Source organism: Pedobacter frigiditerrae (assembly GCF_004331645.1).
Lineage (GTDB): Bacteria > Bacteroidota > Bacteroidia > Sphingobacteriales > Sphingobacteriaceae > Pedobacter > Pedobacter frigiditerrae.
In genome coordinates this window covers 57,672-115,342 of sequence record NZ_SJSK01000007.1, presented here as the reverse complement: position 1 = coordinate 115,342, position 57,671 = coordinate 57,672, and the positions used below count along the sequence as shown (strand labels likewise).

At 37.8% G+C, this 57,671-nt stretch carries 33 protein-coding genes (2 of these 33 cut by a window edge); 9 read left to right on the top strand and 24 right to left on the bottom strand.

The window, feature by feature from the left end; genetic code table 11:
* The 7 genes from EZ428_RS21600 to EZ428_RS21570 all read right to left on the bottom strand — a co-directional run.
* A protein-coding gene (locus EZ428_RS21600; protein WP_131555421.1) for a hypothetical protein crosses the window boundary here: on the bottom strand, nucleotides 1-752 show its 5' portion. Its footprint begins 205 nt before the window's first position; 752 of the gene's 957 nt are visible here — the first part of the coding sequence; its start codon is at nucleotides 750-752; its stop codon lies off the left edge, out of view.
* A gap of 6 nt (nucleotides 753-758) precedes the next feature.
* The gene (locus EZ428_RS21595; RefSeq protein WP_131555420.1) at nucleotides 759-1,535 is read right to left on the bottom strand and encodes a hypothetical protein; all 777 of its coding nucleotides are present in this window, start codon (nucleotides 1,533-1,535) and stop codon (nucleotides 759-761) included.
* A 116-nt stretch (nucleotides 1,536-1,651) separates the two neighbouring features.
* A complete protein-coding gene (locus EZ428_RS21590; RefSeq protein ID WP_131555419.1) occupies nucleotides 1,652-2,890 on the bottom strand; it encodes a hypothetical protein in 1,239 nt (412 codons plus the stop codon).
* A 3-nt stretch (nucleotides 2,891-2,893) separates the two neighbouring features.
* Entirely contained in the window at nucleotides 2,894-4,360 is a 1,467-nt protein-coding gene (locus EZ428_RS21585) for a tail fiber protein (protein WP_131555418.1), read from the bottom strand.
* Entirely contained in the window at nucleotides 4,353-5,528 is a 1,176-nt protein-coding gene (locus tag EZ428_RS24155; protein ID WP_205945798.1) for a hypothetical protein, read from the bottom strand. Before EZ428_RS24155 ends, EZ428_RS21585 begins: the two co-directional genes overlap by 8 nt.
* 4 nt (nucleotides 5,529-5,532) lie before the next feature.
* Nucleotides 5,533-6,861 carry a hypothetical protein gene (locus EZ428_RS24150; protein WP_205945796.1) on the bottom strand — a complete coding sequence of 443 codons (1,329 nt, stop codon included), beginning with the start codon at nucleotides 6,859-6,861 and terminating at the stop codon, nucleotides 5,533-5,535.
* A 55-nt stretch (nucleotides 6,862-6,916) separates the two neighbouring features.
* The gene (locus tag EZ428_RS21570; protein WP_131555417.1) at nucleotides 6,917-8,227 is read right to left on the bottom strand and encodes a tail fiber protein; all 1,311 of its coding nucleotides are present in this window, start codon (nucleotides 8,225-8,227) and stop codon (nucleotides 6,917-6,919) included.
* A 332-nt stretch (nucleotides 8,228-8,559) separates the two neighbouring features.
* Here EZ428_RS21570 and EZ428_RS21565 point away from each other — a divergent pair, with 332 nt between their 5' ends.
* A complete protein-coding gene (locus EZ428_RS21565) occupies nucleotides 8,560-10,578 on the top strand; it encodes a T9SS type B sorting domain-containing protein (RefSeq protein WP_131555416.1) in 2,019 nt (672 codons plus the stop codon).
* Nucleotides 10,579-11,696: 1,118 nt separating this feature from the next.
* On the opposite strand, the gene EZ428_RS21560 is transcribed toward EZ428_RS21565, so the two are convergent.
* Both EZ428_RS21560 and EZ428_RS21555 read right to left on the bottom strand, forming a co-directional pair.
* On the bottom strand, nucleotides 11,697-12,704 hold the full coding sequence (locus EZ428_RS21560) for a PorP/SprF family type IX secretion system membrane protein (RefSeq protein WP_131555415.1): 1,008 nt from the start codon (nucleotides 12,702-12,704) through the stop codon (nucleotides 11,697-11,699).
* A gap of 297 nt (nucleotides 12,705-13,001) precedes the next feature.
* Entirely contained in the window at nucleotides 13,002-13,853 is an 852-nt protein-coding gene (locus tag EZ428_RS21555) for a hypothetical protein (RefSeq protein WP_131555414.1), read from the bottom strand.
* 667 nt (nucleotides 13,854-14,520) lie between these two features.
* Here EZ428_RS21555 and EZ428_RS21550 point away from each other — a divergent pair.
* Together EZ428_RS21550 and EZ428_RS21545 are read left to right on the top strand one after the other, a co-directional pair.
* Complete coding sequence (locus EZ428_RS21550) at nucleotides 14,521-14,730, top strand: hypothetical protein (RefSeq protein ID WP_131555413.1); 210 nt, start codon at nucleotides 14,521-14,523, stop codon at nucleotides 14,728-14,730.
* A complete protein-coding gene (locus EZ428_RS21545) occupies nucleotides 14,720-15,052 on the top strand; it encodes a type II toxin-antitoxin system RelE family toxin (RefSeq protein ID WP_131555412.1) in 333 nt (110 codons plus the stop codon). Before EZ428_RS21550 ends, EZ428_RS21545 begins: the two co-directional genes overlap by 11 nt.
* Nucleotides 15,053-15,062: 10 nt before the next feature.
* On the opposite strand, the gene EZ428_RS21540 is transcribed toward EZ428_RS21545, so the two are convergent.
* The 8 genes from EZ428_RS21540 to EZ428_RS21505 all read right to left on the bottom strand — a co-directional run bounded on the left by EZ428_RS21540 (nucleotide 15,063) and on the right by EZ428_RS21505 (nucleotide 37,054).
* Nucleotides 15,063-15,761: an IS1 family transposase gene (locus EZ428_RS21540; protein WP_205945794.1), complete on the bottom strand. Its 699-nt coding sequence runs from the start codon at nucleotides 15,759-15,761 to the stop codon at nucleotides 15,063-15,065.
* Between the two features lie 236 nt (nucleotides 15,762-15,997).
* The gene (locus tag EZ428_RS21535; RefSeq protein WP_131555411.1) at nucleotides 15,998-16,636 is read right to left on the bottom strand and encodes a hypothetical protein; all 639 of its coding nucleotides are present in this window, start codon (nucleotides 16,634-16,636) and stop codon (nucleotides 15,998-16,000) included.
* On the bottom strand, nucleotides 16,602-25,826 hold the full coding sequence (locus EZ428_RS21530) for an RHS repeat domain-containing protein (RefSeq protein ID WP_131555410.1): 9,225 nt from the start codon (nucleotides 25,824-25,826) through the stop codon (nucleotides 16,602-16,604). The genes EZ428_RS21535 and EZ428_RS21530 overlap by 35 nt, the downstream gene beginning before the upstream one ends.
* Before the next feature lie 9 nt (nucleotides 25,827-25,835).
* Entirely contained in the window at nucleotides 25,836-26,648 is an 813-nt protein-coding gene (locus EZ428_RS21525) for a hypothetical protein (protein WP_131555409.1), read from the bottom strand.
* 3 nt (nucleotides 26,649-26,651) lie between these two features.
* Nucleotides 26,652-33,221 (bottom strand): hypothetical protein, encoded by a 6,570-nt coding sequence (locus tag EZ428_RS21520; protein WP_131555408.1) that lies wholly within the window; start codon nucleotides 33,219-33,221, stop codon nucleotides 26,652-26,654.
* A complete protein-coding gene (locus tag EZ428_RS21515; protein WP_131555407.1) occupies nucleotides 33,214-33,624 on the bottom strand; it encodes a hypothetical protein in 411 nt (136 codons plus the stop codon). Before EZ428_RS21515 ends, EZ428_RS21520 begins: the two co-directional genes overlap by 8 nt.
* Nucleotides 33,621-34,718 carry a DUF928 domain-containing protein gene (locus EZ428_RS21510; protein WP_131555406.1) on the bottom strand — a complete coding sequence of 366 codons (1,098 nt, stop codon included), beginning with the start codon at nucleotides 34,716-34,718 and terminating at the stop codon, nucleotides 33,621-33,623. Before EZ428_RS21510 ends, EZ428_RS21515 begins: the two co-directional genes overlap by 4 nt.
* A complete protein-coding gene (locus EZ428_RS21505) occupies nucleotides 34,715-37,054 on the bottom strand; it encodes a hypothetical protein (RefSeq protein WP_131555405.1) in 2,340 nt (779 codons plus the stop codon). Before EZ428_RS21505 ends, EZ428_RS21510 begins: the two co-directional genes overlap by 4 nt.
* Nucleotides 37,055-37,323: 269 nt before the next feature.
* On the opposite strand from EZ428_RS21505, the gene EZ428_RS21500 reads away from it, so the two are divergent.
* Entirely contained in the window at nucleotides 37,324-38,067 is a 744-nt protein-coding gene (locus EZ428_RS21500) for a LytR/AlgR family response regulator transcription factor (RefSeq protein ID WP_131555404.1), read from the top strand.
* Between the two features lie 542 nt (nucleotides 38,068-38,609).
* On the opposite strand, the gene EZ428_RS21495 is transcribed toward EZ428_RS21500, so the two are convergent.
* The 4 genes from EZ428_RS21495 to EZ428_RS21480 all read right to left on the bottom strand — a co-directional run bounded on the left by EZ428_RS21495 (nucleotide 38,610) and on the right by EZ428_RS21480 (nucleotide 48,305).
* Nucleotides 38,610-41,375, bottom strand: a complete 2,766-nt coding sequence (locus EZ428_RS21495; RefSeq protein ID WP_131555403.1) for a glycoside hydrolase family 2 protein — start codon at nucleotides 41,373-41,375, stop codon at nucleotides 38,610-38,612.
* Nucleotides 41,376-41,825: 450 nt separating this feature from the next.
* The gene (locus EZ428_RS21490) at nucleotides 41,826-45,656 is read right to left on the bottom strand and encodes a TIM-barrel domain-containing protein (protein ID WP_131555402.1); all 3,831 of its coding nucleotides are present in this window, start codon (nucleotides 45,654-45,656) and stop codon (nucleotides 41,826-41,828) included.
* Nucleotides 45,657-45,673: 17 nt separating this feature from the next.
* On the bottom strand, nucleotides 45,674-46,930 hold the full coding sequence (locus EZ428_RS21485) for a DUF2264 domain-containing protein (RefSeq protein ID WP_205945791.1): 1,257 nt from the start codon (nucleotides 46,928-46,930) through the stop codon (nucleotides 45,674-45,676).
* A gap of 10 nt (nucleotides 46,931-46,940) precedes the next feature.
* Nucleotides 46,941-48,305: a glycoside hydrolase family 88/105 protein gene (locus EZ428_RS21480; protein WP_131555401.1), complete on the bottom strand. Its 1,365-nt coding sequence runs from the start codon at nucleotides 48,303-48,305 to the stop codon at nucleotides 46,941-46,943.
* Between the two features lie 410 nt (nucleotides 48,306-48,715).
* Here EZ428_RS21480 and EZ428_RS21475 point away from each other — a divergent pair, with 410 nt between their 5' ends.
* From EZ428_RS21475 to mobA, 5 genes are all read left to right on the top strand, one after another.
* Nucleotides 48,716-49,897, top strand: coding sequence for a sensor histidine kinase (locus EZ428_RS21475; RefSeq protein WP_131555400.1), 1,182 nt, complete (start codon nucleotides 48,716-48,718; stop codon nucleotides 49,895-49,897).
* A gap of 6 nt (nucleotides 49,898-49,903) precedes the next feature.
* Nucleotides 49,904-50,347, top strand: coding sequence for a response regulator (locus tag EZ428_RS21470; protein ID WP_131555399.1), 444 nt, complete (start codon nucleotides 49,904-49,906; stop codon nucleotides 50,345-50,347).
* A gap of 8 nt (nucleotides 50,348-50,355) precedes the next feature.
* The gene (locus EZ428_RS21465; RefSeq protein ID WP_131555398.1) at nucleotides 50,356-51,894 is read left to right on the top strand and encodes a hybrid sensor histidine kinase/response regulator; all 1,539 of its coding nucleotides are present in this window, start codon (nucleotides 50,356-50,358) and stop codon (nucleotides 51,892-51,894) included.
* 84 nt (nucleotides 51,895-51,978) lie between these two features.
* Nucleotides 51,979-52,668, top strand: coding sequence for a Crp/Fnr family transcriptional regulator (locus tag EZ428_RS21460; RefSeq protein WP_131555397.1), 690 nt, complete (start codon nucleotides 51,979-51,981; stop codon nucleotides 52,666-52,668).
* On the top strand, nucleotides 52,668-53,249 hold the full coding sequence (mobA, locus tag EZ428_RS21455; protein WP_131555396.1) for a molybdenum cofactor guanylyltransferase: 582 nt from the start codon (nucleotides 52,668-52,670) through the stop codon (nucleotides 53,247-53,249). The genes EZ428_RS21460 and mobA overlap by 1 nt, the downstream gene beginning before the upstream one ends.
* 133 nt (nucleotides 53,250-53,382) lie before the next feature.
* On the opposite strand, the gene EZ428_RS21450 is transcribed toward mobA, so the two are convergent.
* The 3 genes in view from EZ428_RS21450 to EZ428_RS21440 are tightly spaced (at most 5 nt apart) and all read right to left on the bottom strand, a layout consistent with a single transcriptional unit that may run on beyond the window.
* Nucleotides 53,383-54,861 (bottom strand): rubredoxin, encoded by a 1,479-nt coding sequence (locus tag EZ428_RS21450; protein ID WP_131555395.1) that lies wholly within the window; start codon nucleotides 54,859-54,861, stop codon nucleotides 53,383-53,385.
* A gap of 5 nt (nucleotides 54,862-54,866) precedes the next feature.
* Nucleotides 54,867-55,364 carry a nitrate reductase associated protein gene (locus tag EZ428_RS21445; protein WP_131555394.1) on the bottom strand — a complete coding sequence of 166 codons (498 nt, stop codon included), beginning with the start codon at nucleotides 55,362-55,364 and terminating at the stop codon, nucleotides 54,867-54,869.
* Nucleotides 55,365-55,366: 2 nt separating this feature from the next.
* Nucleotides 55,367-57,671, bottom strand: partial view of a nitrate reductase gene (locus EZ428_RS21440; protein ID WP_205945789.1) — the 3' portion only. The gene runs 1,250 nt beyond the window's last position; only the last 2,305 of its 3,555 coding nucleotides appear in the window; the start codon falls outside the window, past its right edge; the stop codon is at nucleotides 55,367-55,369.

The following is a 57,671-nucleotide window of genomic DNA, read 5'->3' as shown; positions in this document are numbered from 1 at the left end:
TCTTTAGCCGAAGGTATTTCCGGTAAATGTTTGTGGGTCGTGATATAACGTTCCAATTCTTCCAAGGTTCCAACCTTATAATCGGCCTCAAAAACATAGTCTGGCCAAGTGGCTGGGTTGGGTTCTATCTTGATTTCCTTGGCTCTGATTTTACCGTTAACTGAAAGCTTCTCTGTGGGGTTGGTTGTACCAATACCTACATTACCTAGTGTATTCCAGATTCCACTTTCTGGCATATACACGTCTCCCTTAAACCTGTTCTTATAAGCGAGTTCAGTAGTTTGAGTGCCTGTCAATGGTTCATCAACAACTGTCCAACCCTGAAACCAAGCAGGAACCTCTTGCATACCTTGTGCAAAAGCACTCACCGTAAACCGCTGGTGATAAACTTTATCATCTAAATAAATAACCACCTTGCCATTTTCGTTAGAGATAAGCACCTTAGGCGTATAACTTCCCAAAGAGGAAACCTTAGAATCGTATAAATAATAATTTGAAGGGTTATTATAATCTGTACCGCCAGAATAAATGTAATAGACAATGTTCAAGGAAATGACATCACCAGTACCAAAATTATAGCCTTCAATCTTTATGGTTGGCATTTGGCTACCAGGGGTAAAGGGTAGGTTTGTCTTGATCTTTATTCCGTGCGTATGTGTACTATTTAAATTATAATTTAAAAGATTTGGATAGTTTTGTGCATATAGAGCATTTGCAAAAAACAAAGTGATTGCAATGAAAAAGTATTTCATATTAGACTAGTTGTTTAACTTTTTATAAATGTTATTAACTCTTACATCAAGTGCATTAATCATTTGAGTTTGATTCTTGTTCGTTTCTTTTTCTACACTAAGCTCCTTGTCTTTTTGAATGAGCAATAAAGTTAACTCCTCTACCTTTTTCAATAGCAATCTGTTCATCTCTCCCAACTCTACACCATTAGTTCCTACTTCTTTGGCCGTTGGCATTTCTGGCAAGTGTTTATTGATCTTTACATAACGTTCCAATTCTTCCAAGGTTCCAACCCTGTAATCGGCCTCAAAAACATAGTCTGGCCAAGTGGCTGGGTTGGGTTCTACCCTGATTTCCTTTGCTCTTATATTTCCATTTACCGCAAGCTTATATCCTTTAGGATCAATTGAACCTATCGCAACTTCGCCAGTTGAGGTAATTCTCATTCTTTCTAGTGGAATGGAGGTATATGGATTTTGGTCACTAGATGTATAGAAGGTCAAGTGTGCTTGAGCATACTGGGATGTACCTCCGGCGTGCACCAATTTGATAGCTGCTGCATAAGCCAATCCATAGTGTTTATAAAAATCGATCTTTCCGATAACCTCATTATCTACCATTGCCTCCGAGTGCTTTCTTCCACTTATAACTAACGACGGAATCCAATCATTTACCTCAAGTCGACCTCTTGGAGTAGCTGTCCCTATACCAACTTTACCCGTATCCGGAAAAACATTTATTTGTGCCACACAGAAGTGATGTGACAGTAATACGCAAAACAGCATTAAGAGATTTTTTTTCATTTTTTGAGGTGGTTAATTTCTTTTTTATAAAATATTCGGATAGCACATTTTTTTTTCCTCTAATTAGAAAGGCGTTTGTTAATAAGCAAGAGGAAATATCATTTCATTCTAGCCACCTAAGTTTTGTCTTTTAATAGCTTAACCTCATGTTTAAGTTGTTTTACTTCTTTTGCTTGTTCAATTAGCAATAATGTCAATTCCTCTACCTTTTTCAACAACAACCTGTTCATCTCACCTAACTCTAAACCATTAACCCCCACTTCTTTGGCAGTTGGCATTTCTGGCAAGTGTTTATTGGTCTTTACATAATGTTCCAATTCTTCCAAGGTTACAATCTTATAATCGGCCTCAAAAACATAGTCTGGCCAAGTGGCTGGGTTTGGTTCAACCCTGATTTCCTTGGCTCTTATTTTGCCATTAACGGCAAGTTTCTCATTAGGTGTCATGGTACCAATGCCCACATTACCGTCTGGTTGTACGGTTAACTTTGCATCAGCTAAAGAAACACTATTGCTACCATCTGTATTTTCTAATGCAATGTGAAATTTTCCCCTGGCAGCACCAGAAACACTTTCAAAAATAACAGCACCTTTTTGATAGTTCGTAGTCTGTGTATAATCTCCAAACCTGATCATTCCATAGTTTCCAACAACATGAAAATTTGATCTGATAGAAAGTAAGGGATTTACAGCAGTATTATCAGCACTGAAAATATCCAATTTGGCTTGCGGATTGTTTGTCCCAATGCCCACATTACCATTAATATATAGTTTATCAGAAGTTCCATAAGTAGGTGGATCATATCCTATCCCCATACCATTACCATTTAACTGTAGTATCTTTCCACCTTCGGTACTTTCAATATCCAAAAACCTAAAACCATTTGCATAAGAAGCAGTTCCCCATGACCCTTGGTAAAACATTTTAACAGCTTTTGTTTGGCTTGCATCATAAGCTCTAAAAATATCTAAGTTTGCCTGGGGCGTAAGTGTCCCAATACCTACATTACCTGAGCTTACCCTCAAACCAGCCCCTTGAATATCAACATAACTTTTTCCATGGCTAGCGCCAGGATCTAGTATGATTCCAGTGTCCCATTTCAGCTTGAGTTGCTGAAATGAAGGCCCCGACCACATTCCAGGAGTACGATAAATTCCATAATCTAATGGCCCAAGGTTATACCATGTAATTCCATCAGCACCATCTGTTCCATCATTTACATTATTAAAGCTAAGTTTTGCAGCTGGTGTTACTGTTCCAACCCCTACATTTCCATTAGCAGGGAAGGTATTGGTTTGTGCCAAACTAATATTAACTAAAAACAGCATTGGTACCAATAGTTTTAAATTCTTCATCTTTTATTTTTTGATATCCTTTAAAATTTTCTCAATTGATATAATTCTTTCTTCCTGGCTAATATTCTTTTTAATCTCAGCATCTAGCTGTTTATCCTTCTCAATCAAGTGTAAAGTCAACTCCTCTACTTTTTTCAATAACAACCTGTTCATTTCTCCCAACTCTACGCCATTAACGGCTACTTCTTTGGCCGTTGGCATTTCTGGCAAGTGTTTATTAACCCTGATATATTTTTCTAGGGCTGTTAAGGATGTGATGTTGTAGTCTTCCTCAAAAACATAGTCTGGCCAACTGGCCGGATTAGGTTCTACCTTAATTTCCTTGGCTCTTATCTTTCCGTTTACACTGAGCTTCTCATTTGGTGTGGCAGTGCCAATGCCTACGTTTCCATTTGCACTTATCCTGAACTTTTCCTTTGGCCCTGTTAAAAAAGTCTCCTGTGTTAGAAATTGCAAGGCGTAAGAATTGTTTCCTTCGTTTTCCGTGAAAGTATTTATTGAAGTTCCAAAGGCTGTATAGGGTCCAAAAGAAAGAGATTGGGCAATCATTGGCATCGATTCATTAGTAACATTTGCTAAGTTTTTCACTAAGATATTTCCATTTCTTACTTCAAGTTTTGCTAACGGGTTGTTTGTACCAATGCCAACGTTTCCATTAATATATAATTTATCAGTAGAGTTATAAATAGGCGGATCATATCCTATTCCCATACCATAACCATTTAACTGTAGTATCTTTCCGCCTTCTGTACTTTCAATATCCAAAAACCTAAAACCTGTTGCATAAGGAGCGGTACCCCAAGACCCTTGATAAAACATTTTAAAAGCCTTGGTTTGAGTTTCTTGATAACCTCTAAAAATATCTAGGTTTGCCTGAGGTGTAGGCGTTCCAATACCCACATTTGCTAAAAAAGTACCATTTCCTGCAACGAGCGAGCTACTACTGCTCATCGAACCTGTAATTACATAACTATCTATTGTTGTTTTATAACTTCTTGCCGGTCCATTTTCTTCTAAAAACGGTAAAGCATTCTGAACACCATCATGAACAGCAATGCTTACGGTTGATACACTCTTAACGAGATAGGACATACCACCACCTTTTAACCAAATAACAATTTTGGTTGAGGAATTATTAGTAGTAGCATCTGCCCAACCTGCAAAAAAACCAGCAAACTGGCTTCTTTCAATCGTTGCGGATATAAAATTAGATTGATTACCCCATTGCGTAGTATGATATTTAAAATTGGCAAGTGTTGAACCTTTCAGTGATCCATCTGTATGTACATTTGGCCTACCTATATAAATCTCTGTTGGTTTGCCACTACTCCACTCTGGGTCAGTAAAGGTAACAGGGTAATATTTATCATCTGTACCACCAACAGTAATGGTTGTTGCCGTCTGTGCCCAAGAAACAGTGCTCAGCAGGAGCATTAAGCAAATGGTGATTTTAATCGTGGTTCTAATCATTTTTCTTTAATATCAGTTTTTTTAATTCTGCAAAATCCTTAGCGAGATGCTCGAAATTGACATTCAGTTTTTGTACTTCTTTATCCTTCTCAATCAAGTGTAATGTCAATTCCTCTATTTTTTTCAGTAACAACCTGTTCATTTCTCCCAACTCTACGCCATTAACGGCTACTTCTTTAGCCATTGGCATTTCTGGCAAGTGTTTATTAGCTCTGATATATTTTTCTAGGTCTGTTAAGGATGTGATGTTGTAGTCTTCCTCAAAAACATAGTCTGGCCAGGTTGCGGGGTTTGGTTCTACCTTAATTTCCTTGGCTCTTATCTTTCCATTTACGGCAAATTTCTCATTGGGTACCATAGTACCAACACCTACATTACCATTTTCAGCAATTCGCATGGCTTCGAACAAAGGGCTATCATTACTTGCTTTTACAAAAAAATTCATTACTCCGCTAAAAGTTTCTCCGCCTCTCAACATCCCAATCCTTGTCACTTCAACAGTGCCATTTTTGCCTTTCAAGGCACCTACTTCCGCGTATGTTACATCATTTCTATGACTCTCTAGTGATAAAATTCCTGGGCTTGTATTCACAATTCCGTAAATACTTAACTTTTCACTTGGAGCAGTTGTACCTATACCCACATTGCCAATTGTTGCATTTAACCAACTATCATTATTACCAGTAAGCCTCACATTTTCTGCTCCATTATGATAAAACAACTTCATTTGAGCACCTATACCAGAACCTCCTCCCAATAGTGCCACATCGCTACCTCCCTGGGCACCTACCCTCAAAAATTTGGTAACATCTAAATCATAAGCAGGTGTTAGTGTCCCAATCCCTACCTTACCATTAACTTCCAAAAGTACCCTCGACCAAGTCTGTGAAGCACTATTATTCGTTTTGCGGAAATACAAATCTTGATCAAAGAAACTTCCAGAGAATTGCATGGCGTAATTATTAGTCCCATTTGTATGTCTCACATCTAATAAGTGCCACCAACTGCTTGCCACCGTAGGGAAGTTGACTGGCGATACCGCTTGAAAAAAACCTGAAGTAGCACCTGCATCACCTCTTAAACCAGCGTCGTTGCGATCTAAGGTAGTTTGCCCAAGGGAAGTTAAATAAGTACAAAAGAACAGTATTAAAGTAATTGAATGCTTCATCTATTTATGGCTTTGATAGTTTTAATTGAATAATCTTTAAAAGTTCTTTCATTGTTTTACTTTCTTCTTCAAGAGAGGTTAATCGTTTATCTGAATCCTGCAACTGTTTATCTTTTTCAATCAAATGCAAGGTTAACTCCTCTACCTTTTTCAACAACAACTTGTTCATCTCACCTAATTCTAAACCATTAGCCGCTACTTCCTTTGCTGTTGGCATTTCTGGTAAGTGTTTATTGATCTTTACATAACTTTCCAATTCTTCCAAGGTTCCAACCTTATAATCGCTCTCAAAAACGTAATCTGGCCAAGTAGCTGGGTTCGGTTCTACCTTAATTTCCTTGGCACGGATTTTACCGTTAACTGCAAGTTTCTCATTGGGTGTTGTGGTACCAATACCAACATTGCCATTCGGATCAATTCTCATGGTTTCATAGTTACTATTGGTAGAGAACGTTAAATAACCCCCGGTTCTAGAATTACCCCTATAAAAGCTGATAGAACTATTTGTCTCGCCATAAAAGCTGTGCTCTATGGCAAAACTTTTACCGTTAAGGGCCGATTGTGTTCCGAATCCCCTTAAACCAACAAATGTTCCACTGCCAGTATCATCACCCTCTACCAACCTTCCTAAAACACTTCCCAGCACACCATCATTTATGTAGGTAGCTACATCTATTTTTGCCCTTGGGTTTAAGGTCCCAACACCAACATTCCCACCTCCATCTATTACCAGATCGTCACCAAAATACCATTGAGATCCCGCACCAAGCTTATTATAATATCTTCTGGTTCCCAATACCATTTTTCCGGTCGCATCACCAGGGGATGAATTACCTGCCACCGTCATGAGCCTTGCCAAAGACCATGGGTTTGTCCCATCGCTATTTACTGGCATTGCAAATTCTATCTTTGGACCGATTGTAGTGGAACGACTGCCTATTGTAGCCTGAAGAACAAGCGCATTTGCATCGATATCAACATTACCACCATTAAGATCTGAACCCGAACTATTGATATTAAGTTTTGATCTGGAATAAGTGGTCCCAATACCTATATGACCATTGGCTTCTACCGTGAATCTTGGAAACTGATGGTCTCCCTTAGATACAATCCACTGCCCATCATGCAGGTTTCCAAAAAACCAATTGTTATCTCCATTCTGTAATTTGGTCTGTATCCCTTGCGTATAACCCCCACTGGCTGTATTTCGCTGTAAGGTAAGGCCAGGAGAATAATCATATATAATTGGGGTTCCCGTTGTAGGATAAACATTCGATTGAGCAAAAACTCCAGCACTCAATAAGCTTAATAAAGCCGTATAAATTATTTTCATATTTCTATTTACAAAAAGTAAGGTGTTCTATCATTTATAACATTTTTGATGCTCGCTATTTTTTGACCATTTGCTGTACTATCGCCTCTAATTTTGACAGTCTTTTATCTGAATCCTGCAACTGTTTATCTTTTTCAATCAAATGCAAGGTTAATTCCTCTACTTTTTTCAGTAACAACCTGTTCATTTCTCCCAACTCTACGCCATTAACGGCTACTTCTTTGGCCGTTGGCATTTCTGGCAGGTGTTTATTAACCCTGATATATTTTTCTAGGGCTGTTAAGGATGTGATGTTGTAGTCTGCCTCAAAAACATAGTCTGGCCAACTGGCCGGATTAGGTTCTACCTTAATTTCCTTGGCACGGATTTTACCGTTAACCGCAAGTTTCTCGTTTGGTGTTGCAGTACCCACACCAACATTGCCATTTGTATTTATATTGAATTGATTTAAATTTTCTGTTCCATTAACTTGAAAGGTATGCATGTCAATACTTGCATTCCAACCCTTACTTACAATTTTAGATAACCCATTAGTGCTAAGATCAAATGCCAGGTTAGAATTTAACTTTTGAAGCTCCAAAATGCCTGTTGGCGATGTTGTACCCACACCAACATTACCATTCGCATCGATCCTCATTCTTTCAACCAAAGTATTTGCAGGTGCATTTGACGTGGTAAAGAAGGCCAAACGACTGCCCCATTGCGAGTAAAGGTTGCTGTAACTTCTAATCTGCGAATAGTTACCTGTGCCATTTCCATAATCACCATCAAGTGTAAGTGCCACATAGTGTTGTGCAGCATCTGCATTGATGGTGGTACCCTGAATGACCAGACCAGGTTGATCCATGGCACTTTGAGTCACATGTAGTTTTGCTTGCGGAGCTGTTGTGCCTATACCTACATTGCCCGCATTAGCAATAACCAATCTATCTTGACCAGCTGTGGCGAATTTCATCAAGCCATTGCCGTCATGAATAGCAATGTTATTTCCTGCATCTAAATCAGACAGCAGTCTAGCTGTATAGGGTATGGCAATATCACCATTCACATGTAGTTTATAACTAGGCGTATTAACACCAACTCCTACGTTACCGTTAGACATTACCGTAAATCTTGGATACTGATAATCCCCCTTAGCTACCATCCACTGTCCGTTGTCTAAGTTCCCAAAAAACCAGTTGTTATCTCCATTCTGTAATTTGGTCTGGATACCTTGGGTGAAGCCCCCGTTAGCCGTATTTCGTTGCAGGGTAAGACCAGGAGAATAATCGTATATAATCGGGGTTCCTGTAGTTGGATAAACATTCGATTGGGCAAAAGTCCCAAAGCTCAATAATCCTAACATGACTGTAACAGTTATTTTCATTCCTTTTTTTTAATGATGATTTGGAAAAAAGAAACCTAATTTACTTGACAAAAAGTAGCTAAGACACCTCTCATTTTATAGTCGCGATCTAATTCCCTTGCCACCAAATTAGCCTTAAAACACGGAATGGGAAAAGCGCTCCATGGAAAGTGAATTACAACACATGAAGACCAAATTTGAAAGGACAAAATACCCCATGACAAGAGGGTATTTTTCTCAGCCTACCCATCTGCTACGCAATAAAACCGTCTTTTCACAAAACAGGTTTTTGCCTATTTTCCTTATTCTGATTTATCTGTTATCTTAGTTGCCATTGTATACAAGCCCGCCCCATGCGTTATCTATTTCTCCTTTTCCTTTGCGTATTTAGCCATCAGCTTACATTGGCGGCAGTACCAGATAACGACGATATTAAAACCGCAAGAACGCTGAGCAGCATTACTGGTTACTGCTCTGCAGACGAAATTTTCACCAATACAGATGCCACAGCCAGCGGTTATAAAAAAGCAAGCAATTGGTTAACCGAAGGGAAAGACATCTGGTTTAAGTTTACCGCCACCCATACGGATATTAATGTAACCGTTACCGGTAAAGCCACAGGAAACACCAATAAACTGGTTAACCCCCTTGCCGCATTTTATACCTACGAGAACAATGTGCTTAGCGAGCAAATAGGCTCAATGACTAGCAATAACAACCTAACCACGGCCTATAAAGGCGGACTAACCATAGGCAATACCTATTACATTAGAGTTAGTGCCGAAAACGATGCCACAGGTACCTTTAAAATGTGCATCAACAATTACAACCCACCCAAAAAACCTGGGCAAGACTGTAGTACCGCAGCTACCCTATGCAGCAAGGAAACCTTTACCGAACTCAACATCAGCGGTGCAGGCAATAATAACCACGAAGCCATTGGCACTTGTTTAAGCACAGAGTCGAATACGGCGTGGTATACCTTTACCGCAGCCAATAACGGCACCCTTACGTTTACCATTACCCCAACCAATACGGCCGATGACATTGATTGGGTACTGTTTGATTTGGGTATCAATGGCGATTGCAGTAAGGTAACAGCCGCCACTGCCATCAGGTGCGCCTCAGGCAGTGGGGTTAATTGCAGTCCAAGGTATTTCATAACTGGCCTTAGCGTGGATGCTACCGACCTAAGCGAACAAAGTGGTTGTGTTGCAGGGCAAGATGGCATGTTAAAGTTTGTAGACATGGAAGTAGGCCATATTTATGCGCTCTTGATCGATAATTTTTCGAATGGTAACAATGGCTTTACCCTCGCCTTCGGTGGTACCGTAACATTTGAAGGACCAAAAGCAGCAATCAGCGTGATCAAAAACCAAGCTTGCACACCTAATCAAGACTTTACCTTTAATGCCAATGCCAGCAGTTACACTAACTTAAAATGGAGTTTTGGCGAAGGAGCAAGCCTGGCTAGCTCAACCGCTCTTGGTCCACATACCATTAAATACAGTAGTACCGGAACAAAAACCATTGTACTAGAAACAACAGGTGCAAAAGGCTGTGTTAACCTGAGCACCTACACCTTAAACATTGCAGAAGCACCGCAAAAACCAATCATTAGAGCCAATAAACCTAGTTTCTGCCTCAAAGACACCATCAACTTATCAGTACCCGAGATTGCTGAGGCGAGTTACTTATGGACTGGGCCACTAAACTTTACTGCCAGCACAGCATCAGTGGCCATTCCACTTATCAACCTCAACCAGGCAGGCAATTATACCCTTAAAATCACGGTTGGCGATTGCACCAGTGAAGAAGCCATCATCAATATACCTACTATAGTTAAAAACCCTATAGCTAAGTTCATGACCGACCCACAATTGCCAGGAAAATTTGCTGCCCCAGCACCCATCAAATTCATTAACCTGAGTACCGATGCCAATACCTATCTCTGGGATTTTGGCGACAATGAAAACTCTACCGAAAAAGAACCCACGCATACCTATCAAAAGGGGACTTTTAAAGTTACCTTAACAGCCTATACCACAAATGGCTGTTTCAATTCCATTAGCATTAACGATCTAGTTGTTTTACCTGCAGGAAGTTTGTTGGTACCCAATTCATTCTCTCCAAACGGAGATGGGGTAAATGACGAGTTTAATATCAATATCACCAACCTCAAAAAATTCAACATTAATATCTTTAACCGCTTTGGCGATAAGATCTTTACAAGCAATAATATCTTTAATTCTTGGAATGGTACTTGGCATAACCAAGCGGTGCCCGTAGGTGCCTATTTTTATCAAATCACTGGCTTAGATTTATTTAACAAGGAAGTGAAACACAATGGTTCCATTACGTTGATTAGGTAGGTTCGTTTGACGTTGTTCGTTATGCGTTGAACGAAAGACGACAGAGAATTCCGTTACTCAATCTAACCGCTAAACCCTAACCTAGCTCCTTTTTACCGCAAAGAACGCAGAGAGCGCAAAGTTTTTCACAGAGAGCACAGAGCAGCTTTAAGCCTAAACACTAACCAAGCTTTCATTCTCTATCTTCCCAACTTCCGTACCTTTTCACCATCCAAGAAACCCCTGCCTCCGGTAGACAGGTAAGTAAGTACAACTAAGCTTAGTCTTTTTAACCATCTAAGAAATCCCTGCCTGCGGTAGGCAGGTAAGGGCATCTAAGGATTAGTGGCATGATCAATGAGTAAAATTAGATTATCTTATTTTTATTAAATAAGTTATCAGTTGGTCGCTTCCAATTTTAGCCTTTCTGCTTATACCTTTCAGCTCTTTTAAACACCTGAGAAACCTGAGCACACCTAAGCTTTAGTCTTTTAGCTTTTTTAAACCACCTAAGAAACCCCTGTCTGCGGTAGGCGGGCAAGTACACCTAATCTTAGTTTTTCAGGGGCTTCAACCCTAACCCCTAAACACTAACTAAACAATCTTATCGTTGTTCGTTGTTCGTTAATCGTTGGGCGTTTAAGCACTAAGCTTTTTAACCGCAAAGGACACAAAGAGCGCAAAGTTTTTAAACCTAACCTCTAAACAATCTTATGGTTGTGCGTTGGGCGTTGTTCGTTGGGCGTTTAAGCCTTCAGTTTTTAACCGCAAAGGACACAAAGAGCGCAAAGTTTTCAAACCTAACCTCTAAACAATCTTATGGTTGTGCGTTGTTCGTTAATCGTTGGGCGTTTAAGCCTTCAGTTTTTAACCGCAAAGGACACAAAGAGCGCAAAGTTTTCAAACCTAACCTCTAAACAATCTTATGGTTGTGCGTTGTTCGTTAATCGTTGGGCGTTTAAGCCTTCAGTTTTTAACCGCAAAGGACACAAAGAGCGCAAAGTTTTCAAACCTAACCCTAACCGCTAAACAATCTTTTAGCTCTTTTATCCCTATCCCAGCTCTGCTCTTTATCTTCGGACTTGCGGACTTTCCGACTTTACTGACTCTCTTCTCACATCTCAACAACTCAACTCCCCTCACCACATCTTCTGCGGACAAACAACCTTGTAAACATTGTTAAGGAGAATGCCCAGTACAATTTCATGGCTTCCACTGCTTACTTGGTTCAATTGCGAGGTCGTAAAATCATAGGCATAGGTTAAGTTAAACTGGTGGTTGATGTTGATGCCTGCCATCAGGTTCATCGAATCGTTGGCACGGTAACCAGCACCCAACCATAACTTATCCCTAAAGTTCAATTTGGCATTCACATCTACCGATAGGGGTACATGGTTTACCAGTTTAACCATGAACGATGGAATGAGACTCAAATCCTCCGCCACTCCTATCTTGTAACCACTGGTTAAAAACAAGTGTGGCACCTGTTTGCCCGAATTGTAATTCGCATCATTCGTAAAAGCTAGCTTTTGTGGCAGCAACTGCTGAATGGATAATCCCGAAAAGAACCTCGCACCATATAACCATAAACCAACGCTTAAATCTGGCTTGTAAATAGATTCACTAGCATTCTTTAAAGCAGGGTCATTTGGGTTTTCCAACAAAAGGGCATTTACATCAACCCCTATTTTAGTTAGGCCAGCGGCAAGGCCAGCTGATAAATTCAAGGTTCCACTTAAGGGCAAGTGGTAAGCATAACTCACATTAAAGGCAGCAGTTCTCAGTTGGGCCGCCTTGTCTATTACGGCCGAAAAACCTACCCCATGGTGCGCTGGCGATGCGGTATAGTTTTGTTGGTAATTCTGGTTTCGGGGGTCATTACCCCCTTCTTCAAAAGAAAGCGGGTTTTGCCACAAATAGGCATCGCCCAAGGCAAAATTAGCTGTAACAAAGCTGGTTTGAGGTGCATCAGCCAAACCTTTCCATTGTTGCCTATAACCCAGTTTTACATCGGTGTAATTTTCTATTCCACTCAGGGCAGGGTTAAGCAAAAAATTATTGAGCACATATTGCGTATACTGCGGTCGCTGTTGCGCAAAAGCAACAAATGAAAAACAACATAAAACCAGCAAAAAATACTTCTTCATTTAATTTATAAATCGTTGTTCGTTGTTCGTTAATCGTTGGGCGTTTAAGCACTAAATTTTTTAACCGCAAAGGACACAAAGAGCGCAAAGTTTTTAAACCTAACCCTAAATGCTAATCTCTAAGCAATCTTGTCTTTTACATTACAAATGAACCAATGACATCAATGTTAAGTGCAATGAAATCCCGACATTTCCAGCTTTCGGACTTTCCGACTTTCCGACTTTACTGACTCTCTTCTCACGACTCAACAACTCAACGTCTCAACATCTTTCTAAACCCTAAACAATCCTCGTCCCCTATCTTTCTGACTTTCGGACTCTCGGACTTCCTTCTCTAATTTTCTTTATCTCCTCACCCTGTGCCATTAGCTTCTTATTTTGCTCAATCAGCAACAGCGTTAATTCCTCAACCTTTTTCAACAGCAGTCTATTCATCTCTCCCAACTCCACTCCGTTCGCTTCCACTTCCTTAGCCGTTGGCATTTCCGGCAGGTGTTTATTGGTCTTAATGTAACCTTCCAATTCTTGCAGCGTCCTGATCTTGTAGCCATCTTCAAAAACATAATCTGGCCAAGTGGCAGGATTTGTTTCCACCTTTACTTCCTTGGCCCTAATTCTCCCATTTACCGAAAGCTTTTCTAGCGGACTCTCGGTGCCAATGCCAATGTTACCATTTACATCCGTTACCAAATTAGATTTAATGGGCAATGGCGTAATTTCTGTGCCACTTGGCGTAGCCGTAGTAATGGTATTGGTAATTAGATTTGGTCCACCACCCAGCATGAAAGACTTAACGGCCACTGCCACGTAGTTATTGGTATAGAGGTAACAATCTACTGTACCATCGGTTCGGTTGTAAGCCTTTAGGATATAGTTATCAGTGTAATTGCTGCCTAAAGAAACTTTATTGACTTGTAGCCCACCACCACGATTAGCGATATAGAAAACCGTCTCTCCCAATGAGGTACCAAAATAACCTCCACCTAAAACCTCGGCCTTAATTTTATGATAGTTATAACCATTATCTACAGGCAAAGTACCCAAGTAAATGTAAACCTGATAAGGTGGCACCCCTGCATAAGAGGTAGGGTATTGTGCCTTCACTAATAAAGGCAGCAAGAAAAGTAAAACTAAAATTATTTTTTTCATTGTAACTCGATTAAAATGCCGTTTCCGGCTTTAAGTTACAAACTGCCCATCTTTATAAAAAATGATTACACAGAAACCCAATCTTGCTAGTTCAACAGGCTTAAAATGCAGATGAAAGTTTTATTGGTATGGCGATATGCGTACTGCGTTTGATTAACCTCTTAAGCTTTTGTTTTATCCCTGCTCCATCTCTACTCCTTATCTTCGGACTTTCGGACTTCTCACAACTCAACAACCCACAACTCAACGTCTCAACATCTTCCTCAGAAGCGCAAAGGCAGTGCAACTATCAATGTAAGTCCCGCCATACGCTTTATCTTTTGGGAAATTTAACTTAAATAGAATCCTCCTTGCCCAAAAGGATAACGCTGCTGTCGGTGGCTAGGTAATTCAGGCAGTGCAATGGCGTTGAAACCTATCCGGCCCAGACCCACAACCCAACAAAGCATTAAATAAAAAAACAGAGGCTGTTACACTTCGGTTTTATCCTATAAATCTATATTTTAAAATTATAATCAGTTGATAATATACATATTATAAAATCACCAACACATTTGACACACTACCGTCGTCACGTGTCGTTTTTCAATAGTTCATATAAAAACTTAAATTTACGCTCGCATTCCTCGCTTATTTTGTAACTTTACAATATCAAAATATTAACACAATGAAAGTACTGGTAGATATTCCCGACAGCGAGATAACCTTCGCAATGAAAGTTCTAAACAGCCTTTCTTTTGTAAAAAAGGCAAAGCCTATGACTACTGTTGCTGTTGAACTTTGGGACGATCTCAAAGAGGCTGCTGAAGAGGTACGTCTACATAAACAGGGTAAACTAAAATTGAAAACGGCACAAGAGCTTTTAGATGAGCTATAGCATCATTCCTACCCACCGATTTGAGAAAGAACTTAAGCGACTGGCCAAAAAATTCCCATCCATCAAAAATGAGTTTGCCCAACTCATTTCAAACATTACTGCTAACCCTGAAGTTGGTACTTTTATCGGAAACAACTGCTATAAAATTCGGTTGGCTATTGGTAGTAAGGGAAAGGGCAAAAGTGGAGGAGCAAGAGTGATCACTTACCTATATATTGAAACGGAAACGGTCTATCTGCTCACTATTTATGACAAGGGCGAAAAAGCCGACCTTAAGACGAATGAGCTTAAAGAAATGGTAGATAGTTTAGAATTGAATTGATTACTGTAATCTAGGCAAACAAATATATCTTCAATACCGCATTTAATAACAGCAAGCTCCTACTAAAACAGATCGTTCTCCTGTTCAGTCTTTTCAAATGCGTTCTTAGAGTAAGGTTAAAACGCTCTATATGGTTGGTCGCAAACCGCTTCACTCTATGAATACCCTTATCTATCAGGTACCTGTAATTTCTCAATCCATCTGTAAAGATCCTTTTCGCATTGGCAAGTTGCAGTGTTTTTAAGACAACATTCAATGTTTTGTTAGTCCTATGCCCAGTATAAAATGAAACAATACGCTTACTTTCCCTTTCATAGGCACATACAATCCATACCACCCTATCCTTGCTCTTGATATAGGTCCTCATTTCATCTACTTCATAGGTTTTGTTGGTAGAAATTTGAGGTATGGATAATTCATTGGCAATGGATATAATTCTCCTTAGCAAGGTATTGGTAGATATTCTTAAGTATCTTGCCGTACTCCTAATTCCCATCCCCTCTTTCGTTAATCGGACAATATGATCATTAAGGGTAACCTCATAAGCTCGATAGGAATAATTTTCCATTCCAGTTTTTCCGCAAGCCTTGCATCGAAATCTTTGCTTGCCCGCTTTTGTAAAGCCTACCTTGACAACTTTATCGGTAAAAACATTCAATGCATTTTTTTCATCAACACATCTGATACACGAATATAAATTAGAATTCATTTCAAGCGTTTTAAGGCATTAAAAATAAAAAACCAATGGGATTGTCCCACTGGTTTTCAAGAAATAGCTATCGCAACAAAAAGTAACCTATTGATTTATAAAACGATAAGATTACTTAAAGGCTTCATCAACACGTCTGATACACTACCCCTATAAATCTATATTTTAAAATTCTAATTAATTGATAATATACATATTATAAAATCACCAACACGTTTGATACATTACCCACTACCCTACCTAAACATATATCCAATTGCTGTAAGTGAATAGCTATCTAATGTTTTATCATAATAAACCAGACCGTAAGACATTAGTTTTTTTAATCCTGATTGCAAGGTTTTAATATTAAGATTCAAGTCATTACTTATTTGTTTTCTATGGAGATTTATTCCATCAAATAATTCTTTTTCATTTAACCAAATACTACCACGCAAATAGGTTATAATGCTATCACATTCATCTTTCTTTATTAAATCTCTATTGAATATATATAGTTTTTCGCTGAATTGAATCGTACTATTCAACATATCATAAAGGTCCATCAGAAAACCTAAATACCATTCTGTTTCATCCCTAAAATTTAAATTATAAACATCTCTTTTATATTCAATAAGGGTATTAGATTTCCCAGTTTTTTTTATTTTAGATAAATAGAAATCTATCAAGCCTTCTAGTTCGGCAGTCAACAAGATTAATGATTTTTCATCGATTGACCAAAAAGGAATCGTTGAATCAATATAACTAAACCTCAGTTCCTTTATATCTTTTATGGAAAAATAATCCCAAATTATATTTCTATTTATTATTGTAGAACTTATACAAACTTGATTCATCTCATTAAGGGGTTTTAGTAAAGGTAGCTTCGATGCCATTCCCAATTCTTTTAACTTCTACATTATTAAATCCAGCTGCTTTTGCTTGCTTTCCAGACCAGGTTGAAAAGGCAGCCTCAGACTCGGTTAATTTATTTTTTAATGAATTATAAAAGGTTTGTAAGTTAACTGAAGAACCAGTTTCATATTCAACACTCGTTATCCATTTAGCAGTAAATTTATCAGTTTTTGTTGTATTAATTGCAGTTTCGAAAATTTTTGTCCCCAAACCCTTTCCTTGTAAATTCTTAGGAATATACAAATCCAATTCTAAACCTTTGTCAGCCGAATACGAGTAATATCCAAGCTGTTGTCCTTCATACTCAGCAAATGTAGTAGAAACACCCCTAGAAAATTTAATTGAAGACTTTAATAATGGTAATGCTACATTGAAAATTCTTGTAAAAGCAATTTCACTTGTATACATCAAAAATGCATCACCCGCATATTTCCAAGACTCCTTATTCTGTAGTTCTCTTCCGTCTTGTGTTTTTGCTGCATTATCGTTAAATGCACTAAAAAATGTAGCAGCTGTAAAAAACTTAGTTATGGCTCCACGCGTGAGCAAATTGTCTGCCATAATAATATGACCCATTGCCTGAGTTTCTATCTTCGCTTTTATTTCAGCAGCTCGCTTAGCATTTCCAGTTTTCAGAGCAGCATCTCTTTGTCTAGACAGTGAAGTCATATATGCATTTATACTCGCAGATTCCAAACCATCCAAGTCAATAGCTTCAATTGGCGTATTACTTGCAAACTGGTATGGTGTCAATTCTGGATATTTAGACGTTATCGGATCCACACTCAAGAACTTCCCGATCCTCGGGTCATAGATCCTCATCCCATAATCCTGTTGGTTGCCCTCTCCCTTCACATCATTGTCATTTTCCTTGCCGTTAAATCCATAACGGTAGGCCAGTCCCCATTTCCTTTGGGGCATCTGGCTACCAAAGCTATAAAAATCCTGTGAACTTACAATGGTTGCACTCAGCTCACCGCCAACAAGTCCCCGGTATCCATTAAGCACCACCATTACGTTGCCCAGGTGGTTGGCCAGCTCGTACTGCTTCAGTGACAGGTTGCCCCATTTATAGGCGGCGCTGTCGCTTATAAGAGGAAAGTTTGGCTTCCACATCCCCAATCGGCTACTGCCATAAAGGCCCTGTTCCTTCCATTTAATGGTACTGCCGGTCTTCTCGTAAACCGCCAGGTTGTTGCCCTGAGCGTCCCTAACGTAATAGGTGCTCAGGCCATTCAATGCCTTGCTCACCCTATTACCGCTTGGGTCATAGCCATAGCTGATATTCCCCGTAGCCTTGTATATCTGCTTGATCTTGCCATAAACGTTCCAGTCTATGTTATTTAGCCCTTCGTTGCTGTCGCTTATCAGGTTGCCTATGGCATCATAGCCATAGTTGGCCTGTCCCTTCAGTTCACCTGTCTCATTACTGGTCGTATTGTCATCCCTTACATAATTCAATCTGTTGTTCACCAGCTTTCCATTGGTATAGTTGTAGCCATAAGCCAACTGGTCCATGCCTGCGCCACCTGCCTTGTTCCTGCTCAGCGAGAGTATGTTGCCATTGCCGTCATAACTGAAGGTCTCGCCATAAGCGGTGTTGCCGCTCCCATCGTTCCACAAGCCCGTTATGTTGTGCTGCCTCATTACCTTCAGCCTATTCAGCTGGTCATAGCCATAGGTGTAACGCATTGGGGTGCTCACGCTGTCTATCTTGGCTATGCCATAGGTACTGCTGCTGATGTTGCCATTGAAAAGCCCCTTGCCACTTATATCATTACCACTCTGTTGGTAGTTAAGGTTAAAGGCATTGGCCGCACTGCCACCAATAGGTGCAAAATCGCCACTGTAATAGCCAAGGCTATAGGCCAGTACATCCTTTGCCATGTTGCTAACACCCTTGCCATCACCACCCATATCCGTGTCCCGGTTCAGCCCACTTCCATTTACGCCCTTTAGCCAACCCTGCAGGGTATAGGCATAGTCACTACCCTGTACCTGGTATTCCTCCTCGCCCAGCTCTACCCTGGCCAGTGGACCATGCAGGTAATATTTATAAAAGGCATCTTGCCTTAGGTTGGGTTCATTGATCTTGCTGCCAACGCCATAGCTTACCACCGTGGCCTGCGTACCGCTAAAGGCCTTCATTAACCTGTTCTCGGCATCATATTCATACTGGTAGTAGAAGCGGTCGTTATTGGCTGCCCCATGCTGGTAGGCCAGGAAGTTAACCTTGCCACTGTGCAGGTCGTACTCGTAATCCAATTGCTTAAGCCCTAGCCCATAAACCTGTTGGTACAGTGTTTTCACGTTGCCCGTTACATCGTAACTATAATAACTGGCGTTAATATTGTTATTACTCCTTGTTTCACGGTATATGCTGGCCGCTACCCTTTTCCTTAGGTTGTTTAGGGTAAAGCCACTGGCAATCCCCCCGGTTGCCGCTGGCTGGGCATCGTAAACGGTTTGGGTAAGCTCGGTATCATTGCCCTGGTTGGCTGCCAGGAAGCTAAGGTACTTGGCGTCGGTCATGTAGTACGACTGGTGCATAGAGGTGTCAATCGTATTCTTTAAACCAACCTCCGTGATCCTGCCCAGTGTATCGTACTTGGTAAAGCTAAAGTTATTGAGCAATTGTTGCTTGGCATTCTGCGAAACTACCAACCTGCTCTTGTAGTCATACCAGAACAGGCTCTTTCCCGCATCTGGCGTATGCTGTTGCGTAACTTGGTTGGTACTGTTATAGGCATAGGTAGTGGTTAGGCCATGCGCTGGATAGACTCCATTGTACTGGGTTTCCTGCGTGGTGTTTGCTGCCAGGGCAGTTGGGCCGCCCTCTGTGGGTAGGTTGAAACGATACCAATATAAATTGGCCAGGTTGTAGGCGGCAAAGCAACTGCTCCTTGCATTCGCCAAGATCTCGGTCCCCGTCATCAGCCTGCCCTCATAGATACGGAGGTGCTTCAGGTTGGCCATGTTTACCGGCATGGTAACAGGGTTGCCATTAATACCCCAGGCACAACCTGCACTTGGTGCGCCAGCTACAGGACTATATTGTATACCATTTACCCATATCTGTAAACTTCCAGTAGCTAAGCCTGCGCCCTGCACCACAACATGTGTCCAAGGAGCATATAACAAGGCAGCACCCACGTTAGCGGTTACATGATTGCTTAAGGTAATGCTCACATTGCTTGCTGAGGTTTGGTTAAGGCTAAATATATCAACGTTTAACAGGTTACCATTGGCACATACTTGTACCATGTACTTCCAATCTGGCGTATGCGCAATAAATTGTCTGCCCCCGGTGTTTTGGGTATACATCCAAAATTCCAGTGCATTAGTACCACTTGTCAATACATTGGAAAGTTTTTGCAGGGCCCCATCTTTAACGGCTGCTGTATCTGGTCCATTGTAATTACAAACAATTGCTTGTTTTTCGCGAGCCTTGGCTACTAATGCAATTTCTTCTTTGTTAAGGGCACTTACACCCTCTGGTGGTACAGTTCGCACTAAGTTACCTGCTGCATCATAATAATAAAGTGTGTAATGATAGGTTTGTTTTTTAACAATGGTAGACACATTTACCTGTGCACTGGCACATTTGCTCACATATGCATTACGGAATTTATTTTTTTCTTCGGTGATGTAAACTTCATAATCGGCCTCACCATTGGCGTGGGCTATACTAATCAAGGTCTTGGCACAGGCATAAGGGTCTTCTTCTACACCAGAAAAAGGTGGTTCATTACATAACAAACCAGTACCCGCTGCTGCAAACTGCTGGTAACGATCGTAACCAAATGAGAAACCAAACTTGTGGTTCAAATAATTAGACACAATGGTTTCGTAATTTGTCCAACTGCTACTTAATGTACTACCAAAAGCAGTGTTCAGTGCAGTCATGGCCGTGTTATAGCTATTGATATCGATACAACCCTGTGCACCTGGGGTTAAAAACACAGGTAGGGTTAAATCTTCAGACAATAGGTATTTACAGTTACTGCAACCTTTTAACAAGATTTCGAACTGAGCAAAACTAAGGGTCATGGCAGCGCCATAGCTACTTTGTAATTGTGCATAAAAGGCACTATTGCTCAATGAACTTGGATTTAAACTACTCAACTTTGCACAAATTGCTGCGTTGGTATTGGAGATAACCGTAGGCGTGGCCTCATGCACCACATCATAAGGATAAACATCATCTATTAACCAAGGGTTAATGCCATTGGTAAAAGTAGTTATACCTAGAACAGCTTTAATCACATCGCCAAAGTTATAACAAGGTGTACTGCCCACCATCACAGGGCTCTGGCCTGGCGCTATACTACTAGATCCTGTAGGGCGTTGTATATCACCACCTTTTTTACAGATTTCAGCAAATTTTTGTGCCAATAATATTTCATTACTTGCAGATATACTGGCTGTATCTAAACGATTAACCCAGTTTACTGCATTCTGATCACAAATTTCATTCAAGAATGAGGCTGCTTCTCCTTTAGTTTTTGCATCTAGCTCACTTTCAGTTGCCGTTACAGTGCCACCAGGAACCAAGTTATTGAACCTCGAAATTTTTGAAAGCAATATAGTAGGACAAGGATTACCTCCTTCACTGCCCCCACATAAAGTTGTTTCCTCACAAAATGAAGAACCAGTAATGCTCTCTATACAGTTGATACCAGTAGTAGTAGCTATACAATACGAAGCAACGCCTTCATCAGCATAAGAAACAGATGTATAGTCATAATGGCCACTAGATTGGCCAATCGGAATGGTAATTGGTATACTAAATGTCCCTCCAGTAGAACCACCGCCACCAACAGAAACCGCAGAGCCATAACTAACAGTTACTACAACCGGACTTGTAGCCACCACAGGGTTTCCGCTTCCATCATGTAATAAAATGGTGGTTCTCCTATTCCAATTGGTATAACTACTACCCATGCAATCAATATTGTAATTTCCGAAATCGTCATCGCTAAGCGTGGTACACATGGCACTTCCAAAGCCCAAACTCATCGTTGTACTCCCACCAGATTTTGAAGCTGTACCTTTAGCAGCAGTATTTTTACCACTGGCCATTTTGGCTAGAATTTTTGCTTGTTTGCCATTTACAGAATTACTATCAGGAATTAAGTTAGCTACCCACACATTGTTACGGATGATAAAATTCCCAGGTCCATTCTGTAATACAAATCGCTCTTTAAAAGCATAAGGTGTAAATCTATTTTTTGTACTTGGTGTTTTTGCTTGTTTGCCTTTTAATTTTTCAGTGGTTTTTATGCTGTAAATACTTTGATCATAATAAGATGCTGCTATTTGCTCATTGCTGGTTTTAGCAGCCATTAATTCTACATATTCTTCACAAGGGGGTGGAACTACTAAATTGGTGTTACCGCCACTGCTTTTACTTTGTGTTTGGTTAACCGTTTGTGTATTGGCAACAATAGCCGATTCCATAAACTGAGGAAGTTCTACATCGCAAGGATTTTGATTGTAATTATTACATACACTTACCCAAACATTATAATAGTTAGTTTGCACACCGGCACACCAAACAGTATAACACTCATAAAAACTTGGTGAAACTGTATTGCCGTTGCAATATGCCGTAGGAGGATTAGTAGAGCTATAACCAGTTTGAAAGGTATAAATATAACTATAACCACTACCAGTTTGCGCAAAAACATTACCTCCCAAATTTGAGGTAGCATACAGTACACCCGTAACCTCGCAAGTAGCAATGGCTTCTGTACAAGTAATTTTCCAGACATTATACAATTGTACGGTAGTACCCGAAAAGGTAACTTTAATACAATCGTAAAATACAGGAGTAGCAGTAGAACATAACCCTGTTAAATTTGGATTCACATCAGCAGAACCAGATAGAAAAGTATAAGTTGTTTTTAAGTTGGCGCTGTAATTACTTTCTACAAATTGATTAGGGGCCGTTTGCACACCCGTTACCCCTAGGGTTAATATATTAGTACAGGCAGTAGATGGGAGTACTGGCTTTGCACCAATTTCACAACTATGACATTGAGCTTGTCTCACTTTTTGGAAATATTTCTCCTTTAATTCAAGGTATATATCTCTATACAGAGCCCACTCCCTGTTTTCTACCCTACAAGAATCTTTTGGCAAGCAGTTATCCCATATAGCAGGATTTGTGCTTGAATTGGTGCTCGCATTTGTATCTGAACAATACAGAGAAAAATCTACATATTGACTTAGGTTTTTAGTACTGAAGCTAGTTAATTTTAAGACTTTTAAACTATAATTAGTTAAATCTGCTGCAAGACTATCTGCATATAAATGTCCTTGTCCAGTTGACAAGAAAAATGGATCGTTAGCCAAAAGCCAAGTTGGACTTGTTCTAGTATAAGCTACCCCTGCCACAGCATTTACATTTGAAGCCTTATTTGTTCCCTTCAACCGGTCATCCCAAGCCACTGAACCTGCATTACTACGGCAAAATTCAAGTTTACAATATTCTGGGTGAAAGCTTAGAAATTGCGCTGCCCATTCGGATTGCCAATATTTAATAAGGTCTGCCCTTGTAAAACCAGCTGCATAAGGGGAGGTAACCGAACCATCTTCACGGGTAATCAAGTTAGCTTTATAAGTGGCATTAGCCGTATCTAGTATAGTATTAAATGCGCCATTCTTAAAATAAAGCTCTATTACATTAGTGCTCAACTCTAAAAGTGTACCTGTACTGTCAACCATGGCGTATTGTCCTCCTGGCGACACATCAAGTCGCATCGGAATTTCATACACATCACAGGGAGTTGGGGCACTTATACAAGTTGATTCTAGGTTACCCACCTTAACTAGCAATGATTCGTATATGGAATCTATCTGTAAGGTATAATTGGTCGAATTTTCTTTTAAAGAATCTAAATGAGCTTTAAACATACTGGTAAATTGTGGCTTAGTGCCCAGCATCATTCTTGCAGTTTTACAGTCATTAAAACACTCAATAAACTTACTACTGTTTAAAAAACGATCAATAAATACCTTTTTCTTTTTAATTTCTCCATTAATTTGTCCGGCATCTATAAACGCTTTGGTATAATTTTGAATTACAGTATCACTTAATGCCAACGTAAAACTGATGTAATACTCTCCCATTTTTTCAAGGGGCACCCTTAAGGCAGTATCTATATTAGCAACAAAATTGCAATCACTTACCTTAGAACCAAAATGAGTAGTACCTACATTTTTATAAACCTCTTTATTACAATCATTTTTTACCACTATCGATAAATCATAATAACAATTGCTACAAGGTTTCCAAGCACCATCAGGGTATCTACTAATTAAATTTTCAATATTGTATTTAAGATAGATCGTATCCTGCAATACAGTTGTATAGGTAGTTGTTGCCGTTAATTTCAGGCTACTGGCATCAAATTTAAATTGTGATGCCTTAATCAGGTTAACCGTATCTTTAACAACTGCGGGTTTACCTGGTAAGCTCTGTACATTGGCAGGTGTAGCACCAATCAAGGCTGTGGCAATGGTTTTACCACTAGCATTTAAATAACTAATGCTGGCTTGTCCATTTGGGTCTATCACTGTATTTTTAAGGTAATGAATGGCGTCTCCAACATCATTACCAAACAACTTATCTAGCTCTTCTTGCAAAGGTTTATCATAAAAATATTTTGTAGTATGATCTCCTGTTGCACCTGGTTGAAAAGTTTGCCCAACTCCACCTTGAATTTTAGGACGGCCAGTATTATCTGCTGTAAATTTGGTTAAAGAGTAGGGATATCCAAATGCATTTGGCGTATATTTCACAAATGGGTTAAGGCCAACATAAGCTGCATCTTCGAGAAACTTATTTTTGGATGAATAATACCTAGCAGCACCGTAAAGACTCATGCTATCCAAGGGTTGAGGCAAGGTTAAACAGAGCGTATCATTAAGTTTAAGGTCCTTGAAACTAAAAGATTTACCAGCAGTGTTTAAATTAAACCCTTTAAAATAATGAAGATGCTCTGGGTTTCCGTTTCCTACCTTTACTGGGGTAGGTAAAATACTGGCCACCGCACGTCCAAATTGATCGTAAACATTTTCTTGCACTACCGCAATTGCATCAGTATTGTTTAAGGTTGCAGTTTGACGACTTCTTAATGTACCATCAAAATAACTAACCACCTCTTTTTTCTTTCCTTCTTCTGCATAGGTAACTGCATATTGCCAATTGAGGTCTTTCTCGTGCCAATTTAATTCCCAAATAGCATAATCACTATCTGTTTTAACGTAAGACCACTCTCCTTCTTCTCTTAACCCTATAGAATTATAGGATACCTGCCTCATTCTTACAAAGATATAATCGGCATTAAATAACAATGATATATTATAATCCTGCTTATTAGTAGTTATCCTAGTTGCATTGTTCCTAAAAATGCCAGCTAATTGAGCAGGTGCATAACTTCCCAAACTGCGAAATAAGGTATCCACCTTACCATAAACTTCGCTCAGAGAATCAACAATTACCCATTCAATATCGTACTCTTCTTCACCTACCACATTATCCCAGGTAAGTACCAATTGGTTACTTGCATTAACGCTTCCTCCAGATAGGCTTCTCATCGCAGCACCAGCCTTAGGGCTTGAACTTAGCTGTCCATTTATACCGATAAAAAGATGAGGCTTAAAAAGATATTTACGTTCAATAACAATGTTGGCATTTAATTGTAATACTGGTGGCATTTGTGTGCCAAACTCTGGGCTATTTACATCAAGTACCTTTACTTTTACCTCATACCCATTTGTAAAATCCTTATGATCTAGGTATTGATAAGATGCACCATATGTTTTGTTATAGTTTACATTTAAAGTAATGGTATCTATTGTTGGTATAACCTGTTCTGGAGAGCTAAAATAAGATACCTGCAATTTCATGGCGCAGCTAAAACTTTGGCTAATGGCCTGTTCACTTAAAACCCTTAAGCTAATGCTATTCTGTACCTTAATATTGGTAATTTCAGCCCAATTGAAAACCGGGTTACGGAATTTCTCATCCTTAACCATTAGGCTATCTCCCTTTTTTATGGTTCCCTTTATAAAATTCTCATAAGGCTCTGTACTGGCATAGCTTTTAGTAAAAAAACATAGCAATAAGCCTATAAAAGTTAAGTTTCGGAGCGCAACTGACATAGTGACTATTTAAAACTGAAGTTTATTGATTAATTCGTAAGTGCTGTATGCAGGGCTAAGTGTCCAATCTTTACCCTTTTTATTCACAATTTGCTGAGCTAAGAATTCATTTAAATGAGATTCATCACTGGTTAAGCTAAGGTCCAAGTCTATAGTTTTATCCTTTTGCTTATTCTCTGGTTCTTGAAAATTGCTTAACCTTATATATAATCGCTTTGGAAGTAAGGTAGTAGCATCATATACCAATTTATATTCTTTACAGGTTAAATGATAAGGATTGAGTAAACTCACTGTTCCTTCTACTTTGTTAAGGGTTCCTGTAACCGAATAACCTTCATCAACAATTGTTTTCATTAATTTATTTATGTCAGGCATCAATGCTAGAGGAATTACCTTTTTGCTTGGCGTTAACATCACTTTTAGATTTTTATGATCTACATAGGTTGATACCTCATTACCATTAGACATCTCTATATCGCCAAGCTTAAAATAGAACTGATTCCCCTTTCGGCTATATACATAGTTTGCATTTGCAATGTGCTGAGTTGAATCTGCCCCATCAATGGTACTTAATCTCCCTTTGATTAAAAATTCTGCCCTATTCACATCAATCTTTTCATAAACTGTTTTAAATAGTCTTAATTGAGCGGTATCTACTATATTCACATAGCTTGTATCAACTACTTTTACTTTAGCTAAAGGCTTAGTATTTTCTTGATAGCTGTTCCAAGCCAATACAGAGCTAAAACCAAGTACAAGTATAATGGCTGTTAGGCCTATAAATTTCAACTGACGAGTATCAGATGGTAGTTTCATTTTCATATCCTATAATAAATTAGGTTGTTTGCGAAGAGACGATCTATTTTCCTTTATGGTGATAATGCCTCGCTCTGTTTCTTTCTTAACCCTTACCAACGAACCTTCGTCATCATATTCATAGAAAGTAGCGAAGGCATTTTCGTCTAGTTCGGCCATCAGTTTAAAATTCTTATCACTATAGGCATAAGATTTTAGATGAGCATTGTATGGAAAAACCCTTATATCATCTATAAACACATTTGGCTCATTAGTTTTCATAGTAAGAAAAAGCTTAGTTCCGGTAAGTCCAGTAAGGTTAATTTCACCTTCCAATAATTTCCAACCTTCAATTACAGCTTTACAATTAAAGCTAACCGTTGGGCCATATCCAATTTCATCTTTTGCTGTTGCTGTAATATAAGCGTTCTTGTTTTTTGCCTGTCTGTCTTTTACCCATACACTGATGACATATTTTTTAGACTTGATAGGTTCAAAACCTCCAGGATAAAGCCCAGGTGTATTAATTAATGAAAATTGACCATCGCTTACACTTAAGTAACTATTTGTTTTATGCTTTTCGGTATGCATTTTAGTTTCTAGCGTAATACCGGTTGAGTTGAGCAAATAACTGTAATTACCAGTATGGGAAATTGTGTCCTTTGTATTGGAGTTAAAACCCGTAGCAGTAAAACCTGTAGTTGCACAAATTGGTGTATGTGCTACCTTAAATTTTACATCTTCAAAACTGTTCACATAAACTTCACGATTCATGGCGTTTGAAGCTACCACAGATGGTAATTGTCCATTAAAATCAAAATTGGCAGCACTGTATCGACCTAAAGCATCCCTGTTTTCTAATTCCTGTCCATATCTATCATAAAGGGTAACCTCATTTGCAGTAACCCATTTGCTTGCAGCAATGTTCTTTACCCAAATGCCCCAACTATAGGCGAAATAAGAATTGAATGATTTAAAAACACCCGCATCTTTGAGGTTCATTCCCTTTTTATTTGCCGAGAAGGTATCATCATAGGCTCTGCTTTCTTGATAAACATTTTGTTCATAAGGCCTCCAATTACCTTTAATACCCTCTACAAACGGATTGTAAAAATTATTATAAGTAAACCGCCAAGTTTTTACACCATTGATTGTCCTAAAACTTTGCAGATTCTGGCTTTCGGCATACGAAAGTAGATTCGCAGTGTTAAAAACCATGTTAAAGCTTGCTGAAGATGTGGCATTTACCAATTCGCTAATGGTATTATCATAAATTTCGACACCAAAACTTCCTGGATTAGTAGTTTCTGTATTGGGTGCCAAAGGATAGTTATAGCCTGCCACTTCAATTACATTTTTCCCCTGCTTTAAACTAATTGGAATTACAGTCCAGTACCTAGGCTCATTATCTGTATTCGGAATATCAACTCCATTTATCTTAATCCGTACATCATTATCCCCAGCATAACCCATGTAATAAGTTTTTGCCTCGGCAGTAAATGTGGTTGTAAAACCAAGGTATTCACTTAAACTATTGGCTACAGGTAAATTGATCCATATTCTAGCAGAATTTAATCGGCTAGACAACACAGGATTGCTCGTATAATAATATGGATTTCCTAAGTATGGATAAGTCTCCTCCGCAAAAATCCTAGCCCCATAACTACCGTGAGTACTGTGAAAGAAAGGTTGTTTGAACTTAAATTCATAGGCAGTATTTTCTATCCTTTCAGTGGTTTGACCACAATTATCTCCAGGCCATTCATCATCGAAAGTATTAGCACTGGCACTTATGATCTTATATTTTGCCAAGTTTTGAGTTCCAGTTAAAATGAGTTTATCATTTTCTATAGGGTTTCTTAAAGAAACAATACTTGCTGCATTGGCATCCATTTGATTCCGATAACCAGATCTAATCACCTTAAATGTATCCTGGTTTGGATCAATGCTATTTACCCTTGCTCCAACTCTATCTATTAGCATTTTTGTAGGTTCTATCAATTGTATATATATACCATAGCCTTCTGATCCAGGTCCGCTTGCAATTGTTGTTCTATTGTTTATTACCCAATAATGAATGCCAGTACTGGTGTTTACCAATTCATCACCCTGTGTAAGCAATGTTCTGTAAGACTCGTTAATTTCTTTTAAACTACTAAGCGTTACATCTTTAAGCACCATACCTAGATTTTGATAAGCACCTCCCATTTTGCGATATGCCCAGTAAGCAGGAAAATTAACAGCGTAATAATCCTGATTAAATTCATTCTGCGTTTTAGTTATAATTGCTTCACCGGTTACACCATCATAAGCTACGTTTTCGACATTAACTTCAGCACCATTTTCCATTTTGGTTACCTTATGTATTAATCCACTCAGTTGAATTACTTTTACCGCACAAGCTGAACGAAAAAGCTTATTATCATTATTCCCGTTAATGGGCCAATGTGGTATTGGGATATTGAGAACTGGCATAAAATCAATCCCCAAATTAACTGTAACACCAGAGTTCATACTCTCCTGCTCTCTAAAATCAGTAAAAAAGTCAATATCCCTACCAATAACCCGATCATGCCTCAGCACCCCATCTGTGTCTAGTATGTCAACAGTATTCTTTAATTTTAAAGTTGCCGCTTTATCATCCTCTACTTGATAATGATAAGTTGTACTTGATATCTCGGCACCAGATTGATTATATAATCTGTTTGCCTTTAACTTACCATGCATATCATTTATGGTAATGGTATAACCTTGTGATATAACCAACTCCTCCAAAGCACTAGTAAAAACTAAGCCGTAAGTATTAGATGGTCGTGGATTATAACGTTGTGGCTCAGTAACAACTACCGATACCGGAAAATCTTTTGCCGTATAAAATTCATTGATGGAAAAACCAGTTTTTGGAAGCTCTTTTTCAGTCTGATTTTCTTCTAAATCTCTTACCGTTACCTTACTATACCCTACACTTGGGCTTGGAAAAAACGACTCACCAAATGGTTCTTCTAACTCAAAATAGTTATTAATAGCTCCTTTAATATTTTGAATGTAAGCTATAGGTTGTTTTAAGGCATTTTCATCGTTGCCAATGCCGGGCTCATAATTGGCTACACCGCTACTTATCTTATTGCCATTTAATGATTTTGTGGTATAATCAAATGTTTGCCCATATATTCCAGCTACTACATTGGTGTCACTTGTAAAAACATCCCATTTATCTTGAATGGCAATTTTTCTAATCCTAGAGCCACCTCCTATTTTTTTACCTGAAACTTTAACAATACGAGCAAAACTTTTATTAGGGTCAATTATACTCGCATAACCTTTTCTAAGTCCTTTTTTATAAAAATTCTCTTTCAGCTCACTTAAGTTTTTAGCTGCACTTGCTACTGCAGTTACTGCAGCTTTTAAAGATCCTCCCCCATTATCATTAATCCTATTCTGAAAACCAGGGTAAGCATACCTTGGATATTCATTTTTCATCCTTTGTAAAGCAGCGTGCCTAATTGGATTGATATGTTCTCCAGATACCTCTATATTTTCAAGAATAACGTTGACTTCATGGGTTGAGCCAACCATGTTAACTCCTATTACCTTGCTATAACAAGGCACAAAATCATTGTCCCTTCCATCTGAGTTTGCATTAGCAGTTGAAACCTTGATGTAAGTCTTAGAATAAAGATAATTTGAACCGTTTAAATATTTCTTCTTAAACCAATCTAATAATCGAGCTCCGCTATACCCTATTGGCGGTAAACTATCTAGGTTAAGCTTAATACCAGTAGCTCCATTTAAAGAATCACCTGATCCCACGTTCGACTTAATAGGTACCATCACCATCGCTTCCTTATCTTGCACGTAGGCATAATCATCTGCCTCGTAAGTAACATTAATGATGCCGCCAGAAGGAAGTTTAATTGAACTGATTTGGTATAGGGCTGCTAAAGCATCTGCTCTTGTTTTATCTTGATCGGCATAAGGAAATTCTTCATTGCTAAGTCCACCCTGATTTATGTTCCGTTCTTTAAATGAACCCCATCTATCTGTATTAAAATTAGCATAGGCACCATTAACAGCACCAACATGGTCTGTATAGGTAAAAATATAAGGATGATTAGAACCTTTTTGGGTATTGCCATATTCAAACCAAACTTTGGTTAAAGTTAATTTACCGCCTCCCGCAGCTATAGAATTAGGCGTATTTGGGCAAAGTTGGTAATCATACTTAAATTTAACAACCTTAATAGGTTTGCTCATATCGGCCTTAGAGTATAGTCTAATTTCTTTTAAGCTTTTTTGACGTACAGTATTATTTTGTTCGCCCATTATATCTTTAACACCTAAACCGTCTAATCTATCCTCAGTAATAAAGTAGGCTATTTTTGTTTTGGTTTCTATGGAATTAACATAACAAATTTCTTTTTCTCCATAAATAATGCTCCCCTTATCATCATCTGGATCAGCTAATAAAGCCCTATTGAGAGTTGCGGTTTTCTTAAGGTTACCGTTAATCTTATTATTATAAGGAGTTCTCCACTTATAGTTAGCAATTTTAGAATATTTAAACTTAATAGCCGTACCGTTATCGTCGTCAGTTATCCCATTACCTGTTTTATCTACATAATCTGGTGATAATAGACCCGTTAAGAGATAGCTATGAGCATATGCAGCTTGGGTTTCTTTATGCTTATAGTGATCAATCCCTTTATTTTCTGGTATACCTGCATCTATATCAATCAACCCATTTTCTACAGTATAGGTTTTTCCAACTGCAAAAGTGTACTCTTGCTGAGTAAGGTTATATACTGGCATTCCATAAACTGCTCTTTGACCAGTGCTTTCATTCACAGTCATTTCTGAGATGTGGTGTGCCTTTCGCTTACCTTTTATTCTGGCTTGATCTTCAATTGCATTTTGAACATGTTGAGGTGGGGGAACAAATGAACCACTTTGGTTAAAAGCATAAAATTTTAAGGAATGATCTAAACCTGCAATACCTGCATCCTTTGCCGTGAGATAAGAAATGAAAGTCTGCTGACGTTGAGGTTCGTTTTTAGCTATGGGTGAAGTAACCTGATTAATGTTAGTAGCAAAATTAGTTTCAGTTTTAAATGCTGAATTTGCTGTTTTCCCACTTATTTCTACCGAAAGAGATTTAGCAAATTGATATTTGCTAACCATTGAAGAATCTTCTATGTTCTTTTCATCTATTTTTCTAAAAAAAACGTGCTGTTTCCTTGGATTGGCACTAGGTTCATCTTGAAAATCACCATTTTTTAGATAATTGTTATTTGAGGTCCACTTTCTAGTGATATTTCTTGTGTCTTGATTAAAAAAGGTTACACCTATATGTTTTCCAACTCCCCAACCAAAATCTCCACCTATAGAATTTCCCGTAGAAACATCCATTGTCTCATTATCAAAGTAAGCACCAGAGCCACCTCTATATAACCTAAATTGCCCAGAGCCAGCTTGACTGTTATACATAAAAACATCTGGTGTGGCTACCGGCAAAGCCAAATTTGGCAACTCTGGTATAACTGGATTATCTTTCTCTCGAATAAAATCCATCACCGCATTTTTTTTATTTTTCCCTTGTTCGGCATATAAGAATCCATAACCTTGGCTTACCAAGTGTTTATTGGAAACTTCTCTTTTATTTCTATAGCCTGTTCCACCTCCTCCAAAAAAATAAAATGGGGTAGCAAAACCTATGTCAAAACTGAAAGACCTATAATCAGCCTTATAAGGGATTTGAATTTTTGGCATCAAGGGCTCTGTATTATAAGAAATGGAATAATCAGAATTAGCTTTAACCCTTCCAATATAACCTCCACCAAAGCTTAATGACTTCATTCCTGCTCTTGTATTATAACCTAGAGAAGAAGAAAGCCCGTAACTTTCTGTAACCTTTTCCTTGGTATAATTACCGATTGACATATTTACATAAGGGCTTACATCAACCCCACTTGCCGTACTCGAAAGTACCGATATACCCATACCTGCGGTCAGTTTCCCTTCATTTGCTCTTGAAAAGGAAATTCCTGCATTTGCACCTATTTCTGCGCCTATTCCTGTATAATTGTCACTAAAAATTCCAAAAGTTAAAGAGCCAGTAATTTTCGGACCTGATGCACCGGTTATTTTACCTCCATCATCTCTTATATAGTTTCCCCTAAATTCAGTCTTTCCCGTTATTCTTCCCCCAACTGTAATCTTTGGTTTTACGTCATGCTCTGTTATGATTGTATCGCCCGAGAAATCATCAGCCATTCCTCTTAGTTGACGATTAATTGCACCAACGTTCAAGTTCCATCCTAAACCAACCCAAGTAGCTTCATCATCTATACCAGCTCCCGATTGGTAACTCATGCTTATTGGATATCCATCTACATCTAATAAGGGTATGTTATATTTAAAATCACCACTAAATAAATCAACCATGTCTGTAACACCTGCTGGCTGAAAAGATTGTGCCTCAGGTTGTGAAGGACCAGATGTTAATGCATATGAAGTTAAGGGCTGTAAAATATTCAATAGCCAAACTGCCAATAACAGTTGTGCAACCCTTTTAATTCGTCTGTTTTTTATAGTTTTATTCATCTTGCTTTAAACTCAATTGATACGTTTTTCCGGTAATATATTTGTCTTTATAGGTCAGATTATTTTCTCCAGCATTGCTATTATAGAAAACTACCATATATTCAAAACAGTTATTTAATCCATTCGCAATTGGAATTAATTCATCTGCATATTGTTTACCCATTTCGCTTACCTTATAGAAACTACTATCCATTCTATAGGCCATTTTTTCATTCATTTTTTGCCCTTCCAATGCTGTACCTTTGAAGTGATGAAAAATTCTCACTTTATAGGTCAATGCTCCATTTTCAACACTCGCCTTCAAGGCATTAATTACTAGGTCTTTATCAACTAATTGATCCTTCGATTCTTTTCTATTGCATGACATTAAAAAAATCGCCACTATTAAAATATACTTCCTCATTGAGCTTCCTTATAAATAAACCTTAAACTTTTACTTGATCCATTTGGCAACATAGCTTTCAAAACATATGAATGTCCATCGTTAAATGAAAAATTATTGCTAAGGTCCAACCTGATCTTATTCTGTCCCTTTTGCAGATTCACTTTGGGCAATCGTCTAATTTTTTGGGTGGGGTCTGTTAAGCTCACAATACTATATTGTAAGGTCTGAGCTGAATAGGAGTTAATTAAAGAAAACTTAATAAGTCCTTGGGCTACGTAATAATTCCCTCTTGATAAATCCTCTATATCCCTATATCCATTGTCATCTTCGAGCTTAGCGCTTACCGTATCGGCACAATCTACCTTAAACGACCATACCTCAGACCGGTTAATGATAGCTTGGCCCTTGTAAACCGTTACCTGCCAAGCATATTTTTTACCTGCGGTTAAATCTCTTGAAACGGGTGGGTACATTAACAAATTGGTTAAAATCCCCTTTTGGTTCACTATCGGTAAATTATAGTTCAGGGCCTCCACTGCATTTTGTTTGTCTTTCATTTCTACCAAGGTGAGCTGGTAAAGGGAACCTACCACTTGCGGTAAAGAAGGTTGCCAGGTAAACATGGGTCTCTTTTCGCAAATCTGGTCCTCGTTGTAAGGCTCTATCAAATCAAATGGCGCTGGGGGTGTAATTTCTTGCGAAAAATTCTGGTCTATGATAATCTCTTCACTTGACGAAGACGCCATGACCACATAGTTATAATCATAATCGCCCATAGGGAAATTACCGTGCTGGCGTATATAATTACCTGTATTGGTATTACTAATGGTTACCTTCGCAGTCTTAACGGTTGATGGTGGCAACAAGTTCATGCCTGGCACAATGGTAAAAGGCTGTGTTTGGATGCTCAACACCTTACCTGTTTTGGCCTCGCTAACCGTAATGTTTAGTCTTACGCTCTTTCTATCCTTTAAACTATAGATGCTGGCACTCATGAGCCCATCTATGCTTCGCCCAAATAGCTCTGGCACAAATTGTATGCTTACCTGACTAAATGCAGGTACCGATACAAAAAGGAGGATCACTAATATTAATCTTTTATAACTGATCATTGTTTGTCTAAATAATATTTGAGTGAAAATTCTGCCCTAGCCTTCGAAAATAAATCTGGGTAAAGCGGTGTAATTAAGTTTTTTCTAACATCGAGATAGGCACTTACCTCCAAGTGTTTTTTAACCATGGTTTGTATGTTTTGTCTAATGCCAACCTGCTCTGCTATGCGCTGGTTATTGAGGTAGGTAACACCCGATGATAAAAAGACCGACTTAAATAAGGTATACTGACAAGCCATGTCTGAGTTAATCATGTCGCCCAGAATAGGATTTGCAGTGAGCTGCTTATTGTAAAACACATTGCCATTGAGCGAGAAACTCTTAAAAACAACAGTTTGTGCGTAGTTAGCCTGTATAAAATTAGTAGCCACCATGGTAGCGCTTCCTTGGTTATCCATGTCTTGTTTTGCCAGGGAAAGATGACTGAAACTAGATTTACCAAAGATTTTATAGTTGGCATTAAAGTCTGTTTGTAGTTTCTTGGAAGCATAAACAGGTAAGGCCTGTTCAACACCCACTTTATTTACCCCATTCTCTAGGTATTTTAAGCTTAGCGTATAAGACTTAGATAACCTGATTCTCGAATCTAACTGTACGTTATAATTTCTCCAGTGCGAATTGTTACTGGCGCTGATTGGCGTATTTTTCATGTCAGTTCTGAGGTAAAAAGTAACCCTGTTATTAAACATGCTCTTTTTTACATTTCCACCAAAACGCATGTTCATGTTGGTATTTCCCTGCTGACCTGGATTTTGAAAACCAATACCCGAATAACTGAAGTATACATTACTTTTTAGACCCATTTTTCTTGAATCTAGACCATGGTTTAAGCCAAATGACATGGTCTCAAAAAGATCATCCTTAAAATAATTACCCTTGGTTAATTGATCTGCCAAAACCAGCTCTGGTCCATTAACCAAGTTATTGTACTGCACGGCAGACTTCGAAACATCAACCGTTAACTTGCCAAAATCATTAAGGTTTAAGTTTTGTGAAATGGTAAAAACCATGTTATTTCTCGGCACGGCAGTAGACAACAGTGTTGAAGTATTTTGGTATTGTTTATCATAGAGACCTACCCATGATAGTTTACCACTGCCAAAAGCGAAATTGGTAGTGGGTACACTTAAATAGGTATACAGCTTGGGCGATGAAAAATTAGAACGTGTATACTCCATGTCTTTAGGCTGACCCAAATCTTTATTGGTAGCAATACCAACCGTTACTGGGCCACGGGCCGTTCTAACCGCCAAATTAACCCCATTTAAAAACAAGTCCCTATTCATGAATGAGCCCGGCAATAGGTTAGCAAAATTACCTGCCTGAAATTCCTTGATTTTTGAATAAGCCTTTTGGAGCTTTTGAAGTTCTGGCTGATTGCTGAGCTGACTGATAAATAAGGCTTCCAAATCGCGTTCGCTGATTTTGTTATTCACAAACTTCTCTAAAAGCTCAATTTTTTCTTCGTCTAAACCATTATCGCTTAACTCTTGCTTAACAGACTGCACATAGGCACTTACCTCTTGTACCTTTGTATTAAACACTTGAGTTAAGCTATCCTTTTTACTATTGTAAAACTCTTCTCCCTTATTTTTGGCTTCTTCTTTAAGCTCATTCATCACCGAGCTAAGCTTAGCTTCTACCTGCTCTTTACTCATGGATAATAATTCTTTAATCGAATTAGGGTTATTGAGATAAGCCATTACCTTTTGGTTATTTGTAATCTGTTCTGGCAAGCCCTCTTGAATTTTCTCTCGAATGCCTTTTTTAAGGTAATTCTGGGCAGTCATGCTCAAAAACTTCTTGCTTTTTAGGTTTTTATACTTTTGAAGATCTACTTGATAAAGTTGTTGCAACTGTTGTTTGGCCAAATCGACCTTGAAAAGATTTTGCTGACTAAAATTGAGTTGATTAAGTGGGTTGTAATTGTTAACCAACGCTAAGTTGATGGGAATTTTGTATACTTCAAGTTGGCCATCAAACGAAATTCTATTGAGATAATTCGATCCTGAAATTAACCCCAAATTTTCTCCGTATTGGACGGTATTTTCTATACTGACATTTTTTAGCTGAACTTTCTTGCCAACAGCGGTCGAATCTTTCTTTAGAATTTTGGCAAATGCAGATTGGTTAATCTTATCGTTAACCGTTTTTTTTACTTTTTTATCGATATGAGCCAGCTCCTTAATTTTGTTAGAATCTATCTTTACAGCGTTTTTAAGCTGCTTCTTAACCGAATCAACATTAACAACGGGCTTTTTAACCTGGGCAAAAGTGGCACTCCCAAAAAGGAGTAACACACCAAGTGCGAGCATTGTTTTTTGTATTGCCATCATGCCTTTTATTTTTCACCAACTGCCATTTTTAGCTACAAAAAATGTTCAATATTTTTACATTAACATTTTTTGTTTAAATCAATGGATTTAATGTTTTAGATTAGTTAAATATTACGGTTCCTTATGCCGAAGATGGGCAAAAAAAGAAGTAGAAAAAATGCGATAGGAGCCGCATTACACATAAGGTTATTTTGAACATACCAAACCATCATAAGTGCTGATGAAAACTTTAATCGACTCACCATAAATACCTATCTAATTAACGCTCTATGAAATTCAATTGTGTTGCTGTTGACAGCGACAAACACAGCCTTGATGCTGTAGCTAATTACCTGGCTACCCTTCCCCATTTCAATCCACTCATCATGTTTACCGACTCAATTGTTGCATTAAAGTCGCTCATGGAAATGGACAACATTGATCTTTTGTTAATGGATATAGACATGTTGGCCATTACAGAAAAAGAGCTCACCGCATTGCTCAGAACAAAAATCAGAAGAATAATAATTACCTCAACAAATCAGAACCATGCATTTCAGGCATTTGAGGTAGATGCCGATGCTTTTTTATTAAAACCCTATGCTATCTCTAAATTTGTAAATACCATCAATAAGTTAGTATCAAAAAAACCAGTTACCGAAAAAAGAGAAATGGTACAAAACGACTTCTTTTTCATTAAAAACAAGAATGAGAAGTTTAACATGATAAAGATTAAGCCCGAAGAAATAATTGCCATAGAAAGCCTACAAAACTACATTTCCATACAAACCTTAAATAAAAAGGTAGTTGCACATTTAACCTTAACCAAAATCAAGGAAATATTAAAGGAACAAGAACACATCATGCAGGTTCATCGCTCTTTCCTGATCTCAAAAAGGTACATCGAAGAAATTGAAAGCAATACCATAAAAATGTTTGGGAACATCAACATCACCGTTGGCGAGAATTACAAAAATGACCTATTATCTTACATTAAAGAAAACACCATACAGACTGGCAGGAACGCAAGTTAAATTTAAATACCCATCTACTTCATCAAGTAAATATCAACCGTATGGCATTCTCATCAGGTGGAAACTAGGTTCATCTTAGTCTTCCGATAAGATTTGCAAGGTGCGCTATATTCATCGGATGACAATCAGCAATGAGATGGATAGTACAATTAACGCATGGTTAATTTATTATCCAATCGCTGTACTATCGTTCTGCTTTTTTTGGCTTGGGTTTACAGGGTGATCACAGGGTCATAACAAGGTCGTAACAGGGTCATTACTCGCTTGCACACCTAGTTAACTCCTAATTAAATCCTTGTGAATTTCGTTTAATCTATAATTAATGATTGGTGATGGGTTTGTCGGCTGTCAAAAGATAATATAACCGACCAAGCATATACCATGCTTGGGGGTTTAGCGCCTTGCTTATGTACAAAATAGCCCACTAGATATAACAATTATGCCATTAGCTTAAAACAAAAAGTTCAGCATAGCTTTTACCCCATGCTGAACAATTATTGTGACTACAAAAAATAGAATTATCCTTTTTTTATATAACCCTTTTATTTTTTACTGCTAAAATCAAACCATAGGGTTTCTTTGATGAGCTCTCCATTGGCTTTATTTTTTTCACTTTGTGGCCCTAATACATTTGCCGATTGAAACTTAGTGCCAATTGGACTAATTGCATTTAAAAATCCAATGTTACCTGTTGGAAAAGAGGGTTCTACATTATTGTTTTTAAGCGCCGCCATTTCTCTAGCTGGTTGATATAGCTGTAGATACATATTTTTATTGTTGGCATACACTGTAAACGGGCTTTCCTTATTCTCTAGCACCACCCAATTAACCTGCCCATAATAACCTTTAAACTCCGGATATGCTCCTATTTCGCCAGTAATACTGTTGTTATAGTTTTTATGCCAAACACCAAATTGCTGACCTTTTAACCTGTTTTTCCAAACCCTATAAGGACCTTGTCCTAAGTATTTAACACCTGTAACCTTGTCTTCAGGATAATTAAAGGTAATGCCCATGAAATCGGCTAACCCTTGTTGACTGTACTGATAGTCTAGTTTAACTTTTTGCCCAGGCTCAAAAGTCCATTTAACATGCAAGTTGCCCTCACCTTGATAGTCTGCCTCCACTATGTATTTCTTACCGTCTGCCTTGTAGGTAAATTGTTTCAATGCCGTAGACACACCCGCTAAAACAGGGCCTCCAGATAATGAAATGGTATTGCCCCCAGGTTGTACAGCTTTTTGGATATACCCAGTAGATTTATCAAAATGATAACTAATCCCATCACACTTCACTTCAATAGCATTGTTAACATCAATTGCTTTTATGGTAGCTTTAGGCGCTAAGGCAACCAACTGTTTAAGCATGTTAGCATGCGCATTGATAGGCCAGCTCCAGGTAAAAACTTCTTTTTTATCAGGGCTATATGCGGTGAGGTATAACGCATCGTTTTTAGACCAGTTTGCAGGTAAGGCTAGATTAATTGTCCCTTTTTCGCCTGGTTTTAAATTAATGGCAACCGGTATGCCAGATGCTGCCGTTGTGGCTAAAATACTTTTCGATTGTGCATTGGGCAGTTTTACCAGTTTCCATTTAAAGGTACACTGATTAATATTGGTAAAATCGTATCTATTTTCGATGGAAATTTTGCCATTAAAACCTGTCGTTAAAGTTGGGTTCTGAACATAAATTGGCGACCAGATTTCTTTTATGGTAAAAAAACTAGCTTCCTTTTCGCGATGAGGCCCCACAATGCCATCTGGCGCATGGTTACCATCGCTATCATAAATTCCATTTTTATCTGTACGGATAACATTTTCATCTGCAAAGGCCCAAATAAAACCACCTGCCCCATGCGGATGTTGAAGCATCTGTTCCCAAAAATCGTCTAAAGCCGCTCCTGCTCCACCATCATAAAGCCCATGCATAAATTCTGTTGGGAAGAAAACTTCCTGTCCGGTTGTAGCAGCCTTAACCATGTATTTATAATCTGGATAGTGTTTGGTATCAGTGCCATTAAATTTTTCCCAAGGGTGAATCACTGTACGTTTTTGTGGGTCATATAAATCATAATCTCCATCTAGCTCTCTGTTAAAACCGCCTTCGTTACCATTTGCCCAAAAAATAACCGAAGGATGATTTACATCACGTATCACTAATTCCTTCACTAGCTTACGGCCGATTGTGGTGTCGTAAAAGGCTTGCCAGCCGGTTAATTCATCGATTACATATAAACCTAACGAATCGCATACATCCAAAAAGTCTTGATCTGGCGGATAATGCGACATCCTCACTGCATTCATGTTCATTTCCTTCATTAATTTAACATCCAGTAAGTGCACTTGATGACTTAATGTACGACCTGTTTCTGGCCAGAAGCTATGACGGTTACTGCCTTTTAATAATGTTTTTTTCCCGTTCACGTAAAATCCGTCATTATTTCTGAGTTCAACCGTACGGAACCCGAACTTTTGTTTGGTTTGGTGGATCATGCCTCCTTTACTTTTTATCGTAAGTACAACTTGATATAAGTGAGGAAACTCTGCGCTCCATAACTTTGGTTTGATAAAACTGCCTTTTAGTTGTAATTTATCTTCAGTGGCACTAGCCTTAACTATAATTGGTTGACCAACATTTGCCCCATTCAATTGTTTAACCTGTGCTTCTAGCGTTTCATCGCCTTTTAAATTCTGAGGATAAATATCCATTTGAAAATCGCCATTGGCCTTTGCGTGAACAGCCACTCTATCTACAAAAACTTCAGGAACTATCTCTAGGTAAACTGGTCTATAAATACCACCAAATACCCAAAAATCGCAAGTACGTTCGGCACTATTTACAGAGGTGTTTGTAGAGTTCTTATCTACGGTAACTTCTAATAAGTTCTTGCCATTTGGCTTTATAAATTTAGTAATGTCATACTTAAACCTATAAAAGCCACCTTGATGGATGTCTCCAACCTGTGTGCCATTGATCATTACTTTGGTGTCTGTCATGACCCCTTCAAACACGATGAAAACCCTTTTGCGTTCTAATGCACCTAAAACAAATTCGTGCTTGTAAATACCTTGCTCATTCGCTTTATTTTTATCATGGCCATAATTATAAGTACCAAAACCTTGTTGCTCCCAATTAGATGGAACTTTTATTTTAGACCATTGCCCACTTTTTCTGCCACTGGAGCAGTAAAAATCCCACAACACTGTATTGTCCTTATCTGTACCTGAGAGGTATTTAACGATAGTTTGCTGAGAAAACCCAATAAGGGAAGTGATACAAAGCAAGAAAAATAGGAATGATTTTTTCATTGTTTACATGATTGGCTTTTGCAATATGGCTATAATTTCGAGAAAATGAAAAAACTGAGCAATGCGCATTAATGGTTAATTGTTTAAACTGTGTAAATTGGTTAACTGTATATGGCAAGTAGCCATTTAACCGAGTTCAACAATTAACCATTTAAGCATCTTAGGCAAGTCTCCATGGGCTCTTCACTTCTCACAAAAACTTGCACCAGAGAGAGATTAGCAGATTATTAAAATACCTTCTTAGTCATCAGATGAGATTTGTAGGGTGCTTTATCCCAAAGGGACTCCTTGGGAGTACTTATCTGATGACGTTCTAAACCCCTTGTTCTCCAAAGCACACTGAAGACCAGCTGGCTTTAAAAACAAAAGTTCAGCATACTTTTTACAATATACTGAACTATTAATCTGCTAATCACTGACTATCAGAGAGGCAAGTGCTGCCAATGTTGTTTATTCTATTTTAACAATATTGAGGTTTTGATCAACCAACAAACCTTTACTCATCTTAAGGTCGAATTTCAACTTGTGTTTTGCTTTTAATTTGATTACAAATAAATCGCTAGTGCCAGATAAGGATTCCTTATTTCCTAAATTCACAAATGTTGGATACAAAACCTTATCACCATTGGTATGTAACCTATCATTTGTTAGGTTATCCATTTGTTTTGTGTTTAGGCTTTGCACTGCTACAAATTCATAATCTTGTGGTTTATAAGGCAAGGCAAAGCTTAATGCGTTTACCGATTTTAGCTCAATACCTTTAACCCTAATTTCTACAATTTCATCTTTGTTATAGTTTTGTTTTGAGGTACTTAACTCAAGTTTGCCTTCAACCTTAGCCTTAGTCTCTTTTACGCCACCTTCTAACTGTGTAGCAACAACAGAAATATCATAAGCATCTATCAATTCATTTTTATTGATATCGCCATTGCTGATGTAACCTTCAAAATCAGCATCACCTTTTCTTAATCCGGTGTAGTTGATGTAAGAAGTAAAATCATTTTTATCAATTAAACGGTCGTTGTTAATATCTCCCGGAAGGTAACTTTCTGTACCTGGAACTTTAAACACATACAATTCGCGACCCGAGCCATAATCTCCAACAGCGGCTGTAACTGAGATTTTGATGTAACGGGCCGAAGGATGATTGCTAAAATTAAAGATTTTAACCTCGTCGGTTCTTGCCCATTCAAAGGCTCCAGCTGTTGTCCAGTTTTCTTTGTTGTTACTATAAGCAACACTTCCTTTTAAGACAACTCCATTTCCTCTTCCAGAACGTGGCAGGTAATGAAACTTATCTAATTGATTAATTGATTTTAAGTCGATAACCATATCAAATGGAACAGCTTTAACGCCATATTTGGTATGCCACATGCTGGCTTCATCAAAATCAAACAACTTAGTTGGCCCTTCACCACCTTGGTTTTCTGCTGTGGTTTGTGCCACAATGCCTTTAATGGCAAACTCCAATGGATTATTTTTTGTAATAGCGTTAATTGAGGTCCAATCTGAAAAGCCATCTTTATTTACAGCACGTAACTTAAATGAATAAGCAGTTTCAGGCGATAAGCCTTCAAATAACAATGTGGTATCCTTAATGGTAGTGTACAACATTTTGTTAAACTCAATTTCATAAAAATCGGCATTGCTTACTTTTTTCCATGTAGGTCTTAAATCAAATGCATTTCTACCTTTTTCTGTAACCTCAGCTAAAGTTGGTGCAGTTAATGCTCCAGTAGAAATTCTATTTTTATTAACAGGCTCGAAAATAAAACCATCAACATGAAGTACAACATCATTTACCGTTACATCTGTTGCTGCTAATTTCACTAATAACTGAGGGTTTTTGGCTATTACTACCTTTTCAAATTCACTTCCTTTTGTTGCAAACCTGTTTAAATTAGGACTAGCATCATAAAAATAACCATTTTGCAATTTGTCAAATTCATCAGCCGAATTTGCTCTTTTTAGTTTTACTTTTTTGCCCCCAATTTTTACTGTAACGTGCTTAGGTGTTGCAGTAACATTTACAACAAATGAAGTTGCTTTATTTTTAACAAAGCCTTCAAAATCTCCTTTTGTAGGTTCAATCGTAATAACAGAATGACCTTTAATAATCATGGTCTTAATTAATGTGGTTGCACCTTTACCTAATTTATAGGCTTCTGTTAATCCATCATCATCATATTCTGTAAAGCTACTTTGGCGGTCTGGATAAATCTCATAGCTACGTACTGCTTTATTTATTTCCGAAACATTGTTATTTGGATTCACCATTGGGATAATGGCCCCGGCTTTAACAAAAACAGGTAATTTCCAAATCGGTACATCAAAGCTATTGATGATCCTATTTCCTTCATATTTTTCTCCTGAGAAATAATCAATCCAAGTACCTGCTGGCAAATAGATATTATTACGAATATCATTCCCTTTTTCGTCGGCTTTGGTAGCCTGATAAATTGGCGCCACTAAAAAACTTGGGCCAAACAAGTATTGGTATTGCGTGGCTGTTCCATAGGTAAAAGCATTCGGCGACGATAAAAACATTGCCCTGATGATTGGCAATCCGTTTACTGCTTCCTTAGCAATACTGTATTGATAAGGCAATAATGCTGATTTTAATTTCAAATAATTACGGTTGATAGAAGCTACAGGTTCACCTTGAGCGTGTGGATATTTCTGACTAGAACCCCAACCATCCATATTTAATTGCATCGGTGTAAAGGTTTTCCATTGAAAATCCCTGATATTCATAGGACCGTTTTTACCACCAAAAATACCATCCATATCAGAAGTTATATTTGGTTGCCCCGACAAGCCCGAGCCGATATAAGTAGGGATATGAAAACGAATGTATTCCCAATTCCCTCCGGTTTGATCGCCCGACCAAATGGTTGCATAACGCTGTGTACCTGCCCAACCATCTAAAGAGATAATAAAAGGTCGTGCATCCTTCCCATATTTTGGAATAATTTGACCAACATCGGCTACGCCATTTAAGCCAAATGAGTAGCCTGCTCCTACCCAAGCCACGTCTGTTTTTAAAACTCGAACACCCGCATCTTGTACTTCTTTTATAATATCACGTTGCAACAATGCACTTACTTCTGGTTTGGGGTGTAAGTCTGACTGTGTCCACAAGCCAATTTCTACGCCATTCTTACGGGCGTAATCTCCAAAGCTTTTTAAATTGGCAATATTACCATCTAAAGTTTCTGTTTGTCCGTAACCAGCACCATAGCCATCATTAGGTAAAATCCAACCTAATGGCATATCGTGTTTTTTATATCTATCGATTACTCCACGTGCCGAAAACTGATAGTTGTTCTTTTCGCCGTTTAATGATTCTTTAATACCTCCATTGTCTTTCTGACTTTCTTTATAACGTAATCCATCTTCAAATACAATTCCAGTTCCTGTGGTATCCTTAGCCCAATAATCACGATTAAATGCATTTAAATGCCCTTCATAAAAACCGAATTTTGGCAATAGTATTGGATTACCTGTTAATTGATAAAAATCATTTAATAACGCAACTGCTCCATCATTTACCATCAAAAAGACATCTAAGTAATTGGTTTCATGTGCTAGCTTTACAATTCCATTTTCTTTGGCTCCAAAATCATAAATGCCTTTTTTAAAGGTATACCACATGACCGCGTAACCTTTTGTAGACCAATAATAAGGTGTTGGCGAAGCTACTCCACCATCTGTCCAGCTGTTTTGATTTTCGATGGCAATCTTCCTACCTTTATGAGAGAAACGACCATTTTGTACACCTCCTCCATAAAAATACTCATCAGCGTTTTCTTTTAAAGTAAGTGTTACCTTATCTTTTTCAAAGTTTACTGGTGTTACCTCCGTTAATACAACAGCTTTTGTAGCTTTATTGATCACCTTTATCAGAGAGGTATTTTTATCTACCTGAATAGCTATTTTTGCTGTCGACACGGTGATTTGATTATTCGCATCAACTATGTTTAAACTAGCAACTGGTCTTCTTGGATTTTCTACCAATATTTTAGCCTCAGGTTTTGCTTCAGGATCCCTAAGTGTGCCCCCTGTATTGTCTTGAAACATCCTGAAGATGTTTTCTCCATAAAAATCTAAAATTAGTTTTTGGTTGTCTGACAGTGAGAGTTCAACAGCAGTATCATTGATTTTTTTGGCGCTAATTACCTTTGTGTTTTGCGCTAATGTTGGCAAAGCCGATATTAAAAGGGCAAAAACAAGTAAATAAGGCATTACTTTAATGTATTTGGGAAGAAAAAACATTTTCATCTTATATTTTATAATTTTTAATATTCTACGTGGTAGTCTTTTTTAAATGCTTGTCCACTCCAAGCTTTTTTTGCAGTCCAGTCTGCTGCATCTGCTGTCCAAAATACATTATCTGCTGGCAAACCTAAAGGTAAAAAACCTAAAGTAGCCATGTACAAACTACCTGTTGAAGTATAACTATCGGCAATGCCAGGTTGCGAACCACAGAAACCTAACACCAACCAACCAGCCGCATCAAAGTTATTACATTGATCAAACATCCTATGCATTACCGCAGTTACGCCGCAGCGAACTTGAGCTGGGCTAATTTGTGTTGGCAATTTTTCCATTAAGGCCACCTGACCCAATGCTTGAAAAGCAGCGGTACGATAAGTAACAGACCTACCCATTGGAACATAAGTACCATCTGGACTAATGATCCTTTCAGAAAACTCTGAATAACGTACCATTCGTTTTACAGCAGTATCATACATATCTATAGGAACTCTTTTTTTATCTGAAAGTACCTTAAAAAAATCGACCAACATGGGATGGATTACGTAAGAATTGTAATAATCCATACTAAAACTTGGTCCATCGCTATACCAACCATCTCCTTGGTACCATTCTAATATTTTTCTTTTTGCAAACTCTAAGCGTACTGGGTCAGCTTGTTCGCCAATGCTGAGTAAAAAAGCTTCATTAATCCCTGCAAAAAGCAACCAGTTATTGTATGCACCAGTACGTGTACGCAAGGCTTTAAATTCTTCGGCAATTCTTTTTTTAGTTACCGCATCTAATGGTTCCCATAATGCTTTTGGTGCTCTTAAAAAAGCTTGTGCCATGTAAGCGGCATCTACAATAGGCTGACTTTCAGTTCTAAAGTTCAGGTAATCTGGATTTGAAGGATCTACCGCATTTGCAATACCCTTTAACAGTGCTTCACGTAGTTTTTTACGCATTTGGCCTTCTTTAGTCTCATCATCAGGCAAAGCAAGCCAAGGGGCAACACCTGCCATTGTTCGGCCAACAGCTTCTAGGTAAGTAACCTTTTTAAAAAAATCTGTTTTTTGACCAGGAGGCACTTCTACCGGCATGTTCTTTTTCAAGGTGCCATTAGAAAGGTTTAATATCACTGGAGAAGACATTTTGTACAAAAGATTTGCCCAATACTCGCGATCTTGAGCACCAGTAACCACTGGATTTTGTTTTGCCTTTTTTTGACTTTGTGCCTGAACATTTGCGGTAGTAAATACTACGACAACCAAAAACACATATTTAAGTTTATTTATCACTGTTTTATTTTTATTTGGTGCTAATTTCAAAGTATCTGTTGGTTCCTGTAGAAAGGTCTACAGTGTATTGTAAAAGCTGAGGTTTTTTACCTTTATAGATAATGGTTGAAGGAATTAAAACATGAGTGGCAGCATCAGTTACCACTACTTTTTTTGGATCAGCTTTTTTGATTTCTTTTTTAATGTCTGACCATTTTACTTCAACAATTTGTTTTTTTGAACTAGCAGTTTCATTATAAACTTCCTTAATGAATACATTATTTTTATGATTTAGGTATAAAGGAAGCATTTCGCTACCTGCTAAAAGAAAAGCACCAACTCCATAAACGTCGGTATCGTTATAAGTTACTTTATCTGGTGCTGCACCCTGTGCTTGTACAAAACCCAATTTTCCATCTGGATGTACAGCTGTAACCAATGCCAACCAAGCCTTGTTAACTACTGGTTGGTATTTTTTAGCTGGCAATAAACCATTGTTAATGCCCCAAGCCATGGCATAACAGATAAATCCTGTTCCGCTGGTTTCTTTTGAAGGATAACTTGCAGGGTCTAACAAACTCGCATGCCAACTGCCATCAGGTTGTTGTAAAGTTGCCAGTTTACTAGACATATCAGTAAATAAACCTTCTAATTTTTTACGCTCTGGATGGTTTTTTGGCATTACAGAAAGTACCCTTACCAGGCCTCCTATTACCCAGCCATTACCCCTGCCCCAAAATACCTTAGTACCGTTTTTCTCTTTTTTATCGAAATAACGACTGTCCCTGTAATAAAGGTGCTCGTCTTTATCATAAAGGTATTCGGTTGTTTTCATCCACAATTGTGCAGATTTATCTAAATATTTTGCATCTCCTGTTGCTTCAGTAAGATAACCCAACGCTGGGGGCCCCATGAACAAAGCATCGCACCAAGCCCATTCTCTCAAATAAATGCTTTTTTTCCATTCTAAACCTTCTGTATGAGGCAAAGTGGTAATGGTATCAGCCAATGCTTTAAAATCGGCAATGTACTTTGGGTCTTTGTAAATCTTATACAATTGAGAATAGAGCTGCCCAACGCAGTAATCATCAGCAAAATAGCGATACTTTCCTACTTGCCATTTATTATCTTCTCCTACTTGTATGAGCTTACGGTAATAGGTTTCATCATTTGCTATTTTAGCCCAAGCTACCATACCAGTATACATGGCGCCGCTTGTCCAGTCTTTTTTAGGATTTTTCCAGCCCACGGTTTCTAAAGTTTTCCATTGCCAATCGGCTACTTTTTTCATTTGAAAGAAAATAGAGTCGCTGGTTAATGCACTAGATTGACTTTGAGCAACACCTGTACTTAAAAAGAATAAGATTAAAAAGAATAAGGATATTCGTTTATTCATTGGTTTATTTGGTTGTGTGTTAATTAATTATTACCAAATTAAACATGTAAATTCTTATATGTATAGTTAAGGGCAACACAAACGTTTGTTTTTTTATAGCTGTTTAAATTACTTTAGATTTTAAAAACATTATGGTTTTGAATTAGGCCTTTATTATTGGATTTGCAACACTTAATTTGTTGTTTTATGGAGTTGGGTATCTAACCTTCTTGTGACATATGAAAGAATACGCCAAGAAATCAAACGTTTGTGTTGATATAAATACAAACGTTATTTATTTTATCAAACAATTAGCCAGTTATTATGTTAGCTTTAGAAAATACCAAGGAAAATTAACCTCACTCACCTTCCCTGTTGTTACGCTAAAATATCAGCGTCTATTTCTTACCAACCGTTTGCAAGTTTAAAAAATGAAAAAACACATTTCAGATGGGCTGGAAACTACACATTTGCTTAATCTAAAAAATTCAGAACAAAAAAATCAAACTGCTGAATTAATTATTGCCAATAAGGAGATCGCCTTACAAAACGAGGATAAGGAAAATCGGGCGGCAGAATTAATTATTGCCAATAAAGAACTTATCTTTCAAATCCAGGAAAAAGAGAACCGAGCAGCAGAACTAGTCATTGCAAATAAGGAATTGGCTTTTCAGAATGAAGAAAAGGAAAACAGGGCTGCAGAATTAGTTATTGCCAACAAAGAGCTTGCTTTTCAGAATAAGGAAAAAGAAAAAAGAGCAGCAGAATTGATTATCGCTAACAAAGAATTGGCTTTTCAGAACAAGGAAAAAGAAAAAAGAGCTGAAGAACTTATTACTGCTAATAGAGAACTTAAAAATGCAGAGGAAGATATCCGCATTTTAAATGAAGAGTTAGAGCAAAAAGTTATTGAACGCACTGCACAGCTAGAATCTGCTAACAAAGAATTAGGTTCCTTTTCCTATTCGGTTTCACATGATTTAAGGGCACCAATTAGGGCGATAAATGGTTACTCAAAAATCCTTTTAGAAGATTATGTAGAGAACCTAGATGCTGAGGGGGAAAAAATTCTCCAATCTATCATTTACAACTCTAAAAAAATGGGATTGTTAATTGATGATTTATTGGCATTCTCAAAATTAGGCAGAAAGCCAGTAACAGTTGCAGAAATTGACATGAATGGATTGGTTCAACAAATAAAGGAAGAATTGATTTTTGAAAAAGGAGACCACATTCCAGAATTTGATTTTGAAATACTTCCAAATGCCGAAGGCGACAAATCATTAATTAGGCAAGTGTGGATTAACCTGATATCAAATGCCATTAAATATGCTAGCAACAAGGCAAATACACACATACAGATTGGTTCTTATCTGGAAGAAAACATGGTGGTTTATTTTGTAAAGGATAATGGCGCTGGTTTCGACATGCAATATTACGACAAGCTTTTTGGGGTATTTCAGCGCTTACATTCACAAGAAGAATTTGAAGGAACCGGTATCGGACTGGCGATAGTACAAAAGATTGTGCATAGACATAATGGAAATGTTTGGGCAGAATCAGAATTAGAAAAAGGCAGTTGTTTTTATTTCAGCTTGCCAGCAATAAATTAAAAGAACATGGAATACGAAAATATAGAGATACTATTTGTAGAAGATAGCGTAGATGATGCCGCATTAACGATAAGGGCATTAAATAAAAGTGGTTTTACCCACAAACTGCTACACGTTAAAGATGGAGCTGAGGCATTGGATTTTTTGTATTGCAGAGGGGTTTTTTCATCAAGAAACCCTAATCAATTTCCAAATCTGATATTATTAGATTTAAAAATGCCCAAGGTATCTGGCATACAGGTTTTAGAGCAAGTTAAGGCTGATAAAAGGATGAAATCTATACCAGTGGTCATGCTAACATCTTCAAATGAAGGGCCTGATATTGAGAGATGTTTCGAATTAGGCGCTAATAGCTACATCGTGAAACCCGTAGAGAGTGATAATTTTTTTAAAACCATTAAAGAAATTGGTTTGTATTGGATGATTTTAAGTCAACCACCACACTTGTAAATTATACCATGCTAACCAACCTAAAAATCCTCATTGTTGAGGACAATGAAAGCGATGCTGATTTACTTTTACGTGAATTAAATAAAATAGGCTTAGATTTTAAAACACTCAATGTTCAAACTCGTAAAGATTTCGAATCAGCGCTAATTACTTTTGAACCAGATTTAATACTATCAGATTATGCTCTTCCTTCCTTTGATGCAGTAACAGCTTTTGGAATTACGCAAGTAAACCATGCTCATGTTCCTTTCATTATTGTTTCTGGATTTATAGGAGAAGAAAATGCTGTAGAATTAATTAAAAATGGAGTTACAGACTATGTTTCAAAGGAAAGACTTTACACTTTAACCACTAAAATCAAAAGAGCACTTGATGATTCTAAAATAAGGAAGGAAAAAATCATAACTGATAAAAAACTAATCTTTCAATCTGCAGAATTACAAACCTTAAACCAACAGCTCGAAAATAGGGTAATTAAACGTACCAAGGCGCTTGCAGAAAGTGAAAACCGTTTCAGGAACATGATGGAAACCATCCCTCAAATTTCTTGGACAAACACAGTTGATGGTGAAGTGGTTTATTACAATCAACGATGGTACGGTTACACTGGCTTAACAGAAGTAGAAACCAAAAACCTAGGGTTTGATGCAGCCATTCATCCAGAAGATTTGAAACTTAGTGCCGAAAATTATTACACTATTATTAAAGGAAATAAGGGTGGCGAATTTCAAATCAGAGCAAAAAGAGCTGATGGAGATTATCGTTGGCATTTAATTAGGTTAATGCCGATTCTGGATCAACAAGATAAAATAGAACTTTGGGTTGGCACAGCTACAGACATACAAGAGTTACGGTTATTACAACAACAAAAAGACGATTTTATTAATATTGCCAGTCATGAACTAAAAACTCCAATGACATCCTTAAAAGGTTCTTTACAGTTACTCGACAGGCTTAAAGACAATTTGCAATCGCCAATGTTGCCCAAACTTATCTTACAGGCTAACAAAAGTATGGACAAGGTAAATGCCTTAATAAATGAACTTTTAAATTCTAGTATGGCAAATGACGGCAAGCTACATATTAAAGCCAAAAAGTTTCGCATTGCCGAAATGATAGATCAATGTTGTTTAGATGTGCGTTCTGATGGCAAATATATCATTTCCACCACAGGAGATTTACAATTAGAAGTAGCTGCAGATGCTTTAAGAATTGAACAGATCATTAATAATTTTGTAAATAACGCAATTAAGTATGCACCAGGCTCTAAAAACATCAAAATCTTAATCGAAAAGATTAACGAATCAGCTAAAGTGTCTGTCATAGATAACGGTCCCGGTATACCTAAGGAAAAACTCAAACATCTTTTTGATCGTTATTACAGAGTTAATAGCAGCGAAAGCCAGTATAACGGGCTTGGTTTAGGGCTTTATATCTGCTCAGAAATCATTAAAAAACATGATGGTACAATTGGAGTAGAGAGCGAGCAAGGAAAAGGTACCGCCTTTTGGTTCACCTTGCCGTTAGAACAGGCTCTTTTAAACTAAAATTATCCAAACTAAGCTTCTCTATATTTATTTTAACATCAATTTTATCCTTTTAAATTCTATTTTTGTTCAATAGCCTACACCATGAAGAAAAATAAAAGCTGCGATTTACAAACCTGTTTCATGTGTAAACTCTCTTTGCAAGAATGGCATCCAGCAATAGCCAGTCACAAGCAAAATTTCACAGCTAAAAAAGGCGAATTGATCATTAAAGAGGGCGATCCAGTAACGGGTGTTTATTTTGTAACTTCTGGCAATGTTAAGGTTCATAAAAAGTGGGGCGATAAAGAATTAATCTTGCGTTTTGCTAATGATGGTGCTATTTTTGGTCATAGAGGAATTGCCTCTAACCTATCTATTTATCCAATCTCTGCAACTGCATTAGAAACTACTACACTTTGTTTTGTACCTATCGATTTTTTTAAGGCAACCTTAAAAGTTAATCACGAGTTTGCTTACGGAATGTTAATGTTTTTTGCTGATGAATTGAATGCATCGGAAAAGAAAATGCGAAACTTGGCGTTAATGTCTGTAAAAAGCAGGTTAGCAGTAGCGATATTAAGCTTAAGAGACCAATTTGGCTTAAATGCCGATGATTGCCTAAATTTAGAGTTGAGTAGACAAGATTTAGCCGCATATACTGGCGCTACCTACGAAACTGTTTTTAGAACAATGAATGAATTAATTGCCGAGAAACTGATTTTGTTAAAGGGCAAAATGATTAGTATTGCTGATGAACAAGGCTTAAGAGATTTAAGTAACCAGATTAAATAATGATAGGTTTAGTACTTTGTGGTGGCCAAAGTGAGCGAATGGGTTCAGACAAAGGAATCTTATTGGCTGATGGTCAAACTTGGGCAAGCCTAGCAGAAGAAAAACTGAAAGCACTAAACCTTCCTATTCAGTTTTCAGTTAATGCCAATCAAGAAAGCAATTATGGCAACTTATTTCAAAAGGAAAACCTCATACCTGATGATCTAACTTTAAATATTGGCGGACCATTAAAAGGGGTTTTATCGGCTCATTTATCAGCACCTGCCGAAGATTTATACGTTTTAGCTTGCGATTTGATTAAAATGGACATCAGCTTAATGAATAGACTGATAGATGAAAAGAAACAGTATCCTGATTTTGATGCTTATGTTTACCTAAACAATGAATTTTACGAACCTTTATGTGGTATCTATACAGCAAATGGTTTAGCCAAGATCATGAAGCTGTACAACAAGGGGAACTTGAAAAAACACAGCATGCACGCTACGCTAGATTTGCTGAATACTTATAAAATAAACTTATCTGCTGCTGAGCAAGGTTATTTCAAGAACTTTAACTCCCCTAGCGAGCTTAATAAGTGAAGTAAGTTTCGTCATTCCCGTGCAAACGGGAATCGTAATGCGTTAGAAAGGAGAGCAGGATTAATAAATAGCTGTGCAGTCGCATTAAGATGCCTCCCGATTTTATATAGGGAAGCATGACGAACTACACGAGTTACAAAACTTGAAGCGCCGTCTTTTCTACTTTTAAGAACTTGGCTTTTTCATTCTCACATAGTGAACAACAAAAGTTAGCAGGTAAATCATCGAATTTTGTACCTGCAGTTATGCCTTGTGTCATGTCTCCTAAATCTTCACTATATACCGTGAAACAATCTCTACATTGATATAAAAACTCTATTTCCTTAGGCACAGATTGGTTGGAGCCTGTTTGGGAAACGAGTTGTTCACTTTTAACTTCTAACCTAGTTTGATAGAACTTAAGTACTGCCCTACGCAATTGCTCTGGCAATAATGATTTTGGATTACCCTTACTAAAAACAAAGCCAGTACGCTCATTGGGATTAAAGTTTTTAGCACATAAGATGTCATAAACAGCAAATAGCTTTATCCCTAAAAAATTAAGTAAATGCCTTTTTCTAATCAGGATACTACTAAAAACCTCACTCTTTTTTCTTGTTTTTATGCCAAAACAAATCCCGAAAGTACGCGTATCATTTACGCTTAAATGTTTAACTAAATAGTTCTTTAGCTCCAATCCTTCTACACAATGGTCTTCTACCTGAAAGTTCAATTCGTTTGCCGCATGGCGCATGTTCACTTCAAATTCTTCTAATAATGCATTCCAAGATTGTTTATCTTGTTCGTCAATTCCTTTAATGATAATGGTTTTCCAAGAGGTACAGCAAAGCTGCCCCAATTTGGTTTCTAGGCAGAGCAAACAGATTTTCTTTAAAAAATCAACGGAAAACAGCTCATCTCGTCGGTAAATGCCTAACCAGTATTTATTGTTGTAACGATTTAATCCTTCGTAGTAAGGTAAATTGAAAGCAGAAAGTGAAACTGGGTTTTCAGCTGGTTTAATGATAAAACCTGAAACATCCAATGCAGCAAAAAGCTTTTCACCTTTTGCTTTTTCGTTATCAATAAACGCATCAGGATTGGCATTAATAATGGCTTCTATTTTTTGAGTTAGCGATGCGATATTGTTGGTATAACAAAGTTGATTCCATTCGTAAACTACATTGGTTTTAGGAAAACGAATAATCAGATGCCAATAATGTGCCGATTGCGAAGAAGCTACCCAATTGATGTTTCCGGTTAACATTGGCGTAAAACTTTGATTATTATCGCAAATATTTACCTTAACCGACGGCCTAAAATTAATGGCATCAAAAATATCCTTATATACACCCTCGGTTAGCCAAGTATTACGAATAAATATTTCTTCTGCAGGATAAGAACTAATGATGTTTGGAAAATGATGGGTATCAACTTCGTAATCAATACCTAGTTCATCCAGGTCCTCAGTAAATGTTTCTAAATTATAAGATTCTAAATCAATCAGTAATTGCTGTCTTAAACCAAAGCGAACATACCTTAACCTCACCTTTGCGGCTGCAACAAGGATATTGTAAAGGCCTCCAGGAGAAATAATGCCACCAGGAAAATTGATGATAACCGTCTGTTCCATATTCGCTAGCTTAATCCAAATTCTACCATTGCCTTTGGAAAGTTTTTATTCTCGTGCCCAGGCCTACATAATTTTAATAACACAAAACGCTGCATATCTGATAAATCCCTCCATTGAATCAAAGAAATCTTCAAGTTAAGTTCTTGTAATTTCTCTGTTAATATGGGCTGGATTTGATCCAATTCCCTCCAAACAGGTGCTGTATCAACAGCAATAATTGTAGCCTCATTATTAGTATATTTTTTAATCAGGGTAACTAAATAACCATGATAATTATTGAGGGCTGCTGAATTTGAAATCGGCATAATGGCTAATTCTACTCTTTCATCAGCACTAAACTTACTCCATTCTGCAAGCTTTAATTTGATACCAACGGCATCCATCTTAAAACGAACAACCATTGGTATGCAACGAACATTATCCTCAATAAAATCTTCTTCGAAATTGAAATATTCAATTCCTTTCAAGTTTATAAATTCAGATGGTTCGATAACTTTTTTCATAACTAATTAACTTCTACCAATGCAGGTTCAACATCACTCTTCATCACGTTTACAAATGAATCTAAAATAGCCTTAACTTCTGGTCTACAACTGCCGCAACCCATACCTGCCCCAGTGAGTTGACAAAGCTGTAAATGATCTGTGCAACCATCCTTAATTTTATTAATCAAATTTCCCTCGCCAACGTTATTACAACTACAAACTGTTTTGCCAATAATGGGTTCAGCCGTATTTCCACTCCTTAATAATTGAAGTCGTTTTTCACTCAACTCCATCTTATTTTCTATCAAGTTTCTAAACTCTAAAAACTCACTCTTATCTCCAATTAAAATAGCACCTACCAATTTATCATTGTGTACTATGCATTTTTTGTAGTAGCGCTTGGCACGATCTATAAAAACGATTTCTTCATAAGTTGGATCTTCATTTGGTATTTCTGCCAAACCTAAACAACAAACAGCTAAACTGTGCATCTTTAAGATATTCATTAACAAACTTCCACTGTAATATTTAGCAATATCACCACAAAGAAATCTGGCAACAATTGCCGCTTGTTGTTCTGCTGCAGCTGTTATCCCGTAAAGTTCGCCATCAAATTCTGCAATTTCGCCAACCGCAAAAATATCCTTTTCGCTGGTTCTCAAATATTCATCAACTACTACTCCTCTTTTACAGTCAATTCCAGCTTCCTTAATCATTTCTATGTTAGGTACTGTACCAATGGCGATAACTAATGTTTCGCAATCAATGAGCAAGCCACTTTTTAAACGAATGCCCGAAATGTTTTGGTCTCCAACAAAACGATCTACTTCATCGTTATAAAATATGTCTATGCCTTTGCTTATCAATTCCTCATGCAAAAGCTGGCTACCTAAAGCATCCAATTGCCTACCCATCAACCTCGAAATCCTTTGAATGATGGTTACTTTTGATCCAGTTTCTGCTAAAGAAGTTGCCAATTCAATCCCCAATAAACCACCACCAACAATAATCACCCTGCCTGTGGTTGTATCAATGTGTTTTCTAAAGCCATCTGCATCATCTCTGCTTCTCATGGTAAATATACCACCCAATTTCGGAATGTCCTTTAAAACAAATGCCCTACTGCCGGTAGCCAATAACAATACATCGTAATTATGGATTACGCCATTGCTATCTGTTACGGTTTTATTTTGTTTATCAATCGTTTCGATACCTAAGCCACGATGTAACTTAATGTGATAATCATGCTCTTCGTTATCGCTCATCTTAATCAGGTTTTGCCAAGGTAAAGTGCCAATGATATAATCGGGCAATAAAACCCTGTTATAAAAAGGGAAATTCTCTTTACTAAAAATCTCTATATCGTCTGTAGTGTTTAATGCCCTGTAACTCTTCACAAACCCACAAGCCCCAGCTCCCGCACCAATTACAATAATTTTCTGCCTTGCTTTTTGGTAAGGTTTAACTTCTACAGCAGTGAACTTAAAATCAGGTTCTTTACTAATGGGATCAACCAAGTTATTGGTCAAGTTATTTACCCTGTTTAAATCGCTACCTAAAATCTTTCCCCAGTGCATCGGCATAAAAACAACGCCAGCTTTTATATCATCAGAAAATTTAGCTTTAACCCTTACATTTCCTCTCAAGCTTAACACTTCAACTACATCATTATCCGCTATACTTCTTGCTTTTGCATCAGCAGGATTAATCTCTAAAAACGACTCGCTAATATGTTGGTTAAGCTTATTTACCTTGCCTGTCTTGCTTCTGGTATGCCATTGATCTCTAATTCTTCCTGTAGTTAAAATTAATGGATGTTCTGGCGTTAGCGGCTCCGACTGGTTTTCATCACCAAAAGATTGAATATTTGCTTTTTGATCTGGTGTATAAAATTGATGGTCTGTAAATAATCTTGCAGTGCCAAAACCTTTCTCTTCCTTCGGATATGGCCATTGAACGGCACCTTTTTCTTTTAAAATTGTATAACTTAATCCGCTGATATCAATGTGAGTTCCTGCCGTTAGTGCAGCGTGTTCATCATAAATTGCTGATGAATTTTCATAATCAAAACCCTTAAAATTCATTTTTTTGGCAAAACGACAAATGATTTCTGCATCTGGAATTGCCTCTCCTGGAGCTTCAACTATTTTACTGAGGTAAGAAATATAACGACCAGCATTGGTCATTGTACCTTCTTTTTCAGCCCAAGCTGCCGCTGGTAAAACAACATCAGCATATTTTAAAGTTTCAACTTTATTGCTGATATCTTGCACCACAACAAATTTGGCTTTTTTTAAACCTGCTTCTGCTATCCGAACATCTGGC

Coding starts and splice junctions, on each gene's coding strand:
- EZ428_RS21595 (WP_131555420.1), bottom strand. CDS start 1,535: ATGAAAAAAAATCTCTTAATGCTGTTTTGCGTATTACTGTCACATCAC.
- EZ428_RS21590 (WP_131555419.1), bottom strand. CDS start 2,890: ATGAAGAATTTAAAACTATTGGTACCAATGCTGTTTTTAGTTAATATT.
- EZ428_RS21585 (WP_131555418.1), bottom strand. CDS start 4,360: ATGATTAGAACCACGATTAAAATCACCATTTGCTTAATGCTCCTGCTG.
- EZ428_RS24155 (WP_205945798.1), bottom strand. CDS start 5,528: ATGAAGCATTCAATTACTTTAATACTGTTCTTTTGTACTTATTTAACT.
- EZ428_RS24150 (WP_205945796.1), bottom strand. CDS start 6,861: ATGAAAATAATTTATACGGCTTTATTAAGCTTATTGAGTGCTGGAGTT.
- EZ428_RS21570 (WP_131555417.1), bottom strand. CDS start 8,227: ATGAAAATAACTGTTACAGTCATGTTAGGATTATTGAGCTTTGGGACT.
- EZ428_RS21565 (WP_131555416.1), top strand. CDS start 8,560: ATGCGTTATCTATTTCTCCTTTTCCTTTGCGTATTTAGCCATCAGCTT.
- EZ428_RS21560 (WP_131555415.1), bottom strand. CDS start 12,704: ATGAAGAAGTATTTTTTGCTGGTTTTATGTTGTTTTTCATTTGTTGCT.
- EZ428_RS21555 (WP_131555414.1), bottom strand. CDS start 13,853: ATGAAAAAAATAATTTTAGTTTTACTTTTCTTGCTGCCTTTATTAGTG.
- EZ428_RS21550 (WP_131555413.1), top strand. CDS start 14,521: ATGAAAGTACTGGTAGATATTCCCGACAGCGAGATAACCTTCGCAATG.
- EZ428_RS21545 (WP_131555412.1), top strand. CDS start 14,720: ATGAGCTATAGCATCATTCCTACCCACCGATTTGAGAAAGAACTTAAG.
- EZ428_RS21540 (WP_205945794.1), bottom strand. CDS start 15,761: ATGAATTCTAATTTATATTCGTGTATCAGATGTGTTGATGAAAAAAAT.
- EZ428_RS21535 (WP_131555411.1), bottom strand. CDS start 16,636: ATGGCATCGAAGCTACCTTTACTAAAACCCCTTAATGAGATGAATCAA.
- EZ428_RS21530 (WP_131555410.1), bottom strand. CDS start 25,826: ATGTCAGTTGCGCTCCGAAACTTAACTTTTATAGGCTTATTGCTATGT.
- EZ428_RS21525 (WP_131555409.1), bottom strand. CDS start 26,648: ATGAAAATGAAACTACCATCTGATACTCGTCAGTTGAAATTTATAGGC.
- EZ428_RS21520 (WP_131555408.1), bottom strand. CDS start 33,221: ATGAATAAAACTATAAAAAACAGACGAATTAAAAGGGTTGCACAACTG.
- EZ428_RS21515 (WP_131555407.1), bottom strand. CDS start 33,624: ATGAGGAAGTATATTTTAATAGTGGCGATTTTTTTAATGTCATGCAAT.
- EZ428_RS21510 (WP_131555406.1), bottom strand. CDS start 34,718: ATGATCAGTTATAAAAGATTAATATTAGTGATCCTCCTTTTTGTATCG.
- EZ428_RS21505 (WP_131555405.1), bottom strand. CDS start 37,054: ATGATGGCAATACAAAAAACAATGCTCGCACTTGGTGTGTTACTCCTT.
- EZ428_RS21500 (WP_131555404.1), top strand. CDS start 37,324: ATGAAATTCAATTGTGTTGCTGTTGACAGCGACAAACACAGCCTTGAT.
- EZ428_RS21495 (WP_131555403.1), bottom strand. CDS start 41,375: ATGAAAAAATCATTCCTATTTTTCTTGCTTTGTATCACTTCCCTTATT.
- EZ428_RS21490 (WP_131555402.1), bottom strand. CDS start 45,656: ATGAAAATGTTTTTTCTTCCCAAATACATTAAAGTAATGCCTTATTTA.
- EZ428_RS21480 (WP_131555401.1), bottom strand. CDS start 48,305: ATGAATAAACGAATATCCTTATTCTTTTTAATCTTATTCTTTTTAAGT.
- EZ428_RS21475 (WP_131555400.1), top strand. CDS start 48,716: ATGAAAAAACACATTTCAGATGGGCTGGAAACTACACATTTGCTTAAT.
- EZ428_RS21470 (WP_131555399.1), top strand. CDS start 49,904: ATGGAATACGAAAATATAGAGATACTATTTGTAGAAGATAGCGTAGAT.
- EZ428_RS21465 (WP_131555398.1), top strand. CDS start 50,356: ATGCTAACCAACCTAAAAATCCTCATTGTTGAGGACAATGAAAGCGAT.
- EZ428_RS21460 (WP_131555397.1), top strand. CDS start 51,979: ATGAAGAAAAATAAAAGCTGCGATTTACAAACCTGTTTCATGTGTAAA.
- mobA (WP_131555396.1), top strand. CDS start 52,668: ATGATAGGTTTAGTACTTTGTGGTGGCCAAAGTGAGCGAATGGGTTCA.
- EZ428_RS21450 (WP_131555395.1), bottom strand. CDS start 54,861: ATGGAACAGACGGTTATCATCAATTTTCCTGGTGGCATTATTTCTCCT.
- EZ428_RS21445 (WP_131555394.1), bottom strand. CDS start 55,364: ATGAAAAAAGTTATCGAACCATCTGAATTTATAAACTTGAAAGGAATT.